This window comes from Shewanella sp. ECSMB14102 (assembly GCF_000813075.1).
Classification (GTDB): Bacteria; Pseudomonadota; Gammaproteobacteria; order Enterobacterales; family Shewanellaceae; genus Shewanella; species Shewanella indica.
Map to the genome: position 1 here is coordinate 1 of NZ_JWGX01000032.1, position 57,671 is coordinate 57,671.

At 50.5% G+C, this 57,671-nt stretch carries 56 protein-coding genes (1 of these 56 running past the window's edge); 25 read left to right on the forward strand and 31 right to left on the reverse strand.

Features of this window, described 5'->3' with window-relative positions:
- Nucleotides 1-432: 432 nt before the first annotated feature.
- The gene (ubiT, locus tag RC73_RS12010) at nt 433-951 is read right to left on the reverse strand and encodes a ubiquinone anaerobic biosynthesis accessory factor UbiT (RefSeq protein ID WP_039034871.1); all 519 of its coding nucleotides are present in this window, start codon (nt 949-951) and stop codon (nt 433-435) included.
- Nucleotides 952-1,091: 140 nt separating this feature from the next.
- On the opposite strand from ubiT, the gene ubiU reads away from it, so the two are divergent.
- Entirely contained in the window at nt 1,092-2,093 is a 1,002-nt protein-coding gene (gene ubiU, locus RC73_RS12015) for a ubiquinone anaerobic biosynthesis protein UbiU (protein WP_039034872.1), read from the forward strand.
- A gap of 10 nt (nt 2,094-2,103) precedes the next feature.
- Nucleotides 2,104-2,964, forward strand: coding sequence for a U32 family peptidase (locus tag RC73_RS12020; protein WP_039034873.1), 861 nt, complete (start codon nt 2,104-2,106; stop codon nt 2,962-2,964).
- Between the two features lie 33 nt (nt 2,965-2,997).
- On the opposite strand, the gene RC73_RS12025 is transcribed toward RC73_RS12020, so the two are convergent.
- Nucleotides 2,998-3,705, reverse strand: coding sequence for a hypothetical protein (locus tag RC73_RS12025; RefSeq protein WP_052248170.1), 708 nt, complete (start codon nt 3,703-3,705; stop codon nt 2,998-3,000).
- Nucleotides 3,706-4,229: 524 nt separating this feature from the next.
- Here RC73_RS12025 and RC73_RS12030 point away from each other — a divergent pair.
- The 5 genes from RC73_RS12030 to RC73_RS12050 all read left to right on the forward strand — a co-directional run bounded on the left by RC73_RS12030 (nt 4,230) and on the right by RC73_RS12050 (nt 11,025).
- The gene (locus tag RC73_RS12030) at nt 4,230-5,774 is read left to right on the forward strand and encodes a methyl-accepting chemotaxis protein (RefSeq protein WP_039034874.1); all 1,545 of its coding nucleotides are present in this window, start codon (nt 4,230-4,232) and stop codon (nt 5,772-5,774) included.
- A gap of 290 nt (nt 5,775-6,064) precedes the next feature.
- Nucleotides 6,065-7,423 carry a YjiH family protein gene (locus RC73_RS12035; protein ID WP_039034875.1) on the forward strand — a complete coding sequence of 453 codons (1,359 nt, stop codon included), beginning with the start codon at nt 6,065-6,067 and terminating at the stop codon, nt 7,421-7,423.
- Between the two features lie 512 nt (nt 7,424-7,935).
- Nucleotides 7,936-8,802, forward strand: a complete 867-nt coding sequence (locus RC73_RS12040) for a UDP-2,3-diacylglucosamine diphosphatase (RefSeq protein ID WP_082014312.1) — start codon at nt 7,936-7,938, stop codon at nt 8,800-8,802.
- A 15-nt stretch (nt 8,803-8,817) separates the two neighbouring features.
- A complete protein-coding gene (locus RC73_RS12045) occupies nt 8,818-10,566 on the forward strand; it encodes a GNAT family N-acyltransferase (RefSeq protein WP_082014313.1) in 1,749 nt (582 codons plus the stop codon).
- A gap of 51 nt (nt 10,567-10,617) precedes the next feature.
- On the forward strand, nt 10,618-11,025 hold the full coding sequence (locus RC73_RS12050; protein WP_039034876.1) for a CBS domain-containing protein: 408 nt from the start codon (nt 10,618-10,620) through the stop codon (nt 11,023-11,025).
- A 35-nt stretch (nt 11,026-11,060) separates the two neighbouring features.
- On the opposite strand, the gene RC73_RS12055 is transcribed toward RC73_RS12050, so the two are convergent.
- The 12 genes from RC73_RS12055 to murJ all read right to left on the reverse strand — a co-directional run bounded on the left by RC73_RS12055 (nt 11,061) and on the right by murJ (nt 24,890).
- Nucleotides 11,061-11,360 (reverse strand): TapY2 family type IVa secretion system protein, encoded by a 300-nt coding sequence (locus RC73_RS12055; protein ID WP_039034877.1) that lies wholly within the window; start codon nt 11,358-11,360, stop codon nt 11,061-11,063.
- Complete coding sequence (locus RC73_RS12060; RefSeq protein WP_039034878.1) at nt 11,357-11,752, reverse strand: type IV pilin protein; 396 nt, start codon at nt 11,750-11,752, stop codon at nt 11,357-11,359. The genes RC73_RS12055 and RC73_RS12060 overlap by 4 nt, the downstream gene beginning before the upstream one ends.
- Before the next feature lie 8 nt (nt 11,753-11,760).
- Nucleotides 11,761-15,315, reverse strand: a complete 3,555-nt coding sequence (locus RC73_RS12065; RefSeq protein WP_039034879.1) for a pilus assembly protein — start codon at nt 15,313-15,315, stop codon at nt 11,761-11,763.
- Nucleotides 15,312-15,770, reverse strand: a complete 459-nt coding sequence (locus RC73_RS12070; RefSeq protein ID WP_039034932.1) for a PilX N-terminal domain-containing pilus assembly protein — start codon at nt 15,768-15,770, stop codon at nt 15,312-15,314. Before RC73_RS12070 ends, RC73_RS12065 begins: the two co-directional genes overlap by 4 nt.
- A gap of 10 nt (nt 15,771-15,780) precedes the next feature.
- On the reverse strand, nt 15,781-16,755 hold the full coding sequence (locus RC73_RS12075) for a PilW family protein (RefSeq protein ID WP_039034880.1): 975 nt from the start codon (nt 16,753-16,755) through the stop codon (nt 15,781-15,783).
- 4 nt (nt 16,756-16,759) lie between these two features.
- A complete protein-coding gene (gene pilV, locus RC73_RS12080) occupies nt 16,760-17,305 on the reverse strand; it encodes a type IV pilus modification protein PilV (RefSeq protein WP_082014314.1) in 546 nt (181 codons plus the stop codon).
- A gap of 255 nt (nt 17,306-17,560) precedes the next feature.
- Nucleotides 17,561-18,514 carry a 4-hydroxy-3-methylbut-2-enyl diphosphate reductase gene (ispH, locus tag RC73_RS12085; RefSeq protein WP_039034882.1) on the reverse strand — a complete coding sequence of 318 codons (954 nt, stop codon included), beginning with the start codon at nt 18,512-18,514 and terminating at the stop codon, nt 17,561-17,563.
- Between the two features lies 1 nt (nt 18,515).
- The gene (gene fkpB, locus RC73_RS12090; protein WP_039034883.1) at nt 18,516-18,938 is read right to left on the reverse strand and encodes an FKBP-type peptidyl-prolyl cis-trans isomerase; all 423 of its coding nucleotides are present in this window, start codon (nt 18,936-18,938) and stop codon (nt 18,516-18,518) included.
- Nucleotides 18,939-18,943: 5 nt separating this feature from the next.
- Nucleotides 18,944-19,459: a signal peptidase II gene (lspA, locus tag RC73_RS12095; protein WP_025011911.1), complete on the reverse strand. Its 516-nt coding sequence runs from the start codon at nt 19,457-19,459 to the stop codon at nt 18,944-18,946.
- Nucleotides 19,460-19,470: 11 nt separating this feature from the next.
- A complete protein-coding gene (gene ileS, locus RC73_RS12100) occupies nt 19,471-22,296 on the reverse strand; it encodes an isoleucine--tRNA ligase (RefSeq protein WP_039034884.1) in 2,826 nt (941 codons plus the stop codon).
- A gap of 33 nt (nt 22,297-22,329) precedes the next feature.
- Nucleotides 22,330-23,265, reverse strand: a complete 936-nt coding sequence (ribF, locus tag RC73_RS12105; protein ID WP_039034885.1) for a bifunctional riboflavin kinase/FAD synthetase — start codon at nt 23,263-23,265, stop codon at nt 22,330-22,332.
- 65 nt (nt 23,266-23,330) lie between these two features.
- Nucleotides 23,331-24,890 carry a murein biosynthesis integral membrane protein MurJ gene (murJ, locus tag RC73_RS12110; protein WP_039034933.1) on the reverse strand — a complete coding sequence of 520 codons (1,560 nt, stop codon included), beginning with the start codon at nt 24,888-24,890 and terminating at the stop codon, nt 23,331-23,333.
- A 255-nt stretch (nt 24,891-25,145) separates the two neighbouring features.
- Here murJ and rpsT point away from each other — a divergent pair, with 255 nt between their 5' ends.
- A complete protein-coding gene (gene rpsT, locus RC73_RS12115; RefSeq protein WP_039034886.1) occupies nt 25,146-25,412 on the forward strand; it encodes a 30S ribosomal protein S20 in 267 nt (88 codons plus the stop codon).
- Between the two features lie 62 nt (nt 25,413-25,474).
- Here the strand turns inward: rpsT and RC73_RS12120 are convergent, their stop codons facing one another.
- Nucleotides 25,475-25,771: an ArsR/SmtB family transcription factor gene (locus RC73_RS12120; protein WP_025011907.1), complete on the reverse strand. Its 297-nt coding sequence runs from the start codon at nt 25,769-25,771 to the stop codon at nt 25,475-25,477.
- A gap of 135 nt (nt 25,772-25,906) precedes the next feature.
- Here RC73_RS12120 and RC73_RS12125 point away from each other — a divergent pair, with 135 nt between their 5' ends.
- Nucleotides 25,907-27,310, forward strand: a complete 1,404-nt coding sequence (locus RC73_RS12125; RefSeq protein ID WP_039034887.1) for a M28 family metallopeptidase — start codon at nt 25,907-25,909, stop codon at nt 27,308-27,310.
- A 73-nt stretch (nt 27,311-27,383) separates the two neighbouring features.
- Here RC73_RS12125 and yaaA read toward each other — a convergent pair whose 3' ends face one another.
- Together yaaA and RC73_RS12135 are read right to left on the reverse strand one after the other, a co-directional pair.
- Nucleotides 27,384-28,160 carry a peroxide stress protein YaaA gene (yaaA, locus tag RC73_RS12130; RefSeq protein ID WP_039034888.1) on the reverse strand — a complete coding sequence of 259 codons (777 nt, stop codon included), beginning with the start codon at nt 28,158-28,160 and terminating at the stop codon, nt 27,384-27,386.
- 112 nt (nt 28,161-28,272) lie between these two features.
- The gene (locus RC73_RS12135) at nt 28,273-29,760 is read right to left on the reverse strand and encodes an alanine/glycine:cation symporter family protein (RefSeq protein WP_039034934.1); all 1,488 of its coding nucleotides are present in this window, start codon (nt 29,758-29,760) and stop codon (nt 28,273-28,275) included.
- Nucleotides 29,761-30,188: 428 nt separating this feature from the next.
- Between RC73_RS12135 and RC73_RS12140 the strand changes: the two genes are divergently transcribed.
- From RC73_RS12140 to RC73_RS12160, 5 genes are all read left to right on the forward strand, one after another.
- Nucleotides 30,189-32,555 carry a phosphoketolase family protein gene (locus tag RC73_RS12140; protein WP_039034889.1) on the forward strand — a complete coding sequence of 789 codons (2,367 nt, stop codon included), beginning with the start codon at nt 30,189-30,191 and terminating at the stop codon, nt 32,553-32,555.
- 287 nt (nt 32,556-32,842) lie between these two features.
- Nucleotides 32,843-33,946, forward strand: coding sequence for an OmpA family protein (locus RC73_RS12145; protein ID WP_039034935.1), 1,104 nt, complete (start codon nt 32,843-32,845; stop codon nt 33,944-33,946).
- Nucleotides 33,947-34,191: 245 nt separating this feature from the next.
- Nucleotides 34,192-35,145 (forward strand): transaldolase, encoded by a 954-nt coding sequence (gene tal / locus RC73_RS12150; protein ID WP_039034890.1) that lies wholly within the window; start codon nt 34,192-34,194, stop codon nt 35,143-35,145.
- Nucleotides 35,146-35,183: 38 nt separating this feature from the next.
- The gene (gene pgi, locus RC73_RS12155) at nt 35,184-36,821 is read left to right on the forward strand and encodes a glucose-6-phosphate isomerase (RefSeq protein WP_039034891.1); all 1,638 of its coding nucleotides are present in this window, start codon (nt 35,184-35,186) and stop codon (nt 36,819-36,821) included.
- Between the two features lie 189 nt (nt 36,822-37,010).
- A complete protein-coding gene (locus RC73_RS12160; RefSeq protein ID WP_039034892.1) occupies nt 37,011-37,193 on the forward strand; it encodes a DUF3545 family protein in 183 nt (60 codons plus the stop codon).
- A gap of 87 nt (nt 37,194-37,280) precedes the next feature.
- Here the strand turns inward: RC73_RS12160 and RC73_RS12165 are convergent, their stop codons facing one another.
- From RC73_RS12165 to RC73_RS12175, 3 genes are all read right to left on the reverse strand, one after another.
- Nucleotides 37,281-37,823, reverse strand: coding sequence for a hemerythrin domain-containing protein (locus tag RC73_RS12165; RefSeq protein ID WP_039034893.1), 543 nt, complete (start codon nt 37,821-37,823; stop codon nt 37,281-37,283).
- 238 nt (nt 37,824-38,061) lie between these two features.
- Nucleotides 38,062-39,159 (reverse strand): response regulator transcription factor, encoded by a 1,098-nt coding sequence (locus RC73_RS12170; RefSeq protein ID WP_039034894.1) that lies wholly within the window; start codon nt 39,157-39,159, stop codon nt 38,062-38,064.
- Nucleotides 39,147-41,156 (reverse strand): hybrid sensor histidine kinase/response regulator, encoded by a 2,010-nt coding sequence (locus RC73_RS12175; RefSeq protein WP_039034895.1) that lies wholly within the window; start codon nt 41,154-41,156, stop codon nt 39,147-39,149. The genes RC73_RS12170 and RC73_RS12175 overlap by 13 nt, the downstream gene beginning before the upstream one ends.
- Before the next feature lie 98 nt (nt 41,157-41,254).
- Here RC73_RS12175 and nfo point away from each other — a divergent pair, with 98 nt between their 5' ends.
- A complete protein-coding gene (gene nfo, locus RC73_RS12180; RefSeq protein ID WP_039034896.1) occupies nt 41,255-42,109 on the forward strand; it encodes a deoxyribonuclease IV in 855 nt (284 codons plus the stop codon).
- 45 nt (nt 42,110-42,154) lie between these two features.
- On the opposite strand, the gene tpx is transcribed toward nfo, so the two are convergent.
- The 3 genes from tpx to RC73_RS12195 form a co-directional block, all read right to left on the reverse strand.
- Nucleotides 42,155-42,691: a thiol peroxidase gene (gene tpx / locus RC73_RS12185; protein WP_229800086.1), complete on the reverse strand. Its 537-nt coding sequence runs from the start codon at nt 42,689-42,691 to the stop codon at nt 42,155-42,157.
- A 164-nt stretch (nt 42,692-42,855) separates the two neighbouring features.
- On the reverse strand, nt 42,856-43,680 hold the full coding sequence (locus RC73_RS12190; protein WP_025009451.1) for a mechanosensitive ion channel family protein: 825 nt from the start codon (nt 43,678-43,680) through the stop codon (nt 42,856-42,858).
- Between the two features lie 30 nt (nt 43,681-43,710).
- Nucleotides 43,711-44,286, reverse strand: coding sequence for an OmpA family protein (locus RC73_RS12195; RefSeq protein WP_052248171.1), 576 nt, complete (start codon nt 44,284-44,286; stop codon nt 43,711-43,713).
- Between the two features lie 577 nt (nt 44,287-44,863).
- On the opposite strand from RC73_RS12195, the gene RC73_RS20760 reads away from it, so the two are divergent.
- Nucleotides 44,864-45,001 carry a hypothetical protein gene (locus RC73_RS20760; protein ID WP_157822968.1) on the forward strand — a complete coding sequence of 46 codons (138 nt, stop codon included), beginning with the start codon at nt 44,864-44,866 and terminating at the stop codon, nt 44,999-45,001.
- A gap of 64 nt (nt 45,002-45,065) precedes the next feature.
- On the opposite strand, the gene RC73_RS12200 is transcribed toward RC73_RS20760, so the two are convergent.
- Complete coding sequence (locus RC73_RS12200) at nt 45,066-45,623, reverse strand: DUF4136 domain-containing protein (protein WP_025009455.1); 558 nt, start codon at nt 45,621-45,623, stop codon at nt 45,066-45,068.
- 178 nt (nt 45,624-45,801) lie between these two features.
- Here RC73_RS12200 and RC73_RS19900 point away from each other — a divergent pair, with 178 nt between their 5' ends.
- From RC73_RS19900 to ruvX, 4 genes are all read left to right on the forward strand, one after another.
- The gene (locus tag RC73_RS19900) at nt 45,802-46,116 is read left to right on the forward strand and encodes a hypothetical protein (protein ID WP_052248172.1); all 315 of its coding nucleotides are present in this window, start codon (nt 45,802-45,804) and stop codon (nt 46,114-46,116) included.
- 181 nt (nt 46,117-46,297) lie between these two features.
- Nucleotides 46,298-46,627 carry a stress response translation initiation inhibitor YciH gene (gene yciH, locus RC73_RS12210; protein ID WP_039034898.1) on the forward strand — a complete coding sequence of 110 codons (330 nt, stop codon included), beginning with the start codon at nt 46,298-46,300 and terminating at the stop codon, nt 46,625-46,627.
- A 27-nt stretch (nt 46,628-46,654) separates the two neighbouring features.
- Nucleotides 46,655-47,215, forward strand: coding sequence for a YqgE/AlgH family protein (locus RC73_RS12215; protein WP_039034899.1), 561 nt, complete (start codon nt 46,655-46,657; stop codon nt 47,213-47,215).
- A 13-nt stretch (nt 47,216-47,228) separates the two neighbouring features.
- Complete coding sequence (ruvX, locus tag RC73_RS12220; RefSeq protein WP_025009458.1) at nt 47,229-47,648, forward strand: Holliday junction resolvase RuvX; 420 nt, start codon at nt 47,229-47,231, stop codon at nt 47,646-47,648.
- A gap of 116 nt (nt 47,649-47,764) precedes the next feature.
- Here ruvX and RC73_RS12225 read toward each other — a convergent pair whose 3' ends face one another.
- The 7 genes from RC73_RS12225 to RC73_RS12255 form a co-directional block, all read right to left on the reverse strand.
- Entirely contained in the window at nt 47,765-48,895 is a 1,131-nt protein-coding gene (locus RC73_RS12225) for an aminotransferase class V-fold PLP-dependent enzyme (RefSeq protein WP_039034900.1), read from the reverse strand.
- A 10-nt stretch (nt 48,896-48,905) separates the two neighbouring features.
- Nucleotides 48,906-49,640 (reverse strand): tryptophan 2,3-dioxygenase family protein, encoded by a 735-nt coding sequence (locus tag RC73_RS12230; RefSeq protein ID WP_039034901.1) that lies wholly within the window; start codon nt 49,638-49,640, stop codon nt 48,906-48,908.
- A 172-nt stretch (nt 49,641-49,812) separates the two neighbouring features.
- Nucleotides 49,813-50,826 (reverse strand): ferrochelatase, encoded by a 1,014-nt coding sequence (hemH, locus tag RC73_RS12235; protein ID WP_039034902.1) that lies wholly within the window; start codon nt 50,824-50,826, stop codon nt 49,813-49,815.
- A gap of 34 nt (nt 50,827-50,860) precedes the next feature.
- Nucleotides 50,861-51,457, reverse strand: coding sequence for a glutathione peroxidase (locus RC73_RS12240; RefSeq protein WP_082014316.1), 597 nt, complete (start codon nt 51,455-51,457; stop codon nt 50,861-50,863).
- Between the two features lie 57 nt (nt 51,458-51,514).
- Nucleotides 51,515-52,624, reverse strand: coding sequence for a hypothetical protein (locus tag RC73_RS12245; protein WP_039034903.1), 1,110 nt, complete (start codon nt 52,622-52,624; stop codon nt 51,515-51,517).
- A gap of 157 nt (nt 52,625-52,781) precedes the next feature.
- Nucleotides 52,782-53,894 (reverse strand): PilT/PilU family type 4a pilus ATPase, encoded by a 1,113-nt coding sequence (locus RC73_RS12250; protein ID WP_039034904.1) that lies wholly within the window; start codon nt 53,892-53,894, stop codon nt 52,782-52,784.
- Between the two features lie 9 nt (nt 53,895-53,903).
- On the reverse strand, nt 53,904-54,941 hold the full coding sequence (locus RC73_RS12255; protein ID WP_025009461.1) for a type IV pilus twitching motility protein PilT: 1,038 nt from the start codon (nt 54,939-54,941) through the stop codon (nt 53,904-53,906).
- Between the two features lie 36 nt (nt 54,942-54,977).
- Between RC73_RS12255 and RC73_RS12260 the strand changes: the two genes are divergently transcribed.
- The 5 genes from RC73_RS12260 to RC73_RS12280 form a co-directional block, all read left to right on the forward strand.
- Nucleotides 54,978-55,676: a YggS family pyridoxal phosphate-dependent enzyme gene (locus RC73_RS12260; protein ID WP_039034905.1), complete on the forward strand. Its 699-nt coding sequence runs from the start codon at nt 54,978-54,980 to the stop codon at nt 55,674-55,676.
- 129 nt (nt 55,677-55,805) lie between these two features.
- A complete protein-coding gene (gene proC, locus RC73_RS12265; protein WP_039034906.1) occupies nt 55,806-56,624 on the forward strand; it encodes a pyrroline-5-carboxylate reductase in 819 nt (272 codons plus the stop codon).
- A gap of 23 nt (nt 56,625-56,647) precedes the next feature.
- Nucleotides 56,648-57,199, forward strand: coding sequence for a YggT family protein (locus RC73_RS12270; RefSeq protein ID WP_039034907.1), 552 nt, complete (start codon nt 56,648-56,650; stop codon nt 57,197-57,199).
- Entirely contained in the window at nt 57,199-57,486 is a 288-nt protein-coding gene (gene yggU / locus RC73_RS12275; RefSeq protein ID WP_037467122.1) for a DUF167 family protein YggU, read from the forward strand. The genes RC73_RS12270 and yggU overlap by 1 nt, the downstream gene beginning before the upstream one ends.
- Before the next feature lie 62 nt (nt 57,487-57,548).
- A protein-coding gene (locus RC73_RS12280) for a DUF4426 domain-containing protein (protein WP_039034908.1) crosses the window boundary here: on the forward strand, nt 57,549-57,671 show its 5' end (the start). 312 nt of this gene lie beyond the right edge of the window; only the first 123 of its 435 coding nucleotides appear in the window; it begins with the start codon at nt 57,549-57,551; its stop codon lies off the right edge, out of view.

Here is a 57,671-nt window from a genome sequence, read left to right on the forward strand (position 1 = left end):
TGGGAGCCCGGCGCTAGCGCAGCGGGTTTTCATTCTTTGCACGACTTTTTGTACGAATTAGTTTTGTACGACCTTATATGGCAGCCCCTTGGGTTGCCATTTTTTTATCCTGCTGCTCAACTCACCCAGGTAAATAAATAGTTGATGCCAATATTGCCATTCAAGAAAATGAAAAGACTGAGTCAAACTCACTGCAACATCATAATATGGCAGACTTTTCTGGAATCTACTGTTCGGAGTGAAACAAATAAAATGAATTATTTTGCTTGGTGCGGGAACTCGCGGAAAAATCGGTAGTCAGAATTAGTGAACCGAGTGTTTCATCATTATCCTCCCTTCAAGATGGTTTCTAGCGCACCATCCAGAGTTTAGATTGAACTCTGACAGCGACCCAAATGGGTCGCTTTTTTTATGTCTCTATTTTACTGCTTGTCAGGCCCATTGAGGCGATGCTTGTGAACTTTGCAGAAGCGTGGTCAGCATATTAGCCAATTTATCCAGCGCTAGTTTTAACCCCTTTGGCATACTTTGAACATCTATGCCAAGCAGCAAGTTTTTAACCTCGAGTCCCAATTCGGTATCGCCTTCTATACTCAGTCGGCGCTGGAAGAATAGAGTGTCCGGATCCTCTTTGGCGGCTGCCACCAGCAAGAGTTCGGCGCTATTGGCACTGAAAGTGACTTCCGGAGCCGTAAAAGGTCGCACCTTGAAGCCCTGTTTGAAGCTGACTTCAAATGCCAATTCCATATCCTCGACCCGGACGCCAACCCATTGGTCTTCAAGAAAATCCAACTCGCCATCCTGAACCTGCTCGCTAAGCAATACCGCCAACAACTGTTGCAGTACACCCGCCTTGATAGTGAAAGGAACCAAATTCAGCGGTTTCCCGGCCAACTTGGGAGCCAGGGTGAGAATATCGCGCGCCGCCTTGGCGGCTAAAGCCGTGCGCATCTTGAGTTACTCCTGATAAAAAAGCCCAAACTCTGGCAGTCTAACTAAGTTTTATGGTTATAAACCTGTTTTATATCAACTCTATGAGATCCAAAGGTCGATAAACTGCTGCTTTGTTTGCAATTAGGGAGAAAGTTAACATGGAACTCCTGTGTCCGGCCGGGAACTTGGCTTCACTCAAGGCCGCTCTCAACGCCGGCGCCGATGCCCTCTATCTGGGGTTGAAAGACGATACCAACGCCCGCTCATTTGCCGGGTTGAACTTCACACCGACCAAGCTGCAACAGGCAGCCAAAGAAGTAAAGTCACAAGGGCGCAAACTGTATCTGACTATTAATACCTTTCCGCAGCCGGGTGAAGAGAAACGCTGGTATCAAGCCGTCGATCTGGCCGCCAACACAGATATTGATGGGCTGATCATGGCCGATCTGTCGCTGCTGGATTATGCCCATAATCACTACCCTCACCTGCCGTTGCATTTGTCGGTACAAGCCAGCGCCACCAATATCGGCGCCTTGTCGCTCTATAAGCGAGAATTCAACATTGAGCGCGCCGTACTTCCCAGAGTGCTTTCCATCAAGCAGGTCAAGGATCTCGCCAAAGCCAGCCCGGTTGACCTGGAAGTGTTCGCCTTCGGCAGTCTATGCATTATGGCCGAAGGACGCTGTCAATTATCTTCTTATGTGACCGGGGAATCTCCCAACTCAGGAGGTTCCTGCTCACCGGCAAAACATGTGCGCTGGCAGGAAAATCAAGGCTGTCGCCAGACCCGTCTCAACGAAGTCTTGATTGACAGCTCGGGGTTGAATGAACAGATGGGCTACCCTGTGGTATGTAAGGGACGATATCTGACCGAAGAAGACAGCCAGCCAGGCTTCTTGCTGGAATCCCCCACCAGCCTCAATACTTTGGACTTACTGCCGGAACTGGCTCAGGCTGGCATAGTGTCGCTCAAAATTGAAGGTCGCCAACGCAGCCCCGCCTATGTGGAACAAGTTACCCGGGTTTGGCGCCAGGCACTGGACACCTATCAGAATGCGCCTGAGCGGTTCCAATCCAAACCAGAATGGCATGCCGCACTGGCCAAAGTATCCGAGGGACAAACCACTACGCTGGGTGCCTACGAGCGCAGCTGGCAATAGGAAGTTTTCTATGAATATTTCTCTTGGCCCGCTGCTTTATTGCTGGCCTAAAGCACAGGTACAAGCCTTTTACCGTGAAGTAGCAGACAGCACTATTCCACTGATTTATCTGGGAGAAGCCGTTTGCAGCCGCCGCAGGCAGATGAAGTTTGCCGATTATCTGGCCCTGGCCCATGAACTCAAAGACGCCGGTAAACAGATTGTACTGTCAACCTTGGCCTTGATAGAAGCACAATCCGAGCTTAAAGAGCTTAAGAAACAACTTGATAATGGCGAATTTATGGTTGAAGCCAACGATATGGCCGCCGTAGGTATGGCGCGAGAACAGGGACTGCCCTTTGTCTGTGGCGCCAGTATCAATAACTACAACAGAGCCAGCCTGGACAAACTGCACCAATGGGGCATGCAGCGCTTTGTGATGCCCATTGAGCTGTCAAAGACTTGGCTACAGAAAGTCACTACTCCCGCACCAAGCTTTGAAGTCGAGTTATTGGGCTATGGTTATCTGCCCTTGGCCCACTCGGCCCGCTGTTTCACTGCCCGCCATCGGGGACTGGCGAAAGATGACTGTCAGACAATATGCATCCAGCACCCCAAAGGCCTGGTCGCACAAACCCAGGAGCAACAGCCGCTATTGCGACTCAACGGTATCCAGACTCAATCGGCAGGCCGCTGCGATCTCAGACGGGATATTCCAGAAATGAAACGTTTGGGCGTTGACTGGTTCAGGGTATCACCCGATGGCCATGATTCTATCGCTCTGGCGGAATCTTTACGGCAAGATGCAGGGAGTGAAGTCGACGCCGAAACGAGCAATGAAGCCTGTAATGGATACTGGCACGACGCGCCAGGCATGGTCTATAGACGTTAAATCAAAATCTTACGCAAGCTCGTGTTTGGGCTTTTAATATGGATGTTCAACAGGCTCCTGTTCATCGGGAGCCTCTTTTGTACACAGCAGCAAACACAGGACCCAGAGCATAAAACTGCCGAGTCCCAGCCATACGAGCACCGCCGGCAACCAAAAGTCGGGGCGCGGTAATTGCAGCACCAACTCATAGTAAAAAGGATTGTCTCCCTCGGTAATACCAAGTTCCAGATATGGCAAAAACAGAAAAGCGCCCAAACTGATGCCGCTGATAAGCGCCGGGATTAAGGTCCATAAGGTGGCCGCGACAAAGGGGCGTTGTACTAGATAAATTAGATAGCAACCTACGCTGATACAACCAAAGATGAAAAACCACTTCAACATCATAGTGTGGAGATGATAGACATTGACCGGAAATAAGCCCACCCCGGCGAGCGCCATACAGGTCAGAGTCAAACTGAGATAAAGAAGATGACCACTCAATTGGCGAGATAGCTGCAGGATAAACAACCAGCAGAGTACCAAACTCAGGCTGCCAAAGAACAGACCACCATTAAGAACCACTGCCAAAGATGAATGACCATAACTGCCCAATTCACTCAAACTGTGATTGAGTAAACTGAAGCCCCGGCCATCGCCACTCTGATAGCCCAAGATAACCACCCCCAGGCCCAGCAGCAGTCCAAAGAGTCCCAGCAAACCAAAGCTCAACGCCATTCTTGCCAGTCTCTGTCTTCTTAACATGCCAGTGTTTGTCCCGGATTAGGTTTCTGCAGTCTAACTTACATGCTCCAGATTTTTTTTAAAGTCCGGGCAAGGTCTTTTTGCGTTACTGATCGCTTATTTACCCGAGTTTAAACAACAAAAGTCGCTCCCGGTCGAATTATTGCATTTTGGCACCAGAGTATAGATTCCGGTTCGTTGGCCCCTGGCTTATTCAGCAACTAATTGATGATATTAATTCTAATCGTCAAGATGATGACAGCCACGGAAATTGACATGGCTTGTCCAAGGGCAAAAATGCACCAGCAGATTCCACTGTAGTCAGCCGATAGCCAGTTTATTTATAGCGTTTTATCCCGGCCAAAACACTGACCACAGAATTTTACAATTAGTATTCATATCAATGATATGCAAATACTGGTTCCTAAAAGATTTGTCAAAAAAGCCCTCCCCCCAATAACCACAAAAATGTTATGCTTATCACACTTAAAACGATAATAAGGCCTGAATCAACATAGGGCCACTAACTCTGAGCCGGAATAAAGATGTCCACAAGGAATTCCACCACTACGGACAGGGAAGTCTGTCTGCAATCCACCGACGAACTCATTTCCACCACAGATCTTCGCGGCGTTATCACTTACGTCAACCCTGCCTTTGCCAAGATCTCGGGTTTCTCTGAAGTCGAGCTATTGGGCCACAGCCACAACATGGTTCGCCATCCCGACATGCCCAAAGCAGCCTTTGCCGAAATGTGGCAATGCCTCAAGGCGGGCCAATCCTGGCGGGGATTGGTCAAAAACCGTTGTAAAGATGGTGGTTTTTACTGGGTCGATGCTTTCGTTTCCCCCATCTTTGAACAGGGAAAAATCATTGGTTATCAATCCGTCAGGGTTAAGCCCAGCCAAGAGACTGTTAAGCGGGCCATCAAAGTTTACCACCGTCTGAACCAAGGGAAAGAAGTCAAAGATCCACTGACGCTGACACAAAAACGCTTGCTTTCAGCACTGATGGCTGGGGCTGGTCTGCTACTCTGTGGTTATATTTGGGGATGGGGAGTGATGTTGGCCGGGGCCATATTGATGGCGCTCAATCTGGCAATCTTCTATGACGAAGCCTTTCGTATTCCCGCCCGACTGATGACACTCAAGCAAGAGTACGACTCTATCAGTCGCTTCATCTATGCCGGGCAAGACACCTCATCTGTGCTCGAATTCCAGTTACAACGTAAAGCTGCCATGCTTCAAGGCGTATTGGGCAGGACTCAGGATCAAGCTCTGAAAACCAATGATATTGCCGCTCAGTTGGTGGTGGCCACCGAGCAGGCCAGAGTCGGCATGGATCTGGAGCAGCAACAGATGCATCAAATTGCCAGCGCTATCGAAGAGTTGCACGCCACAATCAGTGAGGTAGCCGACAATACTCAGGCTACTTCTGGCCGTATAGATGAGGCTTATGGCCTCTGTCGTCAAAGCCGGGATGTGATGCATCAGAACAGCAAACATATTCTCCACCTAGCCGATGATGTTGCCAGGGCGGCTTCCAATGCCAAGCATCTGAACGATGAAGCTCAGCAAGTTGCCAATGCCATGTCGGAAATCGATGCCATTGCCGATCAAACCAACTTGCTGGCCCTCAATGCAGCCATAGAAGCAGCCAGAGCCGGTGAACAGGGACGCGGCTTTGCCGTAGTCGCCGACGAGGTCAGAGCCTTGTCGGCTCGAACCCAAGAGTCCACCAAAAGCATTTCAGCCAGCATAGAGACTATGTTCAGCATGCTGACCAAGTGGGCCACTGAGATGGAAGCCAGTAGACACCAAGCACAGAAATGTGCAACCGAAGCATTATCGGCAGTAGAGTCCATCAACACAGTTAACCAGGGAATGAGTGAAATACACGATCTCGCCAGACAAAATGCCGTGGCAGCCACTCAGCAGGGGCAAGTGGTACAGGAAATAGCAAGTGGCATCCAGATGATTCATGGCGCCACCCGTGACAACGTTTCTGCCCTAGGTCAAGTAGAGCACGCCGTATTGCAATTAAAGGCCAGTGCCGACAGGTCATTGAATCTGAGACAAACCTTCGGTTAAGGCTCAATCCTGGACTTGACTCGAGCAACAATTATTTAACTATTTATTTTTGAAGACTTTTTTATTAGGAACTGCTCAAACAATAATTACGCAAAGACTGCTAATAACTATGCTGTTGTGATCAAAGAGACAGAACTGACAGCGAATGAATTTACATAGCCGCATTAAGGGGGTAATCTTGCCCCCTTAAATTCTGGGGCTGGCTGAATGAAAATGCATCCAAAGCCAATATTGCCCCTGGCGAGTAACTTTTTACTCATTCATTAGTGTAAATTCAGGGTGTAACAAACGTGGCAAACGAAAAACAACCCCGCAACATAGCAACCATACTCACCTTCCTGGTGCCATCCCTGCTCGGTGTCTTACTCTTTATGACACCTATCAGTTATAACAACGAACTGACGATCCCTGTAGCTGTGTTGGCCGGTGAACTCAAAGGTTTGCTCAATGATTATCTGACCGGCATAATTTGCGCCATAGTAGTATTTATGGCCACTGCCAGTGTATTGGTAAAGCTCCTTCGTCCCGGCTTCGTCCGCCACAGCAAGTTTCTTAACTCTCTGTTGAATATCAGCCCTGCCTGGCTCTTGGTTAGAGTATTGGGAGCAATATTTATCTGCCTGACCTTCTTCCAGGTTGGCCCTGAGATACTCAGAGCCGATTCCACCGGCGCCTTGGTAATGAATGACCTGCTGCCGCTACTCTTCTGTGTGTTCTTTTTTGCCGGTATGTTCCTGCCTTTATTGCTCAATTTTGGCCTGCTGGAACTCTTCGGTACCTTACTGACCAAATTGATGCGACCGGTATTTAACCTGCCGGGACGCAGCGCCATCGACTGTATGGCCTCTTGGCTCGGGGATGGTAGCGTTGGTATTCTGCTAACCAGCAAGCAGTATGAAAACCGCTTCTATACCCAACGTGAAGCGGCGGTTATCGGCACCACCTTCTCGGCAGTCTCTATCACCTTTACCCTTGTGGTGCTCACTCAAGTAAAACTGCAGGCGATGTTTGTGCCCTTCTACCTGACGGTCTGTCTGGCCGGTATTGTTGCCGCCATAGTTGTGCCCAAGTTGCCGCCGCTGTCACGCAAAAAAGATCTCTATATTGATGGCAGTCCCAGGCAGAAAGATGATGAGTCACTGCCGCAAGGCCATAACTCCCTGTCCTGGGGGCTGGAACTGGCGCTCACCAAGGCAGCCAATACCGGCGGTATATTCAAGGTGCTCTCCGAAGGGGTAAAGAATGTCATCGATATGATCTTCGGGGTACTCCCTGTCGTGATGGCAATAGGCACCATAGCTTTGGTCATCGCCGAATACACCCCGGTATTTGACTATCTTGGCATGCCTTTTATTCCGCTGCTGGAATTGATGCAAATCCCCGAAGCAACACAGGCCTCCAAGACTATAGTCGTTGGGTTTGCCGATATGTTTATCCCCTCGATTCTGGCCACCAGCATAGAAGCCGACATGACACGTTTTGTGATTGCGGCGCTGTCGGTCACCCAATTGATCTACATGAGTGAAGTAGGCGCCTTGCTTATCGGCAGCAAGATACCGGTGAAAATTTGGGAGCTGTTCGCCGTCTTCCTGCTGCGTACTCTGGTCACCCTGCCTGTGATTGCCGGGATGGCACATCTGCTGTTCTAGGGGCAATGTAACCTAACCTCCCGACAACGGCCGCTACATGCGGCCGTTGTTGCAGCATCACCTATGAAATCCCCCCCGTAAGTATCTGTGTCACCGCGGCTTCGCATCTGGCAGAGAATGTTAAAGCCTTCAACAAGTGCTTTTACGCCAAGGATGTCGATCAGCAAGATTTGCGAACAGTACCAAAGTGAAATGGCCGATTGCTGCCGACTGATACTGACTAACCTGGAGCGCGCCGCCAAGCGGAGCCGCAGCTTCAAACCGCTCTCCGTCGAGAGAGTCCCATGAACAACTGCGGGAATTTAAACTGGTGACTCAAGTGCTTGGCGGCGAGATCCGCCTGATCAGTGCACCGGGGCATGGCAGCGAGTTTCGCATCATATTGCCAAATGATATCAAGATGAGTTCGGGGCGTCACAATAAGGTCATCGAGACGTCACTTCAAGGTCAAATAACTGACTTAGAGTCTTTCACAGTCAAACCCGTTTCACTGGTTTTATCCAGGAGCCGCGATGAAAGACAGCAAGTCATTGCTCAACAAACCATCGACATTTCACCCATACTCCCGCCGCGCAGCCGAGCCTGTTACCAAGCTCAACGCCCTCTGGCTCTCGGATATTCACCTGGGCAGCATTGACTGCAAGGCCGAATACCTGCTGCACTTCCTAAACAGCGTTCAGCCCAAGGTGCTGTATCTGGTGGGGGACATAGTCGATATCTGGGCCCTCAAACGCCGGGTATTCTGGCCCGAGAGTCACAACCAACTGCTGCAAAAACTGCTGCAGATGGCACAGAGCGGCATCAAGCTGGTGTATCTGCCCGGCAACCATGACGAGCTATTTAAGGACTACCACCAGCTGCAACTCGCCGACGTCATTATCAGCAAAGAGTACCGACATCAAACCCTGAGCGGCAAAACCTTGCTGATGCTACATGGCGATCAGTTTGACTCCGAAGTCTGTATCGGCCGCATCACCGCCCGCCTCGGCGATCACCTCTACGATGTCTTGATGTTTCTCAACCGCCAACTGCACAAGGTTCGCCGCCGTCTCGGGTACCCCTATTGGTCTTTGGCCGGTTTTATCAAGCAAAGAGTCGGCAAGGCCCAGCAAGCCATCAACAGTTTTCGCGAAGCCGTGGTGCGCTATGGCCGCAAGCAGAAGGTGGACGGCATCATCTGTGGCCATATTCACCAGCCCGAGCTCACGGAAATGAGCGGCTTTATCTATGCCAATGATGGTGACTGGGTAGAGAACTGCACCCTATTGACCGAAACCCTCGAGGGCGAGCTGCAACTCGAGCGCTGGAATGAACAACTGGGCCGGACCGAAGTACTGAAACGCTTCGCCTGGCAGAGACAAGAACAACAAGCTGCTTAAATCAGGTACCCCATTATGATGTTTACCGTCGATAAAGTTGTGGAATCCAATCTGCCCAATATCAACAGCAAGCCTTGGCTCGCCAAGCCAACCAAGGCCTTACTGCGTTATCTGCTCAATGAGCGGGAGTGCAATGATATCGCCGGCCAATTCAGTTTTCTCAAGGGCGTGGATTTTGTTGAACAAGTGCTGGAAAGCTTTGCCGTCAGCTATACTGTGCCGGACAGTGAGGTGGAAAACATTCCCCATCAGGGCCGGGTCGTTATCTTCGCCAATCATCCAATAGGTTCGCTGGATGCTCTGGTGCTGATAAAACTTATCAGCGAAGTCAGGCCTGACATTAAAGTAGTTGCCAACGAGCTGCTGATGACACTGACGCCACTGCACAACATCCTGCTGCCGGTTCGCAATATGACAGGCGGCACCCCCAGACAACACCTGGAGAAGATCCATCAACATCTGCGTAGTGAAGGCGCTGTGCTCATCTTTCCATCGGGTGAGGTTTCCCGGCTCAGACCAAACGGCATTCGCGATACCCAGTGGCAAACCGGCTTCCTGAAGATGGCTATCAGCTGCAATGCGCCGCTGCTGCCCATGTATGTCGATGCCAAGAACTCGGCGACCTTTTACGGCGCTTCCATGTTATATAAACCTTTGGCTACCCTGCTGTTGGTCAAGGAGATGTTTAAACAAGCCAGTAACACTTTGCCGGTGCGTATCGGCGAGCTTATCCCGGCAGAAGCGGTCAGCGGCAGTAACTTCCCACTCAAAACCCGGGTCAGTCTGCTGAAGAACCATCTCTATCGCATCGGCAAGAATCGTAGCCCACTTTTCAACACCCAGAGCGCCATCGCCCATCCAGAAAAACGTCGTGAGTTGCAACAGGCTTTACTGCAGTGCGAGCAGCTTGGTCAAACTCAGGATGACAAGCAGATTTTCCTCTACCGCCATCAGGGCAGCAGCCCTGTGATGCGGGAAATAGGTAGGCTGCGGGAACTGGCTTTCCGCGCCGTAGGTGAAGGTACGGGAAAACGCAGAGACATAGACAGGTACGACTCCAGTTATCTGCACCTGGTGCTCTGGGATCCCAAGGAGCTGGAAATAGTCGGCGCCTACCGCTTTGCCGAAGTTGCGAACTTGCACAGTGCCGGAGAAAGCCTCTACAGTGAGTCACTGTTTCACTATCAAGCTGAATTTTCGCCCTATTTCACCAAGGGCCTGGAACTCGGCCGCAGCTTTGTACAGCCTAAATATTGGGGGAAGCGCAGTCTCGATTACCTCTGGTACGGCATAGGTGCCTTTCTGGCTCGTCATCCCGGCTACCGCTATCTATTCGGACCGGTGACCATAAGCAACCAACTGCCGGCACCAGCCAAGGAGATGTTGGTGCACTTCTACCTGCAGCAGTTTCCCTGTAAGACACAACTGGCACAGTCTTTCGCGCCTTTTGGTCTGTCACCTGAGCGCCAGACTGAGCTGGACAAACTCTATATCGATTCAGATTATCAAGACGCGTTTAAACAGCTCAAGCAGACCCTTGCCAGTATGGGAGCCGCTGTGCCAACTCTCTACAAGCAATACGGCGAACTTTGTCAGCCTGATGGGGTGCGCTTCCTCGCCTTTGGAGTGGATGCCGACTTTGCCGACTGTATCGATGGCTTGGTGCTGGTGGACTTGGACAAACTCAAGTTCAAAAAACGCAGCCGCTATATCGATTGCCATCTGCAGGAGCTCAATCAGCAAGATGAAAATACTCTGAGTTAGCATTATTGACAGGGCTCTGATATAACAAAGGAAAGGTTATGGAGGATCCCTATGCAGCTCTGCATCGCCGATATCATGATCACTCGGGTTGTCACAGTGGAAATGGACGATCGCCTGAGTGTGGTCAAAGAGATATTTCATCATGCAGGCTTTCATCACTTACTGGTAGTGAATGATGAAGGCAAGCTGGAAGGCGTCCTGTCCGAACGTGATCTGCTGCGGGCCTTAAGCCCCAACCTTGGCAGCGATACCGCCAGCAGCAGAGATCTGGAAACCCTCAATAAGCGGGCACACCAAGTAATGAGCCGTAACCCTGTAACCGTTGCGCCCCACGTAGGCCTGGCGCAGGCTTCCAGGCTCTTATTGGAGAAAGATATAGGTTCACTGCCGGTACTGGAAGACGGCGAAATTGTCGGTATAGTGACCTGGAAGGATCTATTGCGAGCCTATTGCTGTTAACCCGAACTGGCTCAAGTATCATGACTTAGGGAAAGTTATCTTAGAGCCATCTCATCCAACTTACGAGCCTTCTCAGAGCTGAATGCTTCCTTGAGCAACACACACTCTCTGGCTTCCCTGATAAAGTAACGCTTACCGCGGGCATCCTTTAACGACTTACCGCTCAAACGCGCCATAAATAGCTGCTGCTTGTCCAAGTCCCAGCGATAAAAGGCAATCTGCTCTCCCTTGCTGGTAATCAAGTGACATTTAACATCCTGCCGCTCGGCGGCTTGGGCTGTAAATAGCATACCGGGCAGTAGGAGCAACAAACCATATTTAATTGATCTAATCATTTCCAACACTCCGTTGAAGCACCACTTTTAATCCCGGCATCGGTCAAGGTCAGCGTTTTACACTTACTGTCGCGGCTGGCCTGCGCTCCTTGTGCCGTTGCGGTCAGGGTGAAATCCGCTGTGCCGGTTGACGCGATACTGTAATGACCATTCTCAGTAATAAAGGGACTGGCATTGAGCCCCAGTTTGGTCATATCCGTGGCATAAGTGCGATTATCCAAATAGTATTGCTCCTGCAGATTGGCCAGTCGCATCAAGGCCGCATGAGCCTCGGAACGAGTACTCTTGGCAATGTACTGCACATAAGATGGATAAGCGATAGACGCCAGTATGCCGATAATGACCACAGTAATCATGACTTCTATCAGGGTAAAACCCGCTGGTCTTTTCATCTCTTATCCTACTCATTTACATGGTAATAAATCTTGTTGGTAGTCAGACCTGTCTCCAATGCCACTGTACCTGAACAGTTTTCACCGGTTTCATCACACTCACCGCGACCAATAATCAAGGCAGCATCTGGATTGTCCGGATTATCCGGATCATCAGGATCTTTGGGCGGGGTAATAATTTTAGGCGGCTGAGGAATACAATCTTCACACACTTCCAAAAACTCATAATTGTAACGCCCACCTTTATGCAGGTCATAGCGGTATAAACGCCCAGTCGAGGAGATAAGACAACTGTCTGCTGTTTCCGGTGTTGTTTGCGCGGGTACAAAGGAGGTGAAATAAACGTCACCCTTAATAATGGCCGAAGGCGACAGGCTCTTTTCCCCGGCAATGGAGAAATTACGGAACCAACCCAGCTTGGTACCAAATTCAATATTCTCACTGTCACTGCTCGGAGCAGCCGATGTCACATCATAGAGGTTGGCCAAGGTAATGGGACTAGGTACCGTCGCACCTGAGGCGCCAAAGGTCTTGGTCACCACATGACGATCCTGTAGCACAAAAAACATATCCTCCACGGCGCTCTCCAAAGGTGAGGCCCGGTTACCACTGCCCAAAGTCACAGCATCGTAAGGCACATTTTGATAGGCCGTAGTCGTGCTGGTATTACCATCAGCATCAGTCACTGTTACCTGGGTGACATTGGTAAATACCGTCTGAGCAACCACTGGTTCATAGAAAAAACGACGATCGGAAGAAGCAAGCGCACCTCCCAAAGAGGCAAACTTAAAGCCACTCCAACTGGCTGTATTTTCAGAGGGCATATCCATGCGCCAGACATTACCACCAAGGTCTGCGGCATACAGCCTGTCAGTTGCGCCATCGCTGTTGCTATCGAGGGTGGCGATTGAACCGGCAATACTGTGCTCTATGCCGGTCAAAGCCGTGTTGCCATCAACACCAAAGCTATGCTCGAGTTTCCCGGTTTCGGCATTGACCAGGTACACATTGCGGCCATCTGAGTTACTGCCTGTGTTGGCGTCATAGCCCAGATTGTAACCGCCACCGAAAATCACTACAGGGGTATCCAAACCCGGCACCTTAGTCACAACAGGTGTCGACCAAGTTTGTCCCAAGTTGGCAAAACCGGCGCTATTGCTGTCAATCCGCCACATCAATATAGGTGAATCCGGTGCGGTAACATCGAAGCCATAGTAAGCACTCCCGCCCCGACGCATCCCGAAGAAGAGCCAGGCCTTGGTAATAACACCCGACTCATTGCGCTCCAAATAGGAAACCGGCGAACCATCTATGCCATAAACGCTATGGCCATTGGCATAACTGTTATCCCTGAGCTCCTGCACATTACGGAGAAACTCATAGGGCATAAAGGCCCAACTCTCTTCAACACTGCTACCTGTATCTTTAAAGGCATGCAACATACCATGATTGGTGCCAACGAAAATGCGCACATTGGTGCTATCACCGCTACTAAAATCAATGGCTAGTGGTTGCGAGTGCATGGGATCACCCATGATATCGCCGCGAACCCCGCTGTAATCGTCAGAGGTAAACTCACCATTTTCATCTATATCGACATTTTTCCCCTTGATCCACTCAAAGGCTTTTTCAAGCTCAGCACTTTCAGTACCGGCTGCCACACTCATGTTCATATAGGTCAACAAGGCACTGTCACCACCGGCATAGCTGGAAGCCTGGTTCTTACTCAAAATTGCGAGGTCACCACCTACCTTGATGTTGCTGTAGATAATACGGCTATCAGGCACTATGGTTCTGGCCGCCCCGCCTTCCTGTACATCGTTACCATCAGGGTTCGGAGAGCAGCTACTCCATAGACTACAGGCCGAATCAGAAATACCACCTGTTTTTGAAATGGCTGCTTCACCATTGGCATCTATCAAAACCCCTGAGGGATTAACTTTTAACTTTTTCAAATTGCCGACCCATCTGGGGCCTTGAGATGGACGAAACAGCGCATAATAAGCAGAGTCCAGGGTCCGAGTTGGGTCAGCATTACTAAAGGCCACCCCGGGCGCGGAAAACCTTTGGCCTTCATCCGTGATACTGTCGAGCACATTACTGAAGGCTTGCTGTAAATCGGCCACACTGTTGGCGGTATAATACTGGCCGTTACCTCTCCTGGCCGTCTCTTCCAACAAAGGCTCAGCGGCAGAACCTTCCTCGAGCGCAAAGCCTATGGTGTGAGTCACCACCCGTTGAAACTTTTCCGTATCCGGCAGTATATCGTTATGCGCCATATAGCTGGCCAACGCAGGCAGATAGCTGATTTCTTCGCCATTATTACCTATGAAAGTATAAGGAAAGTAATTTCCCTCGACATTCGCCGCATTGACAAGAGAAGTAATCTTATCGTTAGCCGAAGCATCCAAGGTAGGCACACCATCGGTAATATAGATGATATAAGCAATATCACTACAAACACTCATGGGAGACAGGTAACGACCATTATCCTCTACACTTGTATCGTATGGTGGTCTATTAGCAGTGTAATGTATGTCATTCCCATCATACTTAAAGTCACTATGACCAAAAGTAATGGGGCCACCACTGAAATACTGATAGGCTTCAAACAAAGTTTCACAAAGTGGAGTGTTGGTTTCAGCCGGTAGATTTTCAATTGTATTAAGCAAAACGTCTTTCTGTGATGCGGTGCGATTACGAATACCGGCAATGATTCGGCCACCATCTCGCTGCCCTTCCACATCATAATTCATATTAAATACTGCCAGGCCGAAATCAACCGACGGCATAGAGCTAATCACCCCGGAAATCGCAGTTTTTGCAATATCCAACCGGCTAAGATCCTGAACATCATCCAGTAAATCGTTCTTATAGCGGGTATACCAACGTAGATAATTATCTGTGTAAAGAGTTACCAACTCACCTTGATTGAAGCCAAGTTTTTCAGCATTTTCCAACGCCGCAGCATCTGTACCACCATATGGCTGATAATTTTTATTATTTCCAACGCTATTTTGAGGGTAACCATTAGGATACACACCATTATTGCTTTCTCTACCTCCTGCAATATCTTCCCAGCAATCAATCGGGTTGTTCCTTTCTGCACCACTGTTTTCCTTAATAGGTTGCCAAGTACCCGCGCCGTTGCCGGAAAACACAAACTCCCGGATATAACCGGTAAAACGACCATAAGTATCCAGAGCTTCTTGGGCTACAGCGCAACCATTAAGAAGCTGATTGAAGCGGCGCGACTCCGAGGGGCTGTCCGGTACGGGTAATGCGCTTTCATCCATTCCGGAGCCAACGGTAAAGTAGATCAACCGCTCATCATAGGAATGGGAAGAACCTACGGGAAGATACTCTTCGCCAGGATCGTACCCACCTGGCACTCCTGTTTCTATAGTATCCATGGACGCTGAGTTATCAAAGATAATCAACACCTTGGCTCGCCCTTGATTAGGAGGAGGTATCAGGTATAGGTCTGTATCATCGGCCGACACCTGCCCGGAAGAGCCCACCAGCACAAACAACAAACCGCATAAACACTTTTTGAGTTTCATGATCCGCTCCCGTTAAGCACTTCCTGCTCAACCCCTTCGATAACTGTCAGTTGTCCAAGATTATCCCGCCCATACTGCACTTGGCTTGAAACCTCAACTCGCCGGCACTTAATAAGATCTGTACCGCTGGCAGCTCTGCTCCGTTGACAGGCAACATTCTTGGCGTCCACAGTGCCATCACTCTTCAATGGCAAAGGTGTCAAAACCTGACTACCACCCAAAAAACTATTATCATCATCAACCGCTGTCATCGTTGCCAATTCTGCCTGGCTCTTGGCGTTCAATACCGCCTGCAACCCACCATCGGCCAAGGCTTTGGCTTCCACCCGCTCGGCACCGGCGCCGGCCATGCGCAGCGACTGACTGGAGTTAACCGCCAGTGCCACACCAATTAAGGTCAAAATAATCAGGAGGATAAGTGCAAAAAAAAGTACAACTCCCCGCTGCTGCCTTATCTTCATCTACTTAATTCCTTATCAACACCGGGTTTTCAAGCACCACAGTGGTCGAAACCACCTTACGGCGGAAGTGATCAGGTTTTACATTGTCATTCTTGTCAGGCCTTGGGTATGTAATTGTTTTATCACCTATTTGATAGGTATTCTCATTTGTATATGCCTTGTCCTCTGCAACTGAACGTACCAGTAAAAAGACTCTCAAGGCCACAATTCGCTGAAACAGCTGGTTATCCCACATTAGATCCGTCACACTCTGCACCGGCATAAAGCTATCGGCTGTGTCATCACCATCCTCATCAAACCCATAGAGAATGCGCATATTCTCTATGCCTTCGACCAAGGGTTCGTCCACATCCATTCCATTTTTAGAAAGTGATTTGCGGGTCAGAACCGGCACGCCGTTATTGTCTTTGATAAAGTAAACATGGTGTTGATATTCCCACACCCTTTGGTTTTCAAGGGCGGGATCTGTATCGTTAAAAAACACCGCCTGGCTGGCCGTTGTCGCTACCCGAAAACCACCGCCGGTACCGGGAGGCCCCACCAGACGTTTAATCTGAATCACATCTGTCCTATCAATCACTGAACTGACACAGCTCAGTGAGCCGGTACTCACCCCGGCCTCATAGCCCCAAAGACGTCTGAAGTGGGCAGGTTTATCATTAGGCAGAGTGGCGTTGTTGAGCCCCTCGCCGGTGCAATCTGTCCCAACTGTATTATCGACCCGAGTATTGGTACCCAGCACAAAGTCTGTACCCGTCATATCTCCGAAGAAACCTACCTGACTCAGATCCGGTACCATGATAGCCAGCGCGATACGGCCATTTTCCTGCAACTGATTGAACTGCCCTGTGGTAGTAACATTGGTGGCAGACATACTGAACATGGCGAACAAGCCTAGTGTCAGAAACAGGCTGATAACCATGGCCACCATGAGCTCAACCAGAGAAAAACCCGACTGCTTTGAATTTGTCACACTCATCGCCTTAACCTTGGTTAATCACAGTCTTGAGGATAAAAACCCGCCGACGCTTCCCCAGGCTATCGCCGCAGTCAGTCGCTTCATAAGCGGTGCCGGCGGTTTCCTGAATGCCTCGCCATGCCATCACGATAGTGACATCACTGCCATTGACAGTCAGACAAGCAGTGGCGCTATCGAGGCCGCCGACATTCCGGCTATCTGCCTTTTCAGCAGCGCCGGTAAAGAGCTCCTGCCATTGGTAAAGATCCCAAGCCAAAGTCTCGGCAGTAGTGCAGGTCACAGTGGCGCTAAGGCCCACATCACAGGATTTTGCAGGGGCACTTCCGCTTCCATCATAGGAGCCCTCATAACTACTCAAAACCTTGTTATTGAGCTTCATCCGATTGAGGATATCGTTGGCAAAGTAGGCCGCCTGAGTCTGTTGAAATGATTCAAAGCTGGCGCGCTTGGCTACTATATGTAAGTTAAATATCCCGATAAGCCCTATCACCAAAATGACGAGCGCTACCATAACCTCAATCAGAGAGAACCCCTCCCTGCGTTTTTTCATAGGTGTCAAATCTCCAGACAGCGCCATGTTTTTGACAATAAATTCAGCCTATTAGTTCTTTAATATCTTATAGTTAGCTAAACGCAACAATAATACCTGTTAATGATAGTTGAGTCGAATGTAAATCGCCAGTAACAATCATCGCTAATAAATTCAAGCCTGATAAGAAGTATTTTTTCCATAAAAAAAAGAGGCTTAGATAGCCTCTTTTTAAAATGCTGTTCGCTTAAATAAGCGCGATAAACTCGCGGTTTCTTACCTTAGCTCAACCGGTACGGCAAATACGGTATCTTCCTTGCGCCCTTCCACTTCGGTCACCACGCTCGGCGCCAATTTAGCTATAGCCTCAACAACCTGCTGCACCAACACCTCAGGAGCAGAAGCCCCGGCAGTAACCGCAACCTTGCTGACACCATCAAACCACTCACGTTCTACATCATCGGCGTTATCGACCAGATAGGCCTGAGTGCCAGACTTGAGCGCCAATTCCCGCAGTCTGTTGGAATTGGAGCTGTTTTTGGAGCCAACCACAATCAGCAAGTCCACATCCTGGGCCATTTTACGTACCGCATCCTGACGGTTTTGGGTCGCGTAGCAGATATCGTCTTTCCTGGGCCCTTCAATCGAAGGGAACCGCTTCTGCAGCGCGGCAATAATATCCAGGGTATCATCCACCGACAGCGTGGTTTGGGTAACAAAGCAAAGGTTATCCGGCTCTTTCACCTGCAATGCATCCACGTCGGCCGGAGACTCAATGAGATAGACTCCCCCTTCAGGGTTATCGTACTGCCCCATGGTGCCTTCCACTTCGGGATGGCCGGCATGACCGATAAGAATGCACTCAATACCCTTGCGACTGGCGCGGGTCACCTGCAGATGCACCTTGGTCACCAGAGGACAAGTGGCATCAAACACCTTAAGACCACGACGCTTGGCTTCATTGCGCACCGCCTGCGACACCCCATGAGCACTGAAAATCACTATGCTGTTGTCGGGCACCTGATCCAGTTCATCGACAAAAATCGCCCCGCGCTGCTTGAGATCTTCAACCACATAACGGTTATGCACTACTTCATGGCGCACATAGATAGGCGGGGAAAAGAGTTCCAGCGCCCGTTCCACTATGCTGATAGCCCGGTCAACACCGGCACAGAAGCCTCTGGGATTGGCCAGTAATATGTTAAGACCGGTAGATTTTGCTACTGACATATCAAAGCTCCTGCAATACTTCCAGTTCAAAGGTCACCTGGTGGCCCGCCAGCGGATGGTTCAAATCCACAGTGACAGAATCACCGGCTATCTCCCTCACTATTCCGGGTATTTCACTGCCGCCAGGGCCAGCAAAGCTGACTATAACACCGGGTTCCAGCGTCATATCTGCCGGGAAGCGAGTGCGATCCAAGTGATGAATGGCATCGGGATTGGACTCGCCGAAAGCATCGGCTGGGGCCAAGGTAAAGCTGTGATTATCGCCGGCTTTCAGCTCAAGAAGCTCAGCTTCAAACGCCGGGCTCAGACTGCCGTCGCCAATATTGAGCCTGGCAGGTTTACCGGAGGCTTTGGTACTGTCAGCAGTCGAGCCGTCTTCCAGCAATATATTAAGGTGGCACAAGAGGGATTTTACATCAGACATCTGCGTTACTCCTTGGCTTCATTCTGCTTGGCTGCGGCCTTGTCACCGCCGAAAAATGAATCCCAGATGATCAGGACTGCGCCAACACAGATAGCCGAGTCAGCGATATTGAATGCCGGGTAATGACTGGTTTTCCAGTAAAAATCGAGGAAGTCCACCACAAAGCCATGCATCAGGCGATCGACAAGATTTCCCAGTGCGCCGCCAATCACCAGAGTGTAAGCCAGGTTAAGGCGCCACAATCCAGCCGATTGCCGTCTGAGCCAAACGGTCAGCAACACACTGAAGCCGACAGCGACGGCAGTGAACAACCAACGCTGCCAGCCACCGGCATCACTGAGAAAGCTAAAGGCGGCACCATAGTTACGCACATAGGTCAGATTAAAGAAAGGCAACAGCTGCACCGACTCATACAGCTTGAAGTTCCCCAATACCCACTGTTTGGACAGCTGGTCAGCCAAAAAGGCCAACACAGCCACCCAATACCAGCGCAGGCCACTCTGTTTCCAGTCTGCGGGCATGTTTATTATCCTCAGGCGAACAGGCGCTGTTCACCTTCTCCTTCGATATTGGTCACACAGCGGCCACACAGCAACGGATGCTCGGCGATCTGGCCAACGTCTTCTCTGTGGTGCCAGCAGCGATCACACTTGGCCGCTTCGGACTTGGCAACGCTTATCTTAAGTGATGCCAGCTCAGTTTCACGGGCAGCGGCAGGCGCATCGGCAAGCGGCTTAACCACGGCCTTGGAAGTCAGCAGCACAAAGCGCAGCTCGTCACCCAGTTTGGCCAAAGCTTCAGTCAGCGCCGCATCGGCAAACAGAGTCACCTCGGCTTCCAGCGCGCCGCCGATCAGCTTATCGCGGCGGCCTTGCTCCAGTGCCTTGTTGACTTCATCACGAACCTGCAGCAACTGTGCCCAGTATTCATCACTCAAATCTGAGTCCAGCTGGACAGCCTTGAGGCCCTGGTACCATTCCTGAGTAAACACATAGGCGTCACGCTTACCCGGCAGCAACTGCCAGATTTCATCGGCAGTGAAGCTAAGAATCGGGGCCACCCAACGCACCATGGCTTCGGCAATCAGATACAGAGCCGACTGACAGCTGCGACGGGCGTGACCATCACGCTTGGCGGTATACTGTCTGTCCTTGATGATATCCAGATAGAAGCTGCCCAATTCAACCGAGCAGAACTGCATCAGCTTCTGGGTCACTATATGGAAGTTGTAGGCATCATAGGCTTCCAGCAACTCTTCCTGCAGTTTGGCGGCGCGGCGCACCACCCAACGATCCAGTGCCACCATGTCTTCGATGGCAATCATGTCTGTCTCTGGCTCAAAACCGCTCAGGTTAGCCAGCAGGAAGCGGGCGGTGTTACGGATACGGCGATAAGCATCGGCGCTACGATTAAGGATCTCATCGGATACCGTCATTTCACCGCTGTAGTCGGTAGAAGCCACCCACAGACGCAGAATATCGGCGCCCAGTTTGTTGGTTACCTGCTGTGGTGCAATCACGTTGCCGATAGACTTGGACATCTTGCGGCCCTTGCCATCCACGGTAAAGCCGTGGGTCAGTACCTGTTTGTAAGGTGCCTTGCCGTTCATGGCGGTCGAAATCATCAGTGATGACATGAACCAACCACGGTGCTGATCCGAGCCTTCCAGGTAGAGGTCAATTCCCTGCCCCTGGAATTCAGGGCGGGCGGCAACCACTGATGAGAAGGTAGAACCTGAGTCATACCAAACATCCAGAGTGTCGGTCACCTTGCGGTACTGTGCTGCATCTTCACCCAGGAGTTCAGACTCATCCAGATCCCACCAGGCTTGAATGCCCTGCTGCTCAATGCGATGAGCAACACGCTCCATCAAAGCCACGCTGTCTGGATGCAGCTCTTCGGTTTCCTTGTGAACAAACAGAGTGATAGGCACGCCCCAGGTACGTTGGCGCGAGATACACCAGTCAGGACGGTTCTCGACCATCTTCTCAATCCGGCTCTGTCCCCAATCCGGGATCCACTGGGTTTGCTCAATTTCACCCATAGCTTGAGTACGCAGCCCTTTGTTATCCATGGAGATAAACCACTGCGGTGTGGCGCGGAAGATAATAGGAGTCTTGTGGCGCCAGCAGTGAGGGTAGCTGTGACGATAAGCTTCGCGGTGCAGCAAGGCATCTTTTTCCTGCAGCAGCGCTACAATTTCATCATTGGCCTTGAACACGTGCTTGCCGGCAAACAGCGGGGTATCCGCCTTATAAACGCCGTTATCACCTACAGGGTTAGCCACTTCCAAACCATACTTCTGGCCAACCACAAAGTCGTCCTGACCGTGTCCAGGGGCAGTGTGTACCACACCGGTACCGGACTCTGTGGTCACGTGATCGCCAAGGATCGCCGGTACACTGAAATCATAGAAAGGGTGCTGGAACTGCATCAACTCAAGCTCGGCACCTTTGGCGCGACCCAGGAGCTGATGGCTCTTGACACCATAACGGGTGATACAGCTTTCCAGCAGGGCTTCCGCCAGAATAACCGCTTGCTTGGCACCTTCTTCAGACTCAATCTCTACCAGCACATAGTCCAAATCAGGACTCAGTGACAAAGCGCGGTTGGCAGGCAAGGTCCAGGGAGTAGTAGTCCAGATAACCATGGAGACTGGCGCTTGATACTCAGTAACCCCGAAAGCAGCTAGCACTTTAGCCTTATCCACGGCGGCAAAGGCCACGTCTATGGCCGGTGAGGTCTTGTCTTCATATTCCACTTCGGCTTCGGCCAGGGCAGAACCACAGTCGGTACACCAATGCACCGGCTTAACCCCTTTGTGCAGGTGGCCGTTGTCGATCACTTTAGCCAATGAGCGAATGATGTTGGCCTCAGTGCTGAAATCCATGGTCAGGTAAGGTTTGAACCAGTCACCGAGTACGCCGAGACGGATAAAGTCATTGCGCTGACCATCCACCTGTTTGGCGGCATACTTACGGCACTCGTCACGAAACTCGGCGGCAGAGATTTTCTGCCCTGGCTTACCCACTTTCTGTTCTACCTTGAGTTCAATCGGCAGACCATGGCAGTCCCAACCTGGCACATAAGGCGCATCAAACCCCGACAAGGTCTTGGATTTGATAATAATATCTTTAAGGATCTTGTTAACTGAGTGACCAATATGAATATCGCCATTCGCATATGGAGGGCCATCGTGCAGAATGAAAAGCTTGCGGCCAATACGGCTATCACGGATCTGTTGGTACAGATTCTCCTCGGTCCAGCGTTTCAACATCTCTGGCTCGCGATTTGCCAAATTACCACGCATCGGAAACTCGGTTTCCGGCAAATTCAAAGTTGATTTATAGTCGCTCATTGATCCTAATACCATTAATTTAGCTAAGAGAGCTCAGCCTGCTTCATTGCTGAGTAAGGCGCGAGCCTCATCAGCGTCATTCATTATTTGTTTCTTAAGTGCCTCAAGGGACTCGAACGGTTTCTCGTCACGGATCTTGGCCACTAATTCCACTTCTACTTTACGCCCGTAGAGGTCACCGTCAAAGTCAAACAGGTGCACTTCCAACTGGCAGTTTTGTCCCTGAACCGTCGGGCGAAAACCCACATTGGCAACACCATCGTATTGCTCACTGCCATCCCACCAGAGCCTAACCGCAAAAACGCCCCTCACGGGAACCACTTTACGCTTCATGGCAATATTGGCTGTGGGGAACCCTAGCGTCCGGCCCAGCTTTTTGCCATGTGCCACCTTACCACTGAGAGTATAGGGATGTCCCAATAAACGTCTGGCCTGATCAAGATTGCCCTTGGCCAGTGCTTCTCTGACCATGGTGGAACTGACCCTGTGATCGCCAACCAAAAAGCTTTGGGTACTGACTACCGCAAAACCGTGTTGTTCACCGGCAGTGCGAAGCAGCTCAAAGTTGCCCTGACGCGCCCGTCCAAAACAGAAATCGTCACCGACCACCAGATACTTGACCCCAAGTTTACGCACCAGCAACTCTTCGACAAACTCCTTGGCCGGCATCTGGGCAAACTTTTGATTGAAATTGACACACACAAGTCTGTCTATTCCCAGTTCAGCAAGCAACCTGACCTTATCACGAAGCAGGCTCAAGCGCGCAGGGGCATCCTGGCCGCGAAACAGTTCCTGCGGTTGCGGCTCAAATGTCATCAGGGTGGCCGGCAAACCAAAGTGACGCGCCTTTTTGACCAGATTGGCTATCACTTCGGCATGGCCCCTGTGTACACCATCAAAGTTACCTATGGTCAGCACACAACCGCGATGGGCCGGCAATATATTGTGTATTCCGCGAATCAGTTCCATGAAATCAATGACTGCTCAAACGTAAATTGGCGGATTATATAACAGCTCGGCAGCAGAATCAGCCCTCAGTTCCGGGCTTTGAGCCGCCACGGACGGATCCCAAACAGTACCAATGCCATAAAGTACCCTAAAGCACCGCCGAGTATCAGGGAAAACAGATGAGCGAATCGCTCAACAAACGACCACTCAAGCCATTGCGCCTGCTCTGGTGAAAAGTAAATTAACAGGCAAACCATTGCCGCCGTTGCCAATAAGACCTTGATAAAAAAGATAATAGTTTGCTTACTAACTCTATATACACCAGCCAGATGCAAACCGCGATATAACAGGGAAGCGTTGAGTAAAGCAGACAGAGAAGTGGCGATCGCCAGCCCAACATATCCAAATGGCACGGCAAAAATAATATTGAACCCCATGTTGCTAACCATAGCAATGATGCCATAACGCACAGGTGTCTTGGTGTCCTGACGAGCATAATATCCGGGCGCCAGCACCTTGATCAGCATAAAACTCAACAAACCTGAGCCGTAGGCCACCAGAGAATAGGAAGCCATTTCCACGTCACTGATGCTAAAGGCACCACGCATAAAAAGCACCATCAACATGGGCTGAGCCAATACAATCAGCCCCATCATGGCCGGTAAACCCAGCAGCAGAATGGCGCGAACCCCCCAATCCATAGTGCGACCAAACCCCTCCCCCTCTGCATTAACGTGTTTTTTGGAAAGAGCAGGTAAAATAACGGTAGCAATGGCAATACCAAATAACCCCAGCGGGAACTCCAACAAGCGATCCGAATAATAGAGCCAACTGATGGAGCCTGTGACCAGAAAACTGGCGATAAAAGTATCCAGCAGCAAGTTAATTTGTGACACAGAGACCCCAAATAACGCCGGGATCATCAAAGTGCGGATTTTAACCACCCCGGGATGATTCCAGCCCCAAGAGGGCTTGACCAGCGCTTTTTCCTGCAGCAGAAAAGGAATTTGAAACAAAAACTGAATCACACCACCGAAGAACACCCCCCAGGCCAAACCGATTTCAGGCTTATCCAGGGTAGGACTCAACCACAATGCTGCAGCGATAATGGCGACGTTGAGAAATACCGGAGTAAAGGCCGAAACGGCAAAACGGCCACGGGTATTGAGAATCGAGCCGGCCAAGGCGGTGAAAGTGATAAACCAAAGATAGGGAAAAGTGATCTTCAGCATTAACGAGGCCAGTTCAAACTTGGCGCCGTCAGGCTCATCATTAACCCAGGCCATAAACCAGCCTGCACCAAACAAAGCCGTCAATATTGGCGAAGCCAAAACCCCAATCAAGGTCACGACTGTTACCAATAACCCCAAGGTACCGGCTACCTTTGATAATAAGAGTTTGACCTCTTCGCTGGACTCTTTCTCCTGATACTGAGTCAATACAGGTACAAAGGCCTGAGCAAAGGCACCTTCAGCAAACAATCGCCGCAAAAAGTTAGGGATCTTGTTGGCAAAAAAGAACACATCGGCACTGCTGCCCGCGCCCATCAAGTTGGCGACTACCACATCCCGTATTAATCCCAATACACGGGAAATCAAGGTCATGACGCTGACGATAGCGCCGGACCGTACCAATTTTTTGCTCAAATATTCCCCCAGAAGACCCAAGCCGCCATAAACGGCGGCAAGTCTCAAAAATTCCACTTAAGCTCTGTCACATGCCAGCAATTGCTGGTAGAATTGCGCCACATCTTACACGAGTTGGGTTGAGGATAGCCAAATCAGGTTGGATTAATTTATCTTTATGATGGATATTCAATCATTGTCATTGACAAAGTGACGAAAACCGGGCATTCTCCTCGGCCTTTAAAAGTATCAAATCCAGTTTTTAGGAGTTGCACCTTGGCTAATAGCAAGACTGCAAAGAAGCGCGCGCTTCAATCAGAAAAGCGTCGTCAACACAACGCTAGCCGTCGCTCTATGTTGCGTACCTACGTGAAAAAAGTTATCGCTGCTATCAAAGCTGGCGATCACAAAGCGGCTACTGAAGCTTTCGCTGTTGCACAACCCATTCTTGACCGTATGGCAACCAAAGGCCTGATCCACAAGAATAAGGCTGCCCGTCATAAGGCTCGTCTGAACACTCGTATCAAAGCACTGGCTGCTTAATTCGATACCTGTATAAAAAAAACCGGCATTGCCGGTTTTTTTATATCTAAAATTCAATAACATCAATGACAATAGATGTTATTCAACAGCTTGATGATTTCGCGCACTTCTTCACTCTTGAGCGAATAGTACACTGTCTGGGCTTCTTTGCGGGTGGCCACCAGATTGTCTTTACGCAACCAAGCCAGATGCTGAGACAAAGCCGACTGACTCAATCCCAGTTTCTTGTTCATTTCCCCAACGCACATCTCTCCCTCACTCAGGAGATAGCACAGAATAAATAAACGCCTCTCATTGGCCAGCGCCTTCAATAACACGACGGCATGGTCCGCTCGCTGCTGCATCAACTCAATATTCATGACGAGCCTATTCTCCTAATACAAACTCCGTCCCTAATATAGCCTTGCCTTACGGAGATAGTCGGGACATAAAGCACACTTTTTGTTAGATTGTTTTCAAAAATGGGACATACCTAATAAAAACAAAGGAAACACATGAAAAGCTATCGAACCGCCCTGTTACTTCCACTGTTGATTTCATCACTTATTGGCTGTCAATCCCCCTCACCTTCCAATACAAATCAACTGCTTGCTGAGTCATTGCAGCAAAAAGCCCTCAGTTCTGACCTCGGCTTTCAAATTGTGGAATCTTTAACTGTGGAAGTCGGCCCTCGCCTGGCTGGTAGCCCAAAAGACGCCGTGGCGGTTGCCTGGGCGGAGAAAAAGCTGCAGTCACTGGGTTTTGACCGTGTTTATAAAGAAGCTGTGGAAGTTCCGGTGTGGGAACGCGGTGAAGCCAGTGCAAGCATAGTGGCCCCCTTCCAACAGCCTCTGGTTATCACGGCATTGGGAGGTAGTGTGGCTACTCCTACTGAAGGTATCACGGCCAAGATAGTGCGTTTTGACAGCCTCGCTGCACTTAAAGAAGCCAATCCTGATGATGTTGCCGGCAAAATTGTCTTTATCGATCAGAAAACCGAGCGACACAAGACAGGTAAAGGTTATGGCAAGAGCGTAGGGGGCCGCTCACGAGGCGCTATAGAGGCAGCGCGAAAAGGTGCCCTGGCAATAGTTATCCGTTCAATAGGTACAGATCATGACCGTATGGCCCATACCGGCACCATGCGTTATGAAGAAGGCTTAAAGCGGATCCCGGCGGCGGCCATGTCAGCGCCGGATGCCGATCTGGTCAATGCCATGCTCAAGCGTTCTGCCGATATCACCCTCTCTTTGAAGATGTCTCCCAAGAACAAGGGCAGCGCCATTTCCTATAACGTCATCGCCGAAGTCACCGGCAGCAGCAAGCCAGATGAAATCGTACTGATAGGGGCTCATCTGGACTCCTGGGATGAAGGCACGGGCGCTATAGATGACGGTGCCGGGGTCGCGATTGTCACCGCTGCCGCTAAGCTTATTCAAGATTTGCCGGAAAAGCCGGCTCGGACGATACGTGTCGTGCTCTATGCCGCCGAAGAGATAGGCTTGGTTGGTGGCAAGGCTTATGCCAAGGCCCACGCTGCAGAACTGGATAAACACTATATCGCCGCCGAATCGGATTTCGGGGCTGGCCCTATCTACCGCATCGACTTTCAGGTCAATGAGCAAGTGCTGCCCAAACTACAGCAACTGACCCAGGTGATGCAACAAAACGGCGTTGCCGCCGGTGACAACAGTGCCTATGGTGGTCCGGATGTTTCCATGTTGCCGGCCAGTGGCGTTCCTGTGGCCTCCCTGCGCCAGGATGGTACCGATTACTTTGACTACCACCACACCCCCAACGATACCCTGGACAAAATAGATCCCAAGGCGCTGGCACAAAACGTTGCGGCCTATGCCCAGTTCGCCTATTTGATGGCACAGTCTGAACTGGAACTGCGACCGCTGCCTGCCAAGCAGTAAATCACACGCTTTAGAAGCCAAAAGCCGTTCAATAATGAACGGTTTTCTTATCTTTATATAGCGGGAAAGGGTATCAGCTCTGTTCTTCCCGCAGGAACACAGGGGAGCCAGGGCTGGACTCGGCTTCACTGTAATAATAGCCGGCGCTGTTAAATGCCTTTAATCGCTCCAGACTCTGTTCCTCTTGCTCCAACAGGTAACGAGCCATCATGCCTCTGGCCTTCTTGGCGTAAAAGCTTATTACCTTATACTGACCATTTTTACAGTCTTTGAATACAGGCGTGATAATACGTCCGGCAACCTGCTTGGGTTTAACCGCTTTGAAGTACTCGTTGGACGCCAAATTCACCACAATATCATCCCCTTGCTGAGCCAATGCCTGATTGATGGCATCTGTGATGATATCGCCCCAAAAGGCGTACAGGTTACTGCCCCTGGGATTCACCAAAGAGGTACCCATTTCCAGCCGATAGGCTTGCATCAAGTCCAGGGGCCTCAAGAGACCATAGAGCCCGGATAAAATACGCAGATGCTGCTGAGCCCGAGCAACCGTTTCCGGGGCAAGGCTGTCTGCATCCAGACCTGTGTATACATCACCACGGAAAGCATAGAGTGCTTGCTTGGCATTCTCCGGGGTGAAATCAGGCTGCCACTCGGCGAATCTGGCGGCATTTAAGCCGGCAATTTTGTCACTGACTTTCATCAAAGAAGCAATATTGGCTGGGGTCAGCTCCCGGCAAACCTGAATAAGCTCGCTGCTGTGCTCGAGAAACTGTGGCAGGCTGTATTCAGATACCGCCGCCGGGTTGTCATAATCCAGCGTCTTGGCCGGTGAAACCAAAATCAGCATATTCACTCCGTCTTATTTGGTATAGAACTGCCCATGATACTGGCAGTAAATAAAAAAACCACGCATTGATAGCGTGGTTTTTCCGATGGCCCCAATCTGGGGCCGGTTTCAGTTACCAGCCTTTGCCACTGCGAACCACAGGTTCACCGGTCCAGATACCCTCTTCAATATGTTCTTCAAGCTCAGGAAACTTGCTCTTATCAAACACAGGTTCTTTGCCTTCACTCAACTGATCGCGGTAATCATTAATCACCCGCATGGCAATACCGGAAAGCAGTACCAAGGCAATGATGTTGACTGTCGCCATCAAGCCCATGGAAAGATCGGCCAAATTCCATACCAAGGTTATTTTCGCCACAGCTCCAAACATCACCATGCCTAGTACGCACAAGCGGAACAGGGGCAACACTTTACGGCTATTATTGGAAAGGAACAGCACATTGGTTTCGGCATAAGAGTAGTTGGCGATTATTGAGGTGAAGCAAAACAGTAAGATGGCAAAGGCAACAAAAAAGCCACCCCAATCTCCAACATGAGTGGTCAAAGCCGCTATGGTCAGTTGGATCCCTTTGTCCCCCTCGCCGATATTAACACTGCTGAGATCGCCAGCCAGCAAGATTATTGCGGCTGTTGCACTACAGATAACAATAGTGTCCATAAACACTCCTATCATCTGTACAAACCCTTGGGAAGCAGGATGGTTTGGTGTCGGTGAGGCGCTGGCAGCGACGTTGGCAGCACTCCCCATACCCGCCTCGTTGGAGAATAAACCGCGGGCTATCCCTGACTGCATCGCCTGAGCCACAGTATAAGCCACCCCACCGGCAGCGGCCTCTTGCCAACCGAAGGCGCTGTTGACTATCAGTTTGAGAATGGTCGGCAATTGCTCAATATTCATCCCGACAACGACCAAGGCGATCAGGATATAAGCAAAAGCCATAATAGGTACAACTACCTCGGATACCCGCGCAACTTTACGCAGCCCACCCATGATGACCAAGCCACTGGTGATCACCAGCAGAATACCTATCCAATAAGTTGCTTTAATGTCAAACCAGTAAGCCTCTTTGACATCAAACACAATTTCCAATGCTCCCGTAATGGTATTGGCCTGAACGGCATTGAAAACCAAACCAAAGGCGATGATCAAGAATACGGAGAAGAGAATCCCCATCCAGCGCTGGCCAAGCCCCCTTTCCATATAATAGGAGGGGCCGCCACGAAACTGGTCATCTTTATCTTTTACCTTATAGATCTGAGCCAAAGTCGACTCAATCATGGCCGTAGCCATACCCAACAGAGCGATAAGCCACATCCAAAAAACAGCACCAGGGCCACCGGCACCTATGGCAACGGCCACCCCGGCCATATTACCGGCACCGACCCTGGCGGCCATACTGGTACAAAATACCTGAAATGAAGACAAGCCGCTGTCACAGCCCTGCCTACTGGTAGCCATCACCTTGGCAGAATGCCCCAGGTGAGTAAGCTGAATGAACAAAAGCCTTAGAGTGAAGTACAAGCCAGCGCCCACCAAGGCATAGACCAATAGTTTTCCCCAAAGCAGAGAGTTCAAAAAATCGACTATGGTTTCTATTATCATAATTGTAAGCTTTCCCGTGACAAACCTGGCCCATCTCTGACGGTATATCGCCAAGTTTGTGGTTAAGATTCCTTCCTGAATGAAAAAGGATAAGCGTCGGCCAGTTTCTTTTCGAATTATCCTACATACCCCAAGGTATGCCGACCGGGCTTGAGGGCGAAGAAAATAGCATAGGAACTTGAAAATACCGCGTGATCAAGATCACACTTAATCACTCGACCGACAGTAAATTCACCATAAAAATACCAGAACAAACTAGAGTTTTAACTTGAACAACAATGGTGTCACACGAATTTTCTAAAAAAACCACCAGCTAAACAAACTTTCAAAACTTGGATGTTGGGCACGTTTTTGTAATAAAACTACAAATATAGTAGCCACAAGATAATCTGATTCACTTTTAGCTAGCTCAAGCGAGGCACGATATGACCCAAAAGCAAGAGATAGGTGCACTGAAGAAATTTGTCCGGGCCACTAACTTCCTGGCAACCTCACAGATTTACCTGAAGCACAATGTATTGTACAAACGCCCGTTACAACACAGTGATATAAAGCCAAGGCTCTTGGGCCATTGGGGAACCTGCCCGGGGATCAACTTTGTATACGCTAACGTGAACAGATTGATTACCAAGCACAAGCGCCCGTTCCTCTATCTGGTCGGCCCAGGTCACGGTTTCCCCGCTGTACAGGCCAACCTCTTCCTCGAAGGCTCTCTAAGCCACTTCTATCCAGAAACCATCCCCTACAACGAAACCGGTATTGAAGATATCTGTCGTAAATTCTCCGCCGCTTACGGTTACCCTTCACATGCCAACCCCGAAGCTCCGGGACAAATCCTTGAAGGGGGCGAGCTGGGCTACTCCTTGTCTGTTGCCTGGGGTGCCGTGCTGGATAATCCAGACTTGATTGCCGCAGTGCTTGTCGGTGACGGCGAATCTGAAACCGGCCCACTGGCTGCATCCTGGTATGCCAACCGCCTGGTTTCTCCCGCCACCAACGGTGCCATACTGCCGATTGTTCATATTAATGGTTACAAGATTTCCGGCCCTACCCGTATGGGACGCATGAGCCACGAAGAGCTGGAACTTGAATTCAGAGGCCTGGGTTACCATCCCATCATAGTGGACAGCGAGCAGGAAGAAGATGTCTACCTGCAGATGACCAAGGCGATGGATACAGCTTACGAGATGATCAACGACATCCAGAAGCGTGCCCGCAATGGTGAAGATGTGGTTAAGCCACGCTGGCCGGTGATCCTGATGCGCACCGCCAAAGGCTGGACAGGTGTTCCCGAATACGATGGCAAAAAACTCGAAGGCAACTGCGAGTCTCACCAGGTAATTGTCAACAAATGCGCCACCGACAAAGGTCATCTGGCCGCATTGGATGGCTGGCTAGACAGCTATAAATTCTCTGAACTCTACTCAATCAACGAGCAGAACCAGATAATCTTCGACAAAGACATCCAGTCGCTGTTGCCACCTGCAGAACTCTGCTGTGGCCGTCAAAAGATGAGCTATGGCGGTGAAGTGGTACGCGCCCTCAGCAATCCTGACCTATCCAAACTGGCCTACGGCCCTGAAGTCCCAAGAGGTCATCGTGGCTACTCCATGCTGAAAATGGGCCAATGGATGCGCGAAGCCTTCCGTCTTAATAAAGACCAGCGCAACCTGCGGATCTTCAGCCCGGATGAAACTTACTCCAACCAGTTGCAAGCGGTATTTGAAGCCACAGATCGTGCCTGGCAATGGCCGATTGAAAGCTGGGATGAAGATATGAGCCGCGATGGTCGGGTTATGGAACTACTGTCCGAAAACCTGCTGTTCGGTATGATGCACGGCTACACTGTCACCGGCCGTCACGCCATGTTCCCTACCTATGAATCCTTCTCTCAGGTAGTGTCTTCCATGGCCGACCAATACTGTAAGTATGTCTATGCCAGTCAAGGGGTTCACTTCCGCAAGCCGCTGCCGGCCTGTAACGTAGTTCTCTCCTCTTTGCTGGAGCGTCAGGACCACAACGGTTATTCTCACCAGAATCCTTCTTTCCTGGGGGCCATGCTTGAGAAACACCCCAAGATAATCTCGGCTTACCTGCCAGCCGATGCCAACACCACTTTGGTTTACACAGAGCGAGCTTTCGCCGACCGTGACAAATTGAATATTCTTGTCGCCGGTAAGAAAGAGCTGCCGCAATGGCTGAGCCTTGATGAGGCCCGTAAACAAGCCAAAGAAGGTGTAATGGTGTGGGATTTTGCCTCTGATGAAAACCCGGATGTCGTCCTGGCAGGTTGTGGTGACTATGTGACTCAGGAATGTATGGCGGCATTGGTATTAATCCGCGAATTACTGCCAAGAGTGCGTATCCGCTTTGTAAGCGTCACAGAATTACACAGCAGTGGCCTGGGCAGCCTTAAATTCCAGGAAAAACCTTGGTTGATGGATGAGATATTTACCGAAGACAAAGGTGTGGTATTTAACTATCACGGTTATCCAAACACCATCAAAAAACTGATCTTCGATTACAAAGGTAGTCATAGATTCAGAATTAAAGGTTATGAAGAAGAAGGCTCAACCACCACCCCATTTGATATGGGTGTACGTAACGGTACTTCTCGTTATCACCTGGTAATAGATATGGCTTACAAATTATTCCAGCAAGGTGTTATTGATGAAACCCGTCACGTCGCGATTACCACAGATATGCTGCAACGTTTGGTTGACCATAGAAACTATATCAAGGCCAATGGTGTAGATCCTGAGTATATCGAAAACTGGATTTGGACCCGCTAAGCTGAACCTTAGCTAAACAAAAAGCAAAAATTTTAGTTAAGAAATTGTTTTGCAAAAATAAAAAAGCGCCTTCTAACAGGCGCTTTTTCTTTAGTTTCAATTGTTAAAAAACCAGACAGCACAAATAATGAACAATAAAATTATCGCTTGAAAAGTGGAAAATTGCTGTATTTCAATGGATAATTGAGCCAGCTAGCTAAAACACTAAACGGAACCCCACATTAAGTGCTAGTCGTGTTTCCTATACGGGACATATGGGTAATTAAATAGCAATGGACTTGGAGAACATGATGAATAAGACATTTAAAGTATTGTTGCTTGCATCTATGATGCCTTTTGCAGCATCTGCAGCAGACGAGCTCAGCCCATGGTATGTCGGTGCTGGCCTCGGTGTAAACAACTACGAACCTAACTGTGATCAGAAAACCATGAAAACCTGTGGTGAAGACGATCCATATGCTTGGGACGTATTTGCAGGTTACCTGTTCAACGATTACTTCGGTGTAGAACTGGGTTACCGCGATTTAGGTCGTGCCGAATGGACCGACTACAGCAATAAACTCAACGACGTAGGTGTCAAGGGCGCCACTCTGGGCCTAGTGGCTTTCTGGCCTTTCGCTGATAAGTGGAGCCTGTCTGCTGAAGCTGGTGCCATGAACTACCACATTTCCAATAACAGACAATGGGGTAGCGAGTACTACAGCGATAGCGGTGTTGCGCCTTACTTCGGTGCTGGTATCGGTTACAACATCACAGAGAACCTGAAACTGGCCGCCAAGTATCGTCGTTATGAAAACCTCGACGAAGAAAAGTGGAACACTCTGGCGATGGAAAGCAACTACTGGGGTCTTGAACTGAGCTACCGTTTCGGCAGCACTTCAAAACCAGCTCCTGTAGTTGCTCCTGTGGTCGTAGAACCAGTTGACAGCGATAACGACGGTGTCAACGACGATATGGATCAGTGTCCAAACACACCAGCCAACCACAAGGTAGATGCCAACGGTTGCTCTATCTATGTTGAAAAACTGGAAACATTGGAAGTTAAAGCTCAGTTCGATAACAACTCATCTGTACTGAAAGCCGACTCTATGGCTGAAATCCAGAAAGTTGCTGACTTTATGAGCAAGTATCCTAAAGCTGATCTGGAAATCGCCGGCCACGCCTCTCTGCCTGGTAAAGCCGATTACAACCAGTGGCTGTCTCAGAAGCGCGCCGACGCCGTTGCCAAAGTACTGGTTGAGCAGTATGGCATCGATGCCAGCCGTATCAACGCCAAGGGCTACGGTGAAAGCCAGCCGCTGATGCAGGGTTCTTCTGCTGAAGCCAACAAGGTTAACCGCCGTATCGAAGCTCTCCTGAGCTTTAAAGAAAAAGAAGCTCTGCTGAAGTAAAACTGAACTTCTTCTGAAAAAGTCGCTGCCCTGCAGCGACTTTTTTATTTTTCACTCTTTTTTGTCATTAGAATTCCCTCGGCTATGGGAGTACACTTCCTTTAACCGACAACGGCCTTCATTGACAATTTCTCACCATTTTTGTAATTTTTTTTCAATCCTGGTTGGAAACAGAGGCAAAATCGCTTTTAATAGCGTCATGCAATTTCCGCGTAAACGGCCGCAATCTGAGAAGGATGTTTTTCATGGCAAACACACTCACGCAACTCAAATCCGTTACAACCATAGTTGCTGATACCGGTGACATTGAGGCGATCAAACTCTATCATCCACAGGATGCCACCACCAACCCATCGCTGATCCTCAAAGCCTCGCAAATCCCGGAATATGCACCGCTGATCGATGATGCAATTTCCTGGGCTAAAGCTCAGAGCCAGGATCCACAGCAACAACTGGAAGACGCCGCAGATAAGTTGGCGGTCAACATAGGGGTGGAAATTCTCAAGCTGGTACCGGGACGGATTTCAACCGAAGTAGATGCTCGCCTGTCATTCGATAAAGCCGGCTCAATCGCCAAGGCCAACAAGCTGGTAAAACTCTATGAAGCGGCCGGTATCGACAAGTCTCGCATTCTGATCAAACTGGCTTCCACTTGGGAAGGTATCAGCGCCGCCAAGGAACTGGAGCAAAAGGGTATCAACTGCAACCTGACACTCTTGTTTAGCTTCTCCCAGGCCCGAGCCTGCGCAGAAGCAGGAGTTTACCTGATCTCACCTTTTGTCGGCCGCATTCTCGACTGGTATAAGAAAAATACCGGCAAGGATTATAGCGCCAGTGAAGATCCTGGCGTAATCTCAGTGACCCAGATTTACAACTATTACAAACAGCATGGTTATAAGACAGTGGTTATGGGCGCCAGTTTCCGTAACACAGGTGAAATCATTGAGCTAGCCGGCTGTGATCGTCTGACTATAGGCCCATCTTTGCTCGAAGAGCTGGCCAACTCAGACATCCAGATAGTAACCAAGCTGCAACCGGCTACTGAAACCCAAGAGCCACCCAAGCCATTGACCGAGGCAGAGTTCCGCTGGGAGTTCAACGAAGACCCCATGGCAGTGGAAAAACTGGCCGAAGGTATCCGTAACTTTGCTATAGATCAGGGCAAACTAGAGACCATGCTCAAGGCTAAACTGAGCTAATCAAGGATTGTTTTGAAACTGAAGATCAGGGACTACTCATGACACATTTGACTCAATCTGCTACCTGGCAGACTCTCAAGGCGATGAGTGCAGATCTGCCTCACATGCGTGAACTCTTTGCCGAAAACCCGCAGCGCTTTGATCAACTGTCGATTAAAGATTGTGGACTGCTGTTGGATTACTCCAAGAACCGCCTCACTGAGGCCGTTATGCAGGAGTTACTCAAGCTCGCCCAAGAAGCCGGACTTGAACAAAAAATAGCAGCTATGTTTGCCGGTGAAGCAATCAATACCACAGAGCGACGTGCTGTGTTGCACACAGCCCTGAGAGCTCCGGCCGATGCGGATATTCGTGTCGATGGCGTCAATGTGGTCCCTGAAATTCAGCAAACCCTGGCTCAAATGGAGACTTTTGTCGAATCGCTCTATTCAGGTCAGTGGCGCGGCTATACCGGCAAGAAAATCACAGATCTTATCTCCATCGGAATTGGCGGTTCCTTCCTCGGCCCCAAGATTATCTCCGAGGCTCTGCGTCCCTATTGGAACGGTAAACTCCAATGCCACTTCGTCGCCAATGTCGATGGCACAGCCATCACTGAAAAACTGAAGGAGCTGGATCCTGAAACCACCCTGTTCCTGATGTCGTCAAAGTCTTTTGGCACCCAGGAAACCCTGACCAACACCCTCAGCGCCAAAGAATGGTTCCTGGCCAAAGGCGGTTCACAGCAGGATATAAGCAAGCACTTTGCGGCCATTACCTCCAATGTTGCCAAGGCAACGGCGTTTGGCATAGATGAAGACAACATCTTCCCAATGTGGGATTGGGTTGGCGGACGCTATTCTCTCTGGTCGGCCATAGGTTTGCCCATAGCCGCCCTGATAGGCATGGATAACTTCAAGGCACTGTTGGCCGGCGCCAGAGCAATGGATGTACATTTCGCATCCAGACCTCTTGAGCAGAATATGCCGGTGATCATGGGTCTGCTCTCTGTATGGTACAACAATTTCTTCAATGCCCAGTCCCACGTGGTGTTGACCTATGATCACTACCTCAGAGGGCTTCCGGCCTATTTCCAACAGCTGGATATGGAGAGTAACGGCAAGTCCGTCACTCTGGACGGCGATTCGGTGGATTACAGCACAGGGCCGGTTATTTGGGGCGGAGAAGGCACCAATGGCCAACACGCCTACCACCAGCTGTTGCACCAAGGTACGGCATTGATCCCGGCTGACTTTATTCTGCCGCTGCAAAGCCATAATCCTATCGGTGAGCATCACGCTCAGCTGGCATCCAACTGTTTTGGTCAGACCCAGGCGCTGATGCAGGGACGAACCTTTGATGAAGCCTTGGCCGAACTGGCCGACAGCCCACTCTCAGAAGCTGAGAAACAGCTTATTGCCAAACATAAGGTTATGGAAGGTAACAAGCCGAGCAATACCCTGTTGATGGACAAGTTGACCCCACTTACCCTGGGCGCCTTGATTGCTCTCTACGAGCACAGAACCTTGGTTCAGGGTGCTATCTGGGATATCAACTCATTCGATCAATGGGGAGTTGAGCTGGGTAAAACGCTGGGAAATGAAGTGCTGTCGCGTATCGGTGCAGAACAAGATAGTCAGGATCTGGATGCTTCCAGCAATGCTCTGATCAACCTCTTTAGAAAAGCTAAAATATAGCCTTTTCAGCTTAAAAATCAATAAATACCAGCCAACTCCACTGGCTGGTATTTTTTTGCCTGCCATCTTGTCTATACACCTTCATCAAAGCATCATCCAACTTTAACAAAATAGAAACATTATTCTTGCACCCTGTTTGCCAAGTATGATATTTAAGTGTTGATAAAACATACAACAAAGGAGGTTGCCATGGATCGTTTGGATTATGGTAGTGCGCTAGATGAAGTCGTTGAAAGACCAAGCCGCTCTCGAAGCTCCAGCAAGAAGCGCAAATGGCGAGAGATTGAAGCACTGAAAGACAAACATCGCCTGCTGAAGGAGTTACAGGAGATAGACAGCAGTTTTAATTATGATATCGACAACCTCCTCTGAATATGAGAGACATTAAAAAAGAGCGCTTGGCGCTCTTTTTTGTTAATCGCTGACGAGTGTGACACGGATTTCTAAACACTACCAAAATTATCTATCGGCAGTATGAATGTAGTTTCTCAACTCATCAAACAACTGGTTATCATCGCTGCTGAACAATGGATCCTCTATCAACTTCAATTCACACATACTTTGGATCTTCTGCCAGTCCTCATCCTGCAAGCTCTTGGCAAGCAGAGGAAAAATTTCCCGCTCCTCGTATAGCATGTGCTTCTCTTGCAAATCCACATACTCTTTTAATTCAGTAACCAATTTTTCCTTGGCCACGACGACATCGTTGAGAATAAGGTTAAGGGTCGCCATCAAGGTTGATGAGGCATCAATCAGCTTTTGATGTTCCTGTTCAAGGCGCCTGGTCGGCTCGGTACGACTTTCCTTGATAAGAAAGTAGTCGTAAATGATATCTTCTAGCGGATGATGGCTATGTTCAGCATAGCCCTGCATGTACTCAACAACATCCCGTACCAGATTAAAATTGACATGCTCACCTTCGGCCAGCTTCTGGTATTTCCCCTTTAGCAACTTCAGCAATATGGCAATATGCTTATGGTCATTCATCAATCTTTGCAGCATAGGGCACTCCATCTTAAGTCGGGCCTTTCTAGGTAATAGTAGTAAACAGGCCAAAGATTACTCAATACTAACCATAGATGTTTTCCTGGGACATGATAAAGATCAAGGAAAATAACCTTCTAAATCAACAATTCATAAATTAGCGATAAATACAACATCTATTCTCTAACCAATGTTTGTCCAGTGAGGCTATCCGGCCATACTGTTATTGGCTCTTATCCAAGCTTTAGCAAGCATATCAGCCCCGCAGACTTTCCTCCATCATCGCCAACATTCCTTTGAGAGAACTGCGGATACGATTAAATGCCTCACCGGCAGAACTGGCTTCACGCAGGTGCCGCTCGACCATTGAGGTAAAGTAACTCTCCTGCTCTTCTGTCATGTCCAGCACATGAAAGCTGCTGCGAATTTCAGTAGTGATCCCCGATAAGGTATCGCAAAAGCGTTGATCCTGTTGCTGCATGGAATCACCCAGTTGTTTCATCAACAGGTGCAACCTATCCATCACCCGACGCAGCATCTGCTGGCGCTCTATATCCAATACCCTGGCCTCCAATCCTTCGACCACAACGGCAATCACGTCCCTGAGTCGGCCGTACAACACCTCATCCTCGACCGGCATATTCTTGATCAAGAATGACACATGCTTGTCGTTGCACATGGTTCGATTACCAAAGTCATATAGGCGTCCCTGTTTGTCCAAAAGCTCGAAAATATTGGCTTCTATCGGGCTTATCTGGGTGTTGTCCGGCACAAAATACTCGGCGCTGTCTGTGCGTATTTTCAGACAGGTATTGAGGTTGAGCTGAGTCATCAGTTCAAAAAAAGCATCGGCAAGAGCACGGTAGTTGCTGCAAAGAAAACACTGGCGGAAGAACTGCAACACACAGCCATATTGGGACGATTCACTCATGGACTGAAACGCCATGTTTCTCGACATGGACTCAGCCTGCATCAGAGACTGTTTGCGCTGCTGATATTGCGCCACGCTGCGAACCTTGGCCAACAGCTCTTTCAGCTCAAAGGGTTTGGCGATGAAATCCACCGCCCCGGCCTCATAAGCTTTAAGACGCTCATTAAGAGTATTCATACCGGAAACAAATACCACTGACGCCTCCCGCCCCTGTGATTGCAAGTGAGCACAGAGGTCCACACCGCTGGAATCCGGTAGATTGATATCCATCAGGATGATTTCCGGTGTCGCCGACTCCAACGCTGCCAAATAAGCAGCTGCCGAGTCGAAAACTTGGACTGAGTAATCATCCTGCAAGACTTCCTCTATCAAAGCCAGATAATCAAGATCATCATCCACCACCCAGACAGTTAAATTGTCCATAAATCTCCCTTACTGTCATCAGCAAACCTAATTCCCACCTGCTTGAGTGCCAGAGTCAGTCCTGTCAGATCAAAGGGTTTATGCAGTACCGGAAACGGCATCTCATCGGCGCTGGAAATACCTATGTTCTGGATAAAGCCGGAGATCAGCAACACCAGCAGAGAGTGTTTAACATTGAGTTTTTGTGCCAGTTCGTAGCCGTTGATACCACCAGGCATCAACACATCTGTGATAAGAAGCTCGGCATCACAACGCTGCTGCTCGTAACGTTGCAGCACAGTGAGGGGGTCGTGGAACAACTCCACTTCAATCCCCAGTAAATCGCAATAGTCAGCCATCACCGCCAACATCTCCGGCTCATCATCCACTACGATTGCCTTCAAAGGCCGCCGCACCCTGGGCACTTCACTTGTGTAAGAGCCAAACTGAGGTTCAAGGGTCAGTTTTCGACTCTGCGGAAACCATAATCTGAACTCAGTGCCACTCGACCCCGTATTCAAGATGGCGATATAACCCTTGGAACGTTTAACAAAACCGTACACCATGGCCAGTCCAAGACCTGTGCCCTTACTCTTGTCCTTGGTGGTAAAAAATGGGTCGAATACCTTGTCCTGAAAGGCTTTTGGAATACCACTACCGCTATCAATCACACTGATCCATACATAATGCCCAGGCTCCACCTGGGTCTTGCCTATGGCGATCCCGGGCAGATAACCGCTCAAGTAGCAACTGCCTGTACGGATCTTGAGCTCTCCCTTGCCCTCCATGGCATCGCGGCCATTGAGCAGCAGATTCAATAAGGCGTCTTCCAGGTCACCTTTGTCGAGCATCACAGGCTTGTTATCCGGTGCCAGCTCAATACTCAGGGTTATTTGACTGGTCAAGGACTTGGCAAACAACTCCTGCAAACCTTCAATCACCTCATTGACCTGGCAAGGCTCGGCATTGAACTGTTCCTGACGCGAAAACGACAACAGTCTGCGGGTCAAATCTGTGCCTCGCTGGCAGGCCTTAAAGGCGGTATTGAGGTATTTTTCAGCTTTAGGATCAGAGACTTTAAGCTGCATTAACTCCAGGTTGCCCTTCAATACCCCTAGAATATTGTTGAAGTCGTGGGCTATGCCGCCGACCAACTCCCCTATGGCCTGCATCTTCTGGGTTCTGGCCACGGCCTGTTGCAACTGATGCTGCTCGCTGTAATCGCGACCTATAACGGCGTATATACGCCGACTTCGGGAAATACAATAACAGTTGAGATGCAATAACTCCCTGCCGCCATCGCCTTTATGACACCAAAGTTCCCCGCTATAACAGCCCTTGCGGCGCAACTGCTCTTTGAAGGAGTCACTTTCTTCGCCTTCAAACAACAGGCCGGTTAAATTGGCGCCAACCAACTCCCGGTTGGCATATAAGGTCACAGCGGTGGCCGCCGGGTTGGCGTAAAGGATAAGTTCTCGCTCAGGTTCGAGACTAAATAGCAGTAATAAACTGTCGGCACCGTCTATAACGGCCTTGAAGCAGAGTTCATCCTCTGCCGACTGTGATGAACTACGGCTGAGCTGACATTGATAGATGGCCCCCACCAAGGGGCCGATATTGGCCTGACATGCAGCCAAAGACTCAAACCAACCGGGAGCCGATGAATGGAAAAACAACAATAGTTCTGAATTTTTGATGGGCCAGACAGTAAACTTCTGCCATTGATGAAGCTCTTGTTGGCTCGCTTCTTTGGCCCATTGATTAACACTGCTCCAAAGTGTCAGATAGATAACCGGATCCCGACACCAGCAGGTGACTGATTCCGACATATCATTGGCACCCAATTCTGAGCGTTCCACCATCAACAAAGCCTCTGCCCCTGAGGCATGTACCAGGGTCTGACACAGGGCTGGCAATACATCCTGTCCCCGGGTCAAACCCAATTGCAATTTAGCCAGTTCAATCAACAGTCGAGACCAATCGCCAGGGAATTCGGTTTGAGCCGCAGAGGAAAACACGTTAAAGTCCCTTTCCGTTGTTTTTCAGTCATTCAAGCATAGACAAGTTTGCAATATTAGCGACTTATCCAGCTTGCCAAATATATAGAGAGGCCTGGGTGACGAGTCAGGAAAGATGGGTTGGAGCCCATGTCAGCGCCCAAGGTGGTGTGGAAAATGCTCCGCTCAATGCCCACAAGATAGGGGCCAGTGCCTTTGCACTGTTTACCAAGAATCAACGACGCTGGCAGGCAGCAGCTTTAACCGAGCATTCCATCGCCGCCTTTCAGGAAAACTGCCAACAGTTGGGCTTCAGACCCGAGGCGATTCTGCCCCACGACAGCTATCTGATTAACCTGGGACATCCGGATCCCTTGCTGCTGGAAAAATCCCGCGACGCCTTTGTCGATGAGATGCTTCGCTGCAAACAATTGGGATTAACCTTGCTGAACTTTCATCCCGGCAGCCACTTGCGACAGATAAGTGAAAACCACTGTCTGCGTAACATCAGCGATTCAATCAACCTCGCATTGGCAGCTTGTGATGGCGTCTGTGCCGTCATCGAAAATACCGCAGGACAAGGCTCCAACCTGGGACACAGCTTTGAACAACTGGCGCAGATCATAGACGGGGTTGAGGATAAATCCCGAGTCGGCGTTTGCCTGGATACCGCCCATATGTTTGCCGCAGGTTACGACATTCGTACTCAGGAAAGCTGCCGGGAAAGCTTTGACGCCTTTGGCCGTATCGTGGGCTTTCAATACCTCAAGGGCATGCACCTCAACGACAGCAAGACGGGACTCGGCAGCCGGGTCGACCGCCACGACTCCTTGGGCATGGGCGAAATAGGCAAAACCGCTTTCGAGTATATTCTCGGCCACCCCGCCACCAAGGGGATCCCCTTGGTATTGGAAACCATACGCCCGGAGATCTGGCCCGAAGAAATTGCCTGGCTGAAAAGCCTTAGCCGCTGACCCCAAGCCAGCGCCAAAGGGCTGCAACACATGGCGTGCTTAGCCTTATGTTTGTCCCTGGCTGATTTCTTTCAAGGCCTTGAGCGCCGCATCGTAATCTGGATGGTGAGACACATCCTTCACCAACTCACGGTACTTGAGCTGGCCATTGGCATCTATGATAAATATCGCTCTGGCCAGCAAGCCTCGGTTAGGGATCAGCAGACCATATTTATTACCAAAGTCGCGCCAGACTGAGTCTGACAATACCTTGATTTTATCGATATTCTCCACCTTGCAGAAACGTTTTTGGGCAAAGGGTAAGTCTTCACTGACGGTCAACATGACCACTGAATCATCAAACTTGCTGAACTCTTTATTGAACCTCTTGGTCTGCAGGGCACAGACGCCGGTATCCAGACTGGGAACTGCACTGATAAGTACTGTCTTACCCTTGAAGTCACTTAAAGTCACCGGGGAAAACTTGTCATCCACCACCTTAAACCCTGGAGCAAGCTGGTTAAGCTCGGGCAATTTGCCCATCAGAGTGACACTCTGGCCCCCCATTCTGACCTCGGCGGCCACTTTCCCTTCTGCCGCCATAGTCGTGGCACTTGCCAAGGTCAATGCACACACAACACTCCACTTTGTCAGTTGCAACATAGTTTTCTCTCTCGCTCCAGCTTTAAATTCACCCTGGCTAATATAGCGCATTATCCGGACACAGGTACAAAAAGACCGGCATCTGCCGGTCTTCTTCTAAGAGCTTATTTGGATGGCAGCTCTTTGACATGCAGATCCATCTGAGGATATGGAATACCAATACCGTTTTCGTCCAGAGACTGTTTAATCTGCTCCATCAGTTCGAAGTAGACACCCCAGTAATCAGCAGACTTCACCCAAGGGCGAACCACGTAATTAACCGAAGAGTCAGCTAGTGTGTGCAGACCCACTGTATAGCCAGGCTCTTTCAGCACTTTCTCGTGATTATCGAGAATGCTTGTCAGTATTTGCTTGGTATGACGGATATCAGCATCGTAAGAAACCCCGATCACCAGATCGATACGGCGCTTGTCCATGGCAGAGTAGTTGGTAATGCTACCGTTCATGATAGTGGAGTTAGGCACTATGATGACCTTGTTATCCGGCGTTTTCAGACGGGTAGAGAAGATGGTGATTTCATCTACAGTACCGGCAACACCTGCGGCTTCAACATAGTCACCCACACGGCAAGGGCGGAACAGTACCATCAAGACACCGGCGGCGAAGTTGGACAGTGAGCCCTGCAGTGCCAAGCCCACGGCCAAACCGGCAGCACCGAGAACCGCAACCAGAGAGGCTGTCTGAATACCTAGCTGCCCCAAGGTAGCGATAACGGTAAATACAAACACCACAGCCCAAGCCATATTGGCAACAAAGGAAACCACTGTCTGATCTATCTTGCGCTTGCCCAACATTTTGGCCGTGACTTTCTTGGCCACATTGGACAAATACTTACCGACAAAGAAAATGACAATGGCAAGCAGTATCTTGATGCCATAGGCCGCGATTAACTCGGGCGCTTGTTTGAACAGCCCTTCGAGATTTTCCATTAAAATACTCCCTTAAAAACCTTATTTAACTTACTTTTTTAAATCGACCACAAACTCAACCCTGCGGTTAAGGCTGCGACCCGAGACACTGGTATTATCGGCGGCAGGCTGCTTGCTACCATATCCGTGAGTACTGAATTGCGCCCCCGGAAAACCATAATCCTCAATCAGCACCATTTTGACACTTTCGGCCCTGGCTTCGGACAAAGGTTGATTTATGGCATCTGAACCGCTGATGTCGGCATGTCCTTCAATATGCAAGTTTACCTTATATTGATGAAGAAATGCTTTCATTCTGGCAAGTTGCGGCCACTGAGCCAGGGGGATCTGCGCCGAACCCAAGTCGAAATACAGCCTTACTGGATTGGCTGTACCGCAATTTTGGGGATAGACGTCACCTGATGTTGTAGGTAAACAGATATCTGTCAGGGAGGGGGCTTTGTCCAAGACACAACCATTGGCGCTCACGGGTGCCTGTGCCGGGGTATCGGGACAGGCATCTTTTGCATCAGGGACACCGTCACCGTCAGAATCTTCCCAGGCAAATACAACGCTGCTCAGCAACAGCAGAGGGATCCCCCCTGCCAAGCCCAAATAACGATTCACCCAGGCCTCCCTAACTATCAATCCTTCAACTGTATAGATGAGTTTCAGGCAGAACACAATTCACCGCCGGTTCACTTTGCTTTAGTGCGCCAAGTCACAAGTCATCGGCTAACACATTGTATAATCGTCTTTAATTTTAGCCAAGATAAACCAGTATCTGCGGTAGTAAGTTGCTACAGCAGCTGAAATCTTCTGCATATAGTTACCTTTTTATAAAACACCTTGATGGGCCGATAGACTTGAGCCACAAGCAGTAATAGAGCCCGTTAAACAAAAGGTTGTAGCAAAAGAAGCTCCCAGAATACCGGCTTCGATAAAAAAAGCGTTGAACAAACTGGTTTCCAGCGCCAAGGCAATAGCGGGAACCGTCACCCAAATGAGTCGGCCTTCCCCCCTAGGGTATGCAATAACCTGAGTCCAATACCACGCGCATCACGGTTATTGCCGTAAAACCGCTTAAACCCCGGGTTGTACAAGTAGTTCCACTCAATGGCATAAGACTTAAGAAAACACTCACGCCTGCCACTGTGTCCACAGAACTGCCCTTGGACCAAGAGGCAATGAGTAAGGGGGGGAATTGCTGGCCGTAAAACTGGATTTTGAACTAGACGGCTGGCAGGCCAATGTGTATGTACTCCAGTCATCGGTCAGCCAGATATCCAGAGTCAATGTCAGAATGCGGCAACTGCTGCGCGAACGGCTTAAAAAACAATAAAGCGGCTTTGCGCCGCTTTATTCCGATACTGGATTTCCTAAATGGACCTAGTGGAACTCAGAGGTTATTTTTCCACCTTGGGCGGGAAGTTGCTCATTACACTGGCTACCGCCTCGTTAACCTTGGCAATTCGCTTTTGCGGAGTATCGCTGTCGCGAATGGTGTCAGCCACCGAGCCACGCCAGATGAGCTTGCCGGACTTGGCGTCGACCAGATCCACAATCAAGGTACCAACTTCATATTCGCGTACTGTGGTTTGGGTCTGCATATTGCCACCCCAGCCCCAACCTGGCCCCCAATATGGATTGTAGCCATAGTTGGTGTTGAAAGTGTCGACATTGATTTTCTTGTCTACCTTGGTCAGATAGTTAACCAGAATATCGGCGTTTTCCTTGGTAGCAATCTGCAAGCCCTTTTGTGCCAACTGCCGATCCAAGGCATCACGTACTCGCTGATCCATCAACCCATCCAGATGATAGCTGGTGTCTTCGGATTGCTTTTCCACCCAGGCATAACTCTTGTACTGGCTGAAGTTCACACCCGGGTCATAATCCCAGCCAGTATTCAGTGTACTGCAAGCACTTAACATCAGTGCCATTGCGGCTGTTATCAGATACTTCATCGAAATTTCCTCGTTTACCCAGGCCTGGAAATGGCCACAAAAACCCATGAAATCAGCTTACATTTCAATCTTCTGCTCTACAACTGAATTTAACAAAATTTAGTTTACCGATTCAGCTTGACTTCAGCATGACACTTAATGATAATGATTATCATGTAGATTAACACTTGGGTGACTCATGCTTTGGTATCTCGCATTCTTTATTATTGCCAGTGGCGTTTTGTTGACTCGAAACTCTCTGCTGCAACAAACCCAGCAACTAGCCGGAATAGGCAGCATCAATCAAGCCAGGCGTTTGCTTATCCTGCCGCTGCTCATTCTCGGTTGGCTCGGTGCCAGATTGGTCGAGCAACAGATTTCACCTTTTGATCTGGCCGCTTTCGGCTTCGTGCTGACGACACTGACACTACTACTGCCCAAACTTAGAATGCTGATGCTGCCCTGCGCCTTTTTATCTGTGATGGCAGTGCTGGGCGGAATACTACTTTCCTGACACCTTCTTGTGATTGCCGGCGTCCAAGCCGGTTGCTGATCTTGTTCCCTGCGCAATTTCAGTTTTTTACCAGCCACCTTAACGGTGGCTTTTTTTTGATTTCAGCGGCTTGGAGCAAGCCATTGGGCGCTTAGACTAAATCTGCTAGACTGCGCCCATAAACCATAGATCAGCATCGACAATGAAAACAGATCCTAATGTCAGTTTGGTATACAGTACCGACAAAGGCCGTATCAGCCAGTCCAAGGAAGAACCCGCCATCCCGGCATCCGATGGTATAGTGCGGATCCATAAAGACAGCAAGGGCCGCAAAGGCAAAGGTGTTTCAGTGATCAAAGGGCTGGGACTGGATGCCAAGGCGCTGAAAGAACTGGCGCAAAAACTCAAGAAGCAATGCGGTTGCGGTGGCACGGTAAAAGCGTTCGACATCGAGATTCAAACCGACAATCGAGAGCAACTCCAGGGCCTGCTGGAGAAGCTGGGCTACAAGGTGAAGCTGGCCGGCGGCTGACAGGCAACAAGTACCAGGAGCAGTATGATGGACAGTTTGCAAAATCATTTTCTTATCGCCATGCCTTCGCTCGATGATACCTTCTTCGAGCGTTCACTCATCTATGTGTGCGAGCATGACAACAAGGGTGCCATGGGACTCATGGTCAACCGCCCCATAGGTATTGAAGTTGACGAGTTGCTGCTGCAGATGGAGTTGGCAGAAGAGGTATCCCTCAAGCCATCAGTAGACAACAGTGTACTGGTGGGCGGCCCGGTCAACCCGGAGCGGGGCTTTGTACTGCACAGCAGTCAACCCTATTGGGCCAACAGCACTGCCATCAATGACGAGATAATGCTGACCAGTTCACGGGATATTCTGACCTCCCTTGGCACCTCAAAGGCGCCGGAGCATTTTCTGGTGGCACTGGGATACGCGGGTTGGAGCCGCCACCAGCTGGAGCAAGAACTGGCGGAAAACAGCTGGCTGACCATTCCCGCCACACCCGAGATACTGTTCAATACTCCCCATGAGCATCGTTGGCTCAAGGCCACCCAATCACTGGGATTCGATATCTGGCAAATGTCCAGCCAGATGGGACACGCTTGATTACAGAGGCAAAATGACTGCAAAAACCGTACTGGGCTTCGATTTCGGCACCAAGAGCATAGGCATAGCCATAGGTCAGCAGTTGACCGGCAGTGCCAGCCCACTGACATCCATCAAGGCAGTGGATGGTATTCCCGATTGGCAGCAGATAGCGGCTTTAATCGAAGAATGGCAGCCGGATCTGGTGGTGGTGGGGCTGCCACTCAATATGGATGGCACGGAGCAGGAGATGACCCAGAGAGCCCGTAAGTTTGCCAACCGTATTGCCGGGCGTTTCGGTGTCAAGGTGGCCACTCAGGATGAGCGCCTGACCACGGCCGATGCCAAGGCCAGATTATTTGAACTCGGTGGCTTCAAGGCGCTGACCAAGGGCCAGATCGATGCCGTCTCTGCTGTGCTGATCATCGAAAGCTATTTCGAGAACCAGTACTGAAATCTCAGGCGGCTTAAAGACTCCCGGAGAATTTAAGCCGCAGCTGGCCCAATCTTATTTCTGCTTCCCCAGGAATGAGTCTCATCTGTTCGGCCCCAGACCCTGCCCCAAAGCTATCAGGACCTTTTGCCGGCCAACTGTCTGAGCCCCTGCAACAAAGCCTCCATATCCTCACCATCGGTATAGATATGCGGCGAAAAGCGAAAGCCGAACCTTGGGCGCAAGTCCGTCTTGATCCCCACTCGATTGAACACTTGCTGCGCCGCCTGCCTATCGGCGAAATCGACTACCACAGTGCCACTGCGCTCACCGCTGATATTGGGCGTCACCACCTTGAGTTCATGACTCAAGGCACAATCCAGGATCCCCTGCCCCAGGCGCTGATTGTGTTGATAGATTTGACTATCGCCGAAAGCGCGCAGCTGCTGCAGTGACGCCGCCGCCAGCATGTAAGGCAATACGGAAGGCGTGCCCCCCCAAAACCTTTTTGCTCCCTTGGCGTAGCGAAAATCATGGATATCAAACTCAAACGGCGCCTCATGGGAGAACCATCCCAGATCCACAGGCTCCAGCGTCTGGGCCAACCTATCGCTGAGCCATAAAAAGGCAGCCCCCGGGCCAGCACAACACCATTTAACGCAGGAACCCAAGACAGCATCAGCCTGCCACTGCCCCAAATCTATCGGTATGACTCCAAGAGACTGGGCAATGTCCACCACAGTCATTACTCCTAAGCTTCGGGCCAGAGCGCAAATTTCACTCACGGACTGCAACTGACCGGTTTCGGAAATGGCATGGGTAATAAAGGCCAGCGCCACATCCTCTCCCAAGGCCTGTTGCCACTGACTCAAAGACACCAGCCCTGCTTGCGGCTCAAGTAGCTGCAGGCGGTAGCCCTTCTTCTCGGCCTGTTGCAATACAAACCCCATGGAGGGGAAATCCAGTTCGGTGGCCAAGATCCGCTGACCGGGCTTGGCATTCGGCAGGGCGCCGACCAGCTTGGATAAAGCCGAAGAGAGATTCAGCTGCGGGCAAAAGCCACTGGCGGGAACTCGGGTCAAAGCCGCAAGTTGCTGCAAAAACTGCTCAACCCCCTCGAGCCACACAGGCCAGGCGTCACCGCCTTGATGCTTCCAGGCGCCGAGAAACTCGCCGGCCGCAGCTTCGCAATCTTTTGGCATGGCGCCCACAGAATGGGACAAAAAATAGTGCCCTTCGGGCAGATGAAAACGCGATTTCAACGACATTCCAGGCTCCTCAGTCGGCAATCGAGTCGCGTTTGACACCGTAAACACCGCCCCAGATATCTGTCATCTGACCACGAATTTGCCATAGTTTAGGGAAAAACTGCATCTTCATACCTGAGTTGAGGATTTCGGTGCTGCGCCCCTTCAGCGACATGCTGTCTATGCCTATGCTTCTGTGAATGAGTTTGATGTGGTGGTAACGGAAGTGCTGAAACAGCTGGTCGTACTCTATCATGGCCTCGGCCACCATATAGCTTTCATCATGATGGTATTCACTGTTGTATATCTGCTCGACCGTCAGCCCCTTTTGCTCAAGATAGACTCGCTCAAAGGTGAGCCACAGCGGCTTATAAAGCTGCAACAAGGTTCTGAATCCCGGTGATTCCTGACCGCTGCCGTTGCCCAGCTGCAGCCGAATTGCCTGATAATCCTTGATGGACATGGTATCAAGAATACTCAGTTGCTCGATAAGAAACCCCATCGCCTTATGTACCCGGGCAAACAGGGTCAACACCTTAAAGGTCTCCCCTGCGGCCATACGCTCATCAATCTCCAGCAGGGTGTAACAGATGAGCTTCATCCACAACTCCTCCGACTGATGCACTATTTGAAACTGCAGCTCATCGGCGTTACACAGCTGCTCATAGGGCTTCTGACAGCTGAGCAATTTGGGAGTATTGAGGTACTTTTCATAATCCAGTCGACCCTCTCCGGCCATGCTGGCATATATCTGCTCGCGATCCATGATGCCTTATCCTTATTCTTCTATTGTTAACCATAAATTAACATTCAACTTGCCAAGCTAAGGCATAGCGTGGCAGGCAACAAGGGCAGCGAAGCGATCCGCAAAGAAAGGTAGTGTCAAATATTGTTGGCAGGGCTGCCGGATTGCAGCCCTGAATAGGGGGGAAGAGCGCTTACAGATAGGGACGAACCAGCTCCGCCATCATCTCTATATGGCTCGGTCTGTCGTTGAGCGCCGCTATATAGCGGAATGACTTACCACCGGCCTGCTCGAAGAACTCACGGTTCTGCCCGGCAATCTCCTCCAGAGTTTCCAGGCAGTCGGCGCTGAATGCCGGACAGGCAACGGCCACATCTGTGATCCCCTGCTTTGGCAGAGCCATCATGGTTTCATCCGTGTAAGGGCCCAGCCATTTGGCCTTGCCGAAACGGGACTGGAAGCTGCTGATCACATCATCCTCTGCCAGCCCAAGACGCTCGGCCAACAATCTTGAGGTCTTGATACAAAAGCAGTAGTAAGGGTCGCCCAGCTTGAGATTCCGCTCCGGCATACCATGATACGACAGCACCAATTTCTGCGGTTTGCCGTGTTGGGCAAAGTCTGCTTCGATGGACTCGGCCAGCGCCCCGATAAACAGCGGATTATCGTGGTAGGTATGAATAAAATGCAGCGACGGCAGGTAACGCCATTGAGTCAACTCTTTGGCTATGGCATCAAATGCAGAGCCCGTAGTAGGGCCGGCATATTGAGGATAGAGCGGCAGCACAACCAGTTTATCAACCCCTTGGTTGTGCAGGCGTTTGAGCACATCGCCCACCGCCGGGTTACCGTAACGCATTGCCAAGGCAACTTCGGCTTCAACACCTTCGGCCTTGAGCTTTTCTGCCAAGGCCCGGGTCTGGCGCTCACTGATATCCATCAGTGGCGAGCCCTTATCAGTCCACACCTCACGGTAAAGGGCCGCCGATTTGGCCGGCCTGACCCTGAGAATAATGCCGTGGAGAATAAGCTTCCACAGCGCCTTGGGGATCTCCACCACCCTGGGATCGGAGAGAAATTCGGCCAGATAACGCCGCACCGCCGCGGGTGTCGGTGCGTCCGGCGTCCCCAGATTCAACAGCAATATCCCGGTTTTACCACGCCCGGCGTGGCCCTTGTCTTTATCAAGACCGATAAACTTAGCCAAAATCACCTCAGATAGAAAACGAATAAGTCAGATATTAAAGCACAGATTCAATCGCTTTGATCAATTCATCGCTATCGGGTTTGACTCTGGAGTTAAAGCTCTGCACCTGTTTACCGTCGCCACTGACCAGGTACTTGTAGAAGTTCCACTTGGGCGCCCCGGCCTGTTGCCCCAGATAAGCAAATACCGGATTCACATCGCTGCCGCGAACCGCAGAGGTGGCCACCATGGTGAAGGTCACGCCATAGTTGATGTAACACACCTTGGCGGTATCTTTCTCTTGGTTTTCTTCCTGGAAGAAGTCATCGGATGGGAAACCTATCACCACCAGCCCACGCTCGCGGTAGTCCTTATGCAGGGCTTCAAGCGCCTTGAATTGAGGCGTGAAACCACAGTTGCTGGCGGTATTGACCAGAAGCACAGGTTTACCTTGGGTGAGTTCACACAGGTCGACAGACTCTTGGGAATGGAGCTTTCTCAACTTGATATTGAGGTAATCGGGGCACTGACCGGCAACAGCCACCGTGGGCGCCAAAACCCATGCTGTAAAAGCCAAACCAGTCAAAGCCAGTCCCTTCAATGTCGGCACGGTTAAATTCAATCTTGCCAGGGGCTTGAATGTCTTCAGCATAACACCTCCATTTGTTTGATCTCTTGTTTGCACTCTACAGCAGTTTAGCTTCAGCTGTTAAAAATAGAAGCCGACATTGATATTCAGCCTCGAATGCCAGCTGCTGTCACCTTCGGCAATACCTATGCCCGGGCCGTTGACAAACCACATGTTTTTACCGGCAATCCAGTCGACATAAGAGTAAAACTTACCGGCACTGATGGCGCACCCAGTGACATTTTGCACCGAGTCATCCAACCCGGTACCAGAGGCAAATACCTGGCTGTAGTCGTTGTAACAGTTGAGCTGAGTAATAGGGCCCCAATCAACATCTATGCTGCGCGACAAATTAAATGTAACCACATCGGCCTCGGCCGCTATCTCAAACGGATAGGCAAAAGCCGACAGCGCCAGACGCTCGCCGGGCATGTCATAGTCATAATGCAGATACTGCACCTGAGTCTGCCAGGCATGCCAATCCATTTGCCAATGGGCGGCTACCGCCAGACCATCAGTGTCTTCACCGGCAACAGCGCCAGCCATGGGCTTGTAGTCCAAACGGCTGTATTGCACAGAGGCACCCAGTTTATGGGCAAACTCGCCATACTTCAGGCTGCGCTCTAGCCTGGCGTTAAACTGCCCGGCTTCTTCATAGGGAGCATTTTCTGTGGTAGCAACATCGAAGGAATAACGCTTGAAGCGACTGCCGTCGCCATATTCATCATTGGCAAACCAGGCGAGATCGTAACGCCAACCGTCCTTGCTGTAGTGCCAGTGAATACCGGCATCATAGTCATCCTCAAAGCCGAGATAATAAGTCGCACCAAACCAGAAGGAATGAGCTGCATAGGGCAGCAAACCGAAAGGCACCTGGGTGACCCCGAGGCGAATGTCCGAATTTTCTGAAAAACGATAGCCAAAGAAGGCATGCTGGATCACATCCTGATCCTGATACCAACGATACTGAGCCGATGCAAACAGTTCTCCATTGTCGTATTTGACATCGGCACGAAACAGCTCGAACTCTAACTTGGCATCGTCATCATAGTCTTTCCAGCCATAGTTGACTCGTACCGCCCCGCCGATATCCAGCTCGTCGGAAACCGGCACGGCCGCGGCCGGCAGAGTGAAACAACCGGCCAGCGCCAGACCCAAAGCTGAAAATAAAGTGGTTTGCCGCAATTGCATTCCCCTTCCATCCTTTTCACAAAACAGGCGCAACACAATAACAAAAACACAGTTGTTTTTCGAACAATCCACTCAATATCAACACAAAGGGCGTCAGAGTGACGCCCTTTCATCCAAGTAGAGTAGTTAAAATCCTACTGAAAACTGTATCAACCTATTAATCCATATCCAGGGTGACCCCCTCCATGAAACCTGAATTACCTGTGTCGTTGCTGTGGAGTTTAATCATCAGTCGCAGGTCGTTCGGCGAGTCGGCATGATGCAGTGCATCGGCGTAACTGATCTCCCCTTCACAGTAGAGCTTGAACAGCGCCTGATCGAAGGTTTGCATCCCCTGCTCGTTGGACTTGGCCATGGTCTCTTTAAGTACGTGCAGCTCGTTCTTTTGAATAAGACTGGCCACCCTGGGGGTGTTGATCAGCACTTCAATGGCTGCGCGACGACCACTGCCGTCCACCTTGGGCACCAACTGCTGGGCCACAATACCGCGCAAGTTAAGCGACAGGTCAAACAAGAGCTGTTGGTGCTTACTCTCAGGCACCAGGTGCATGATGCGATCCAGCGCCTGGTTGGCGTTATTGGCGTGCAGGGTTGCCATACACAAGTGGCCGGTTTCGGCGAACGACAGGGCAAACTCCATGGTTTCCTGGGTACGGATCTCACCGATAAGGATAACGTCAGGCGCCTGGCGCAATGAGCTCTTGAGCGCCGCATCAAACGACTCGGTATCTATCCCCACTTCCCGCTGGGTGATAATGCTCTTGCCGTGTTGGTGAACAAATTCCACCGGATCTTCGATAGTAAGTATGTGTCCCCTGGCATTGGCATTACGGTAACCGATAAGTGCCGCCAGTGAGGTGGACTTACCCGTACCTGTTCCCCCTACCATAATCACCAACCCACGCTTGCTCATCACCAAGTCTTTGAGGATGGGCGGCAGATACAGCTGCTCCACAGTAGGGATCTTGGTTTCGATGCGCCGCATCACGCAGCCCGCCGACTCCCGTTGCCAGAAGGCACTGACCCGGAAACGCCCCAGCTCCTTGGCGCCCACGGCAAAGTTACATTCACGGGTCTCGTGAAACTCTTTTTTCTGCTCCGGCGTCATCAAAGATTCGACAAACTCCAGCGACTGCGCCGGGGTAAAGGCGTTTTCCGCCAAGGGTCTGAGTTCACCGTCCACCTTGGCACTGGGAGGAAAGGCGGCGGTAATAAAGAGATCCGAGGCCTTGCGCTCCACCATAGCCTTGAGAAAAGGTCTGACGTCCATGGGGACTCCTTAGAAATTCGCTTGTTTGTTGGAACTCTTGGCCATGGCATCCTCCCGACTGATCAAGCCACGATTCACCAGGTTCTGCAGGCTCTGCTCCAAGGTTTGCATGCCATGAGCCATACCGGTTTGGATAGCAGAATACATCTGTGCCACCTTGTCCTCACGGATAAGGTTTCGGATAGCCGGGGTACCCATCATGATCTCATGGGCCGCCACCCGGCCGCCGCCAACCTTCTTGATTAGGGTCTGGGAGATAACCGCCTGCAACGACTCAGACAACATGGTACGCACCATGTCCTTCTCGCCTGCGGGGAATACGTCAACCACACGGTCAATGGTCTTGGCCGCCGAGGTGGTGTGCAAAGTACCGAACACCAAGTGGCCGGTTTCTGCTGCTGTCATCGCCAGGCGTATGGTTTCCAAATCCCGCATCTCACCGACCAGAATGACATCCGGGTCTTCACGCAGAGCGCTTCTGAGGGCGGCGTTAAAACTGTGGGTATGGCGGTGCACTTCCCGCTGGTTGATAAGGCATTGCTTGTTTTGGTGCACAAATTCGATAGGGTCTTCAATGGTGAGAATATGATCGTGGCGGTTCTCATTGACGTAATCTATCATCGCCGCCAGGGTGGTACTCTTACCCGAACCTGTGGGGCCGGTTACCAGCACCAGGCCGCGAGGATATGAAGCGATTTTCTTGAAGATTTCCGGCGCGCCCAGTTGTTCCAAAGTCAAAATATCGCTGGGAATAGTACGAAAAACCGCGGCGGCGCCGCGGGACTGATTGAAGGCATTGACACGAAAACGCGCAAGATTGGGAACTTCAAAGGAAAAGTCGATTTCCAGAAACTCTTCATAATCCTTACGCTGCTTGTCATTCATTATGTCGTAGACAAGTCTGTGAACCCCTTGGTGATCAAGCGCAGGGACATTAATCTTTCTGACCTCACCGTCGACGCGTATCATGGGAGGCACACCGGCCGATAAGTGCAGATCCGAAGCGTTATGCTTTACACTAAAGGCCAATAATTCAGTGATTTCCATAGTTTGGGATATCCGTTCAACCAAAAAGTTTACATCATGACAACAATAGCAGACAGACTGGCACTAGCCCAGCGCAGGATAGCTCAAGCGGCGCAAATTTCGTCCCGAAATGCAAGCGAGATCAAGCTGCTGGCTGTCAGCAAGACCAAACCGGTCGCCGACATTGAACAAGCTTATGCCGCCGGGCAACGTTGCTTTGGCGAAAACTATGTCCAGGAGGGGCAACAGAAAGCCATGGAATTGGCACAGCGCTGTCCCGATATAGAATGGCACTTTATCGGCCCGCTGCAATCCAATAAATCAAGAATTGTCGCCGAGCACTTCCATTGGATGCACACCCTGGAGCGGGAAAAGATCGCCCGCCGCCTGTCGGAGCAGCGCCCTGAAGGCATGCAACCACTGGAAATCTGCATTCAAATCAATGTTTCGGGTGAGAGTTCCAAAGCAGGAATAGCAACACAGAGCGAAATGTTTGAGCTGGCGAGCCTGGTGGACTCATTGCCCAACCTCAAACTCAGGGGACTGATGACAATTCCCAGTGCCGGTGAAGGCCCAAGGCTTGAGGCGGAGCTGTCGCACATGCAGCAACTGTTTGCCGAACTGAAGCTCAAGTTTCCACAGGTGGATACCCTGTCCATGGGTATGAGTCAGGATCTTGAACTCGCCATCGCCAAGGGCTCTACTATGGTCAGAGTCGGCAGCGCTATTTTCGGCGAGCGTAACTACGGCCGATAAACCAGCCAATAAGATCTGAGATTGGCCGCTGAGACCTTGTTTTTGATAGTATTGGCCCAAATACTAATATCTCCCGCACGGTCAAAGCCGATGCGGGATACACTCCAATCACAAGTGACAGGGGACAGCATGGCTCAAAAGAAAATCTGTTTTATCGGCGCCGGCAATATGAGCCGCAGTATCATCAGCGGGCTGGTGGGCAGCGGTTATCCGGCTGAATTGATCCAAGCCAGCAACCCAAGCACAGCTAAACTCGATGCCCTCAAGCGCGATTTCGGCATCCTCACCACCACAGACAACCAAGCCGCCTGTGACTGGGCCGATATCATAGTGCTGTCGGTCAAACCGCAACTGATGCAGCAGGTGTGTGAGCAACTGGCAACACTGCCGCTGGCCGACAAGCTGTTTATTACCATAGCGGCAGGGATCCCGGCCGCCAGATACAATGACTACTTCGGCCAACAGATTAAGCTTATCCGCACTATGCCCAACACCCCAACCCAACTTGGCTGTGGCATGACAGGCCTTTATGCCGCAAGTGGGGTTGAGCAGGCGGATAAAGATCTTTGTCAGCAGATTATGGCCAGTGGCGGCGAGACCCTGTGGGTAGACAAAGAAGCGGATCTCAATTTGGTGATCGCCTTGGCGGGTAGCTCTCCAGCCTATTTTTTCCTGTTTATGGAAGGCATGATGGATGCGGCCAAAGAGCTGGGGCTGGATGAATCCAAGGCCAGGTTACTGGTGCAGCAGGCGGCGCTGGGTGCCTCACAGATGGTGATTCAAAATCCTCAGCTGAGCGCCGGCCAACTGCGGCAGAATGTCACCTCCAAGGGCGGTACCACCCATGAAGCAGTGGAAACCTTCCAACGGGGTGATCTCAAGGGACTGATCAAGCAAGCAATGAACAACTGTATTGCCAGGGCTGAAGCCATGGCCAAAGAATTCTAAACGACCCAAGGGCGAAACTTTTCATGAATGACGCATTGATTTACCTGATTACAGTCGTATTCGACCTCTATTTTATGGTAGTCATACTGAGGATCTGGCTGCAGCTGGTGCGGGCAGATTTTTATAACCCCTTCAGCCAGTTTATCGTCAAGGCCACCCACCCCATTGTAGCGCCCATGCGGCGGATACTGCCCTCCATAGGCAGTCTGGATACGGCCTCTGTGGTGCTGGCACTGCTGGTGGTGGTGGTCAAAATACTCTTGCTGACCCTGATGGCGGGCCAGGAGTTCAACCTGGTTGCCACCTTGATGTTTGCGCTGGTGTCCTTGTTTAAAAAGGCTGGGGTATTGCTGTTCTGGATCCTGATCATCCGCGCCATCCTCAGTTGGGTCAGCCAGGGCCGCAATCCGATTGAGTATGTGATGATGCAGTTGACCGAGCCACTGCTGGCGCCCATTCGCCGCTTCCTGCCGCCCATGGGCGGGCTGGACTTGTCGCTGCTGGTGCTGATGGTGTTGATGAATTTCATTAACATACTGCTGGCCAAGACAATTCCTTTCTGGGCCATTGCCTGATGAAAGCTGTTAGCTGGGAGCAGCAGGACCTGTTGCTCAATCTCTATATCCAGCCCAAGGCCAGCCGGGATCAACTGGTTGGCCTGCATGGTGAAGAGTTCAAGGTGGCCATTACCGCGCCACCTGTGGACGGCAAAGCCAACGCCCACCTGACCAAGTATCTGTCCAAGGCCTTCAAGGTGCCCAAGGGGCAGATAGCCATAGTCAAGGGAGAGCTGGGCCGCCATAAGCAGGTGCGTATTGAAGCGCCCAAGATATTACCCGCAGAAATCGAGGCCTTACTCTGATGCCATGGCAGCAGACAAGGGACTATAATCAATTCAACACACTTAACCTCAGGTAAAGCATTATGTTGCGCAAATTTTTGACCCTGCTTTTGTGCCTCGGCTCTCTGGCCGGTGTCGCTCAGGCCGAACAGAAGCAGGCCGTCGGCCATTTCGATATCCACTATATGGCGCTGGGCAGCACCTTT

Coding starts and splice junctions, on each gene's coding strand:
- pilV (WP_082014314.1), bottom strand. CDS start 17,305: ATGAAAAAACGCAGGGAGGGGTTCTCTCTGATTGAGGTTATGGTAGCG.
- RC73_RS12065 (WP_039034879.1), bottom strand. CDS start 15,315: ATGAAACTCAAAAAGTGTTTATGCGGTTTGTTGTTTGTGCTGGTGGGC.
- RC73_RS12120 (WP_025011907.1), bottom strand. CDS start 25,771: ATGAATATTGAGTTGATGCAGCAGCGAGCGGACCATGCCGTCGTGTTA.
- RC73_RS12240 (WP_082014316.1), bottom strand. CDS start 51,457: ATGCTGAAGACATTCAAGCCCCTGGCAAGATTGAATTTAACCGTGCCG.
- ruvX (WP_025009458.1), top strand. CDS start 47,229: ATGACTGCAAAAACCGTACTGGGCTTCGATTTCGGCACCAAGAGCATA.
- yciH (WP_039034898.1), top strand. CDS start 46,298: ATGAAAACAGATCCTAATGTCAGTTTGGTATACAGTACCGACAAAGGC.
- ileS (WP_039034884.1), bottom strand. CDS start 22,296: ATGAGCGACTATAAATCAACTTTGAATTTGCCGGAAACCGAGTTTCCG.
- tal (WP_039034890.1), top strand. CDS start 34,192: ATGGCAAACACACTCACGCAACTCAAATCCGTTACAACCATAGTTGCT.
- pgi (WP_039034891.1), top strand. CDS start 35,184: ATGACACATTTGACTCAATCTGCTACCTGGCAGACTCTCAAGGCGATG.
- RC73_RS12170 (WP_039034894.1), bottom strand. CDS start 39,159: ATGGACAATTTAACTGTCTGGGTGGTGGATGATGATCTTGATTATCTG.
- tpx (WP_229800086.1), bottom strand. CDS start 42,691: ATGGCGGCAGAAGGGAAAGTGGCCGCCGAGGTCAGAATGGGGGGCCAG.
- ubiT (WP_039034871.1), bottom strand. CDS start 951: ATGCGCACGGCTTTAGCCGCCAAGGCGGCGCGCGATATTCTCACCCTG.
- RC73_RS12260 (WP_039034905.1), top strand. CDS start 54,978: ATGACAACAATAGCAGACAGACTGGCACTAGCCCAGCGCAGGATAGCT.
- yggU (WP_037467122.1), top strand. CDS start 57,199: ATGAAAGCTGTTAGCTGGGAGCAGCAGGACCTGTTGCTCAATCTCTAT.
- lspA (WP_025011911.1), bottom strand. CDS start 19,459: ATGCCCGCAGACTGGAAACAGAGTGGCCTGCGCTGGTATTGGGTGGCT.
- RC73_RS12270 (WP_039034907.1), top strand. CDS start 56,648: ATGAATGACGCATTGATTTACCTGATTACAGTCGTATTCGACCTCTAT.
- RC73_RS12140 (WP_039034889.1), top strand. CDS start 30,189: ATGACCCAAAAGCAAGAGATAGGTGCACTGAAGAAATTTGTCCGGGCC.
- ubiU (WP_039034872.1), top strand. CDS start 1,092: ATGGAACTCCTGTGTCCGGCCGGGAACTTGGCTTCACTCAAGGCCGCT.
- proC (WP_039034906.1), top strand. CDS start 55,806: ATGGCTCAAAAGAAAATCTGTTTTATCGGCGCCGGCAATATGAGCCGC.
- RC73_RS12245 (WP_039034903.1), bottom strand. CDS start 52,624: ATGCAATTGCGGCAAACCACTTTATTTTCAGCTTTGGGTCTGGCGCTG.
- ribF (WP_039034885.1), bottom strand. CDS start 23,265: ATGGAACTGATTCGCGGAATACACAATATATTGCCGGCCCATCGCGGT.
- ispH (WP_039034882.1), bottom strand. CDS start 18,514: ATGTCAGTAGCAAAATCTACCGGTCTTAACATATTACTGGCCAATCCC.
- RC73_RS12055 (WP_039034877.1), bottom strand. CDS start 11,360: ATGATTAGATCAATTAAATATGGTTTGTTGCTCCTACTGCCCGGTATG.
- RC73_RS12165 (WP_039034893.1), bottom strand. CDS start 37,823: ATGCTGCAAAGATTGATGAATGACCATAAGCATATTGCCATATTGCTG.
- yaaA (WP_039034888.1), bottom strand. CDS start 28,160: ATGCTGATTTTGGTTTCACCGGCCAAGACGCTGGATTATGACAACCCG.
- RC73_RS12215 (WP_039034899.1), top strand. CDS start 46,655: ATGGACAGTTTGCAAAATCATTTTCTTATCGCCATGCCTTCGCTCGAT.
- RC73_RS12190 (WP_025009451.1), bottom strand. CDS start 43,680: ATGGAAAATCTCGAAGGGCTGTTCAAACAAGCGCCCGAGTTAATCGCG.
- RC73_RS12160 (WP_039034892.1), top strand. CDS start 37,011: ATGGATCGTTTGGATTATGGTAGTGCGCTAGATGAAGTCGTTGAAAGA.
- RC73_RS12230 (WP_039034901.1), bottom strand. CDS start 49,640: ATGGATCGCGAGCAGATATATGCCAGCATGGCCGGAGAGGGTCGACTG.
- RC73_RS12050 (WP_039034876.1), top strand. CDS start 10,618: ATGCAGCTCTGCATCGCCGATATCATGATCACTCGGGTTGTCACAGTG.
- RC73_RS12145 (WP_039034935.1), top strand. CDS start 32,843: ATGATGAATAAGACATTTAAAGTATTGTTGCTTGCATCTATGATGCCT.
- RC73_RS12040 (WP_082014312.1), top strand. CDS start 7,936: ATGAAAGACAGCAAGTCATTGCTCAACAAACCATCGACATTTCACCCA.
- RC73_RS12020 (WP_039034873.1), top strand. CDS start 2,104: ATGAATATTTCTCTTGGCCCGCTGCTTTATTGCTGGCCTAAAGCACAG.
- RC73_RS12045 (WP_082014313.1), top strand. CDS start 8,818: ATGATGTTTACCGTCGATAAAGTTGTGGAATCCAATCTGCCCAATATC.
- RC73_RS12125 (WP_039034887.1), top strand. CDS start 25,907: ATGAAAAGCTATCGAACCGCCCTGTTACTTCCACTGTTGATTTCATCA.
- RC73_RS19900 (WP_052248172.1), top strand. CDS start 45,802: ATGCTTTGGTATCTCGCATTCTTTATTATTGCCAGTGGCGTTTTGTTG.
- RC73_RS12200 (WP_025009455.1), bottom strand. CDS start 45,623: ATGAAGTATCTGATAACAGCCGCAATGGCACTGATGTTAAGTGCTTGC.
- RC73_RS12025 (WP_052248170.1), bottom strand. CDS start 3,705: ATGTTAAGAAGACAGAGACTGGCAAGAATGGCGTTGAGCTTTGGTTTG.
- RC73_RS12255 (WP_025009461.1), bottom strand. CDS start 54,941: ATGGAAATCACTGAATTATTGGCCTTTAGTGTAAAGCATAACGCTTCG.
- RC73_RS12075 (WP_039034880.1), bottom strand. CDS start 16,755: ATGAGTGTGACAAATTCAAAGCAGTCGGGTTTTTCTCTGGTTGAGCTC.
- RC73_RS12250 (WP_039034904.1), bottom strand. CDS start 53,894: ATGGACGTCAGACCTTTTCTCAAGGCTATGGTGGAGCGCAAGGCCTCG.
- RC73_RS12225 (WP_039034900.1), bottom strand. CDS start 48,895: ATGTCGTTGAAATCGCGTTTTCATCTGCCCGAAGGGCACTATTTTTTG.
- RC73_RS12060 (WP_039034878.1), bottom strand. CDS start 11,752: ATGAAAAGACCAGCGGGTTTTACCCTGATAGAAGTCATGATTACTGTG.
- fkpB (WP_039034883.1), bottom strand. CDS start 18,938: ATGTCTGATGTAAAATCCCTCTTGTGCCACCTTAATATATTGCTGGAA.
- RC73_RS12030 (WP_039034874.1), top strand. CDS start 4,230: ATGTCCACAAGGAATTCCACCACTACGGACAGGGAAGTCTGTCTGCAA.